Origin of the sequence: Pseudomonas sp. NBRC 100443 (genome assembly GCF_030268185.1) — a bacterium.
Lineage (GTDB): Bacteria > Pseudomonadota > Gammaproteobacteria > Pseudomonadales > Pseudomonadaceae > Pseudomonas > Pseudomonas citronellolis.
Genome location: NZ_BSQE01000003.1, coordinates 1 through 55,081 on the forward strand (window position 1 = coordinate 1; position 55,081 = coordinate 55,081).

48 protein-coding genes and 2 pseudogenes (1 of these 50 cut by a window edge) are annotated in these 55,081 nt (G+C 68.5%); 21 read left to right on the forward strand and 29 right to left on the reverse strand.

Annotated features, from left to right (window positions below; genetic code table 11):
* Positions 1-298 precede the first annotated feature (298 nt).
* On the reverse strand, positions 299-1,099 hold the full coding sequence (locus QSJ95_RS04230; protein WP_285640332.1) for a phosphatase PAP2 family protein: 801 nt from the start codon (positions 1,097-1,099) through the stop codon (positions 299-301).
* 108 nt (positions 1,100-1,207) lie between these two features.
* Between QSJ95_RS04230 and hslO the strand changes: the two genes are divergently transcribed.
* The 5 genes from hslO (at position 1,208) to QSJ95_RS04255 (ending at position 8,455) form a co-directional block, all read left to right on the forward strand.
* On the forward strand, positions 1,208-2,101 hold the full coding sequence (gene hslO, locus QSJ95_RS04235; RefSeq protein WP_285640334.1) for an Hsp33 family molecular chaperone HslO: 894 nt from the start codon (positions 1,208-1,210) through the stop codon (positions 2,099-2,101).
* 168 nt (positions 2,102-2,269) lie between these two features.
* Positions 2,270-3,811, forward strand: coding sequence for a phosphoenolpyruvate carboxykinase (locus QSJ95_RS04240; protein ID WP_009614971.1), 1,542 nt, complete (start codon positions 2,270-2,272; stop codon positions 3,809-3,811).
* Between the two features lie 393 nt (positions 3,812-4,204).
* Positions 4,205-6,139, forward strand: coding sequence for a RecQ family ATP-dependent DNA helicase (locus tag QSJ95_RS04245; protein ID WP_285640336.1), 1,935 nt, complete (start codon positions 4,205-4,207; stop codon positions 6,137-6,139).
* Positions 6,140-6,263: 124 nt separating this feature from the next.
* Entirely contained in the window at positions 6,264-7,757 is a 1,494-nt protein-coding gene (locus tag QSJ95_RS04250; RefSeq protein WP_269961842.1) for a flavin-containing monooxygenase, read from the forward strand.
* A 95-nt stretch (positions 7,758-7,852) separates the two neighbouring features.
* Positions 7,853-8,455, forward strand: coding sequence for a nitroreductase family protein (locus QSJ95_RS04255; RefSeq protein ID WP_009614974.1), 603 nt, complete (start codon positions 7,853-7,855; stop codon positions 8,453-8,455).
* Between the two features lie 191 nt (positions 8,456-8,646).
* On the opposite strand, the gene QSJ95_RS04260 is transcribed toward QSJ95_RS04255, so the two are convergent.
* Complete coding sequence (locus QSJ95_RS04260) at positions 8,647-9,549, reverse strand: LysR family transcriptional regulator (protein ID WP_009614975.1); 903 nt, start codon at positions 9,547-9,549, stop codon at positions 8,647-8,649.
* 109 nt (positions 9,550-9,658) lie between these two features.
* Here QSJ95_RS04260 and QSJ95_RS04265 point away from each other — a divergent pair, with 109 nt between their 5' ends.
* The 3 genes from QSJ95_RS04265 to QSJ95_RS04275 all read left to right on the forward strand — a co-directional run bounded on the left by QSJ95_RS04265 (position 9,659) and on the right by QSJ95_RS04275 (position 13,728).
* Complete coding sequence (locus QSJ95_RS04265) at positions 9,659-10,900, forward strand: 3-hydroxyacyl-CoA dehydrogenase (protein WP_285640340.1); 1,242 nt, start codon at positions 9,659-9,661, stop codon at positions 10,898-10,900.
* Complete coding sequence (locus QSJ95_RS04270) at positions 10,897-12,687, forward strand: acyl-CoA dehydrogenase C-terminal domain-containing protein (protein ID WP_285640341.1); 1,791 nt, start codon at positions 10,897-10,899, stop codon at positions 12,685-12,687. The genes QSJ95_RS04265 and QSJ95_RS04270 overlap by 4 nt, the downstream gene beginning before the upstream one ends.
* 93 nt (positions 12,688-12,780) lie before the next feature.
* Entirely contained in the window at positions 12,781-13,728 is a 948-nt protein-coding gene (locus QSJ95_RS04275) for an adenosine deaminase (protein ID WP_285640343.1), read from the forward strand.
* A 291-nt stretch (positions 13,729-14,019) separates the two neighbouring features.
* Here QSJ95_RS04275 and QSJ95_RS04280 read toward each other — a convergent pair whose 3' ends face one another.
* Complete coding sequence (locus tag QSJ95_RS04280) at positions 14,020-14,913, reverse strand: LysR substrate-binding domain-containing protein (RefSeq protein WP_285640345.1); 894 nt, start codon at positions 14,911-14,913, stop codon at positions 14,020-14,022.
* Between the two features lie 107 nt (positions 14,914-15,020).
* Between QSJ95_RS04280 and QSJ95_RS04285 the strand changes: the two genes are divergently transcribed.
* Positions 15,021-15,950 carry an AEC family transporter gene (locus tag QSJ95_RS04285; protein ID WP_276214054.1) on the forward strand — a complete coding sequence of 310 codons (930 nt, stop codon included), beginning with the start codon at positions 15,021-15,023 and terminating at the stop codon, positions 15,948-15,950.
* A 179-nt stretch (positions 15,951-16,129) separates the two neighbouring features.
* Here QSJ95_RS04285 and QSJ95_RS04290 read toward each other — a convergent pair whose 3' ends face one another.
* The 6 genes from QSJ95_RS04290 to QSJ95_RS04315 all read right to left on the reverse strand — a co-directional run bounded on the left by QSJ95_RS04290 (position 16,130) and on the right by QSJ95_RS04315 (position 23,490).
* Positions 16,130-17,662: an APC family permease gene (locus QSJ95_RS04290; RefSeq protein ID WP_281688637.1), complete on the reverse strand. Its 1,533-nt coding sequence runs from the start codon at positions 17,660-17,662 to the stop codon at positions 16,130-16,132.
* 109 nt (positions 17,663-17,771) lie between these two features.
* Positions 17,772-18,788, reverse strand: a complete 1,017-nt coding sequence (locus QSJ95_RS04295) for a heme-dependent oxidative N-demethylase family protein (protein ID WP_009614988.1) — start codon at positions 18,786-18,788, stop codon at positions 17,772-17,774.
* A 14-nt stretch (positions 18,789-18,802) separates the two neighbouring features.
* Complete coding sequence (locus QSJ95_RS04300; protein ID WP_009614991.1) at positions 18,803-19,771, reverse strand: PDR/VanB family oxidoreductase; 969 nt, start codon at positions 19,769-19,771, stop codon at positions 18,803-18,805.
* Positions 19,768-20,364 carry a dimethylamine monooxygenase subunit DmmA family protein gene (locus tag QSJ95_RS04305; RefSeq protein ID WP_285640353.1) on the reverse strand — a complete coding sequence of 199 codons (597 nt, stop codon included), beginning with the start codon at positions 20,362-20,364 and terminating at the stop codon, positions 19,768-19,770. The genes QSJ95_RS04300 and QSJ95_RS04305 overlap by 4 nt, the downstream gene beginning before the upstream one ends.
* 574 nt (positions 20,365-20,938) lie before the next feature.
* Positions 20,939-22,363 carry a sigma-54 interaction domain-containing protein gene (locus QSJ95_RS04310; RefSeq protein ID WP_285640355.1) on the reverse strand — a complete coding sequence of 475 codons (1,425 nt, stop codon included), beginning with the start codon at positions 22,361-22,363 and terminating at the stop codon, positions 20,939-20,941.
* Positions 22,360-23,490 (reverse strand): PAS domain-containing protein, encoded by a 1,131-nt coding sequence (locus tag QSJ95_RS04315; RefSeq protein ID WP_009614997.1) that lies wholly within the window; start codon positions 23,488-23,490, stop codon positions 22,360-22,362. Before QSJ95_RS04315 ends, QSJ95_RS04310 begins: the two co-directional genes overlap by 4 nt.
* A 281-nt stretch (positions 23,491-23,771) precedes the next feature.
* Between QSJ95_RS04315 and QSJ95_RS04320 the strand changes: the two genes are divergently transcribed.
* Positions 23,772-25,421 (forward strand): SulP family inorganic anion transporter, encoded by a 1,650-nt coding sequence (locus QSJ95_RS04320; protein ID WP_285640357.1) that lies wholly within the window; start codon positions 23,772-23,774, stop codon positions 25,419-25,421.
* 243 nt (positions 25,422-25,664) lie between these two features.
* Here QSJ95_RS04320 and QSJ95_RS04325 read toward each other — a convergent pair whose 3' ends face one another.
* Positions 25,665-25,847, reverse strand: a complete 183-nt coding sequence (locus tag QSJ95_RS04325) for a ribbon-helix-helix protein (protein WP_009615001.1) — start codon at positions 25,845-25,847, stop codon at positions 25,665-25,667.
* Positions 25,848-25,940: 93 nt separating this feature from the next.
* Positions 25,941-26,378: a CBS domain-containing protein gene (locus QSJ95_RS04330; RefSeq protein WP_043269727.1), complete on the reverse strand. Its 438-nt coding sequence runs from the start codon at positions 26,376-26,378 to the stop codon at positions 25,941-25,943.
* Between the two features lie 236 nt (positions 26,379-26,614).
* On the opposite strand from QSJ95_RS04330, the gene QSJ95_RS04335 reads away from it, so the two are divergent.
* On the forward strand, positions 26,615-26,794 hold the full coding sequence (locus QSJ95_RS04335; protein WP_058072595.1) for a hypothetical protein: 180 nt from the start codon (positions 26,615-26,617) through the stop codon (positions 26,792-26,794).
* A gap of 13 nt (positions 26,795-26,807) precedes the next feature.
* Here QSJ95_RS04335 and QSJ95_RS04340 read toward each other — a convergent pair whose 3' ends face one another.
* Entirely contained in the window at positions 26,808-27,536 is a 729-nt protein-coding gene (locus QSJ95_RS04340) for a hypothetical protein (protein WP_064581647.1), read from the reverse strand.
* 275 nt (positions 27,537-27,811) lie between these two features.
* Here QSJ95_RS04340 and sfnG point away from each other — a divergent pair, with 275 nt between their 5' ends.
* From sfnG to QSJ95_RS04370, 6 genes are all read left to right on the forward strand, one after another.
* Positions 27,812-28,903 (forward strand): dimethylsulfone monooxygenase SfnG, encoded by a 1,092-nt coding sequence (gene sfnG / locus QSJ95_RS04345; RefSeq protein WP_285640360.1) that lies wholly within the window; start codon positions 27,812-27,814, stop codon positions 28,901-28,903.
* A 192-nt stretch (positions 28,904-29,095) separates the two neighbouring features.
* Complete coding sequence (locus QSJ95_RS04350; RefSeq protein ID WP_285640362.1) at positions 29,096-30,310, forward strand: SfnB family sulfur acquisition oxidoreductase; 1,215 nt, start codon at positions 29,096-29,098, stop codon at positions 30,308-30,310.
* A gap of 9 nt (positions 30,311-30,319) precedes the next feature.
* The gene (locus QSJ95_RS04355) at positions 30,320-31,693 is read left to right on the forward strand and encodes an LLM class flavin-dependent oxidoreductase (RefSeq protein WP_285640363.1); all 1,374 of its coding nucleotides are present in this window, start codon (positions 30,320-30,322) and stop codon (positions 31,691-31,693) included.
* Complete coding sequence (locus QSJ95_RS04360) at positions 31,690-32,355, forward strand: methionine ABC transporter permease (protein WP_009615009.1); 666 nt, start codon at positions 31,690-31,692, stop codon at positions 32,353-32,355. The genes QSJ95_RS04355 and QSJ95_RS04360 overlap by 4 nt, the downstream gene beginning before the upstream one ends.
* A gap of 99 nt (positions 32,356-32,454) precedes the next feature.
* Positions 32,455-33,225, forward strand: coding sequence for a MetQ/NlpA family ABC transporter substrate-binding protein (locus tag QSJ95_RS04365; RefSeq protein WP_043269713.1), 771 nt, complete (start codon positions 32,455-32,457; stop codon positions 33,223-33,225).
* Positions 33,226-33,278: 53 nt separating this feature from the next.
* Positions 33,279-34,322, forward strand: coding sequence for a methionine ABC transporter ATP-binding protein (locus tag QSJ95_RS04370; protein ID WP_285640364.1), 1,044 nt, complete (start codon positions 33,279-33,281; stop codon positions 34,320-34,322).
* A 6-nt stretch (positions 34,323-34,328) separates the two neighbouring features.
* On the opposite strand, the gene QSJ95_RS04375 is transcribed toward QSJ95_RS04370, so the two are convergent.
* The 5 genes and pseudogenes from QSJ95_RS04375 to QSJ95_RS04395 form a co-directional block, all read right to left on the reverse strand.
* Positions 34,329-35,456, reverse strand: a complete 1,128-nt coding sequence (locus tag QSJ95_RS04375; RefSeq protein WP_043314495.1) for a sigma-54 interaction domain-containing protein — start codon at positions 35,454-35,456, stop codon at positions 34,329-34,331.
* Between the two features lie 9 nt (positions 35,457-35,465).
* Positions 35,466-36,653: an acyl-CoA dehydrogenase family protein gene (locus tag QSJ95_RS04380; protein ID WP_285640366.1), complete on the reverse strand. Its 1,188-nt coding sequence runs from the start codon at positions 36,651-36,653 to the stop codon at positions 35,466-35,468.
* A gap of 11 nt (positions 36,654-36,664) precedes the next feature.
* A complete protein-coding gene (gene msuE, locus QSJ95_RS04385) occupies positions 36,665-37,225 on the reverse strand; it encodes an FMN reductase (protein ID WP_253391798.1) in 561 nt (186 codons plus the stop codon).
* A gap of 280 nt (positions 37,226-37,505) precedes the next feature.
* Positions 37,506-37,688: pseudogene (locus QSJ95_RS04390) on the reverse strand (helix-turn-helix domain-containing protein); the annotation flags it as partial.
* A 151-nt stretch (positions 37,689-37,839) separates the two neighbouring features.
* Positions 37,840-38,883, reverse strand: coding sequence for an LLM class flavin-dependent oxidoreductase (locus QSJ95_RS04395; RefSeq protein ID WP_285640368.1), 1,044 nt, complete (start codon positions 38,881-38,883; stop codon positions 37,840-37,842).
* Between the two features lie 358 nt (positions 38,884-39,241).
* Here QSJ95_RS04395 and QSJ95_RS32935 point away from each other — a divergent pair.
* A pseudogene (locus QSJ95_RS32935) lies at positions 39,242-40,174 on the forward strand (cache domain-containing protein); the annotation flags it as partial.
* Between the two features lie 129 nt (positions 40,175-40,303).
* The gene (locus tag QSJ95_RS32940) at positions 40,304-41,032 is read left to right on the forward strand and encodes a methyl-accepting chemotaxis protein (protein WP_370686638.1); all 729 of its coding nucleotides are present in this window, start codon (positions 40,304-40,306) and stop codon (positions 41,030-41,032) included.
* A 413-nt stretch (positions 41,033-41,445) separates the two neighbouring features.
* On the opposite strand, the gene QSJ95_RS04405 is transcribed toward QSJ95_RS32940, so the two are convergent.
* On the reverse strand, positions 41,446-41,931 hold the full coding sequence (locus QSJ95_RS04405; protein ID WP_058072608.1) for a flavin reductase family protein: 486 nt from the start codon (positions 41,929-41,931) through the stop codon (positions 41,446-41,448).
* A gap of 563 nt (positions 41,932-42,494) precedes the next feature.
* Between QSJ95_RS04405 and QSJ95_RS04410 the strand changes: the two genes are divergently transcribed.
* Entirely contained in the window at positions 42,495-43,901 is a 1,407-nt protein-coding gene (locus QSJ95_RS04410) for a purine-cytosine permease family protein (protein ID WP_285640371.1), read from the forward strand.
* A 779-nt stretch (positions 43,902-44,680) separates the two neighbouring features.
* Here QSJ95_RS04410 and QSJ95_RS04415 read toward each other — a convergent pair.
* The 5 genes from QSJ95_RS04415 to ribBA all read right to left on the reverse strand — a co-directional run bounded on the left by QSJ95_RS04415 (position 44,681) and on the right by ribBA (position 50,091).
* The gene (locus QSJ95_RS04415; RefSeq protein WP_285640373.1) at positions 44,681-45,820 is read right to left on the reverse strand and encodes an ABC transporter ATP-binding protein; all 1,140 of its coding nucleotides are present in this window, start codon (positions 45,818-45,820) and stop codon (positions 44,681-44,683) included.
* A 17-nt stretch (positions 45,821-45,837) separates the two neighbouring features.
* Positions 45,838-46,647, reverse strand: coding sequence for an ABC transporter permease (locus tag QSJ95_RS04420; RefSeq protein WP_116424684.1), 810 nt, complete (start codon positions 46,645-46,647; stop codon positions 45,838-45,840).
* Between the two features lie 6 nt (positions 46,648-46,653).
* A complete protein-coding gene (locus QSJ95_RS04425) occupies positions 46,654-47,601 on the reverse strand; it encodes an ABC transporter permease (RefSeq protein ID WP_152989071.1) in 948 nt (315 codons plus the stop codon).
* Entirely contained in the window at positions 47,586-48,611 is a 1,026-nt protein-coding gene (locus tag QSJ95_RS04430) for a polyamine ABC transporter substrate-binding protein (RefSeq protein WP_285640377.1), read from the reverse strand. The genes QSJ95_RS04425 and QSJ95_RS04430 overlap by 16 nt, the downstream gene beginning before the upstream one ends.
* A 349-nt stretch (positions 48,612-48,960) precedes the next feature.
* Positions 48,961-50,091, reverse strand: a complete 1,131-nt coding sequence (ribBA, locus tag QSJ95_RS04435) for a bifunctional 3,4-dihydroxy-2-butanone-4-phosphate synthase/GTP cyclohydrolase II (protein ID WP_285640379.1) — start codon at positions 50,089-50,091, stop codon at positions 48,961-48,963.
* Positions 50,092-50,168: 77 nt separating this feature from the next.
* Here ribBA and QSJ95_RS04440 point away from each other — a divergent pair, with 77 nt between their 5' ends.
* Complete coding sequence (locus QSJ95_RS04440; protein ID WP_009615027.1) at positions 50,169-50,462, forward strand: DUF1330 domain-containing protein; 294 nt, start codon at positions 50,169-50,171, stop codon at positions 50,460-50,462.
* A gap of 324 nt (positions 50,463-50,786) precedes the next feature.
* Here the strand turns inward: QSJ95_RS04440 and QSJ95_RS04445 are convergent, their stop codons facing one another.
* The 6 genes from QSJ95_RS04445 to QSJ95_RS04470 all read right to left on the reverse strand — a co-directional run.
* Positions 50,787-51,350, reverse strand: a complete 564-nt coding sequence (locus tag QSJ95_RS04445; protein ID WP_043269686.1) for an NUDIX hydrolase — start codon at positions 51,348-51,350, stop codon at positions 50,787-50,789.
* 4 nt (positions 51,351-51,354) lie between these two features.
* On the reverse strand, positions 51,355-52,107 hold the full coding sequence (locus tag QSJ95_RS04450) for a GntR family transcriptional regulator (protein WP_009615029.1): 753 nt from the start codon (positions 52,105-52,107) through the stop codon (positions 51,355-51,357).
* 41 nt (positions 52,108-52,148) lie between these two features.
* Positions 52,149-52,538, reverse strand: coding sequence for a carboxymuconolactone decarboxylase family protein (locus tag QSJ95_RS04455; protein WP_009615030.1), 390 nt, complete (start codon positions 52,536-52,538; stop codon positions 52,149-52,151).
* A 191-nt stretch (positions 52,539-52,729) separates the two neighbouring features.
* On the reverse strand, positions 52,730-53,215 hold the full coding sequence (locus tag QSJ95_RS04460; RefSeq protein ID WP_285640389.1) for a flavin reductase family protein: 486 nt from the start codon (positions 53,213-53,215) through the stop codon (positions 52,730-52,732).
* Positions 53,216-53,225: 10 nt separating this feature from the next.
* Positions 53,226-54,707 carry an aldehyde dehydrogenase gene (locus QSJ95_RS04465; protein ID WP_058072614.1) on the reverse strand — a complete coding sequence of 494 codons (1,482 nt, stop codon included), beginning with the start codon at positions 54,705-54,707 and terminating at the stop codon, positions 53,226-53,228.
* On the reverse strand, positions 54,704-55,081 hold the end of the coding sequence (locus QSJ95_RS04470; RefSeq protein ID WP_009615033.1) for an alpha/beta fold hydrolase. 456 nt of this gene lie beyond the right edge of the window; only the last 378 of its 834 coding nucleotides appear in the window; the start codon falls outside the window, past its right edge; its stop codon occupies positions 54,704-54,706. Before QSJ95_RS04470 ends, QSJ95_RS04465 begins: the two co-directional genes overlap by 4 nt.

Here is a 55,081-nt window from a genome sequence, read left to right on the forward strand (position 1 = left end):
GGCGTTCCGGTGCGCTCGGGTATTTCTCTGGAAGTCCAAAAGCCAGAGCGAATGCGCTTTGGCTTTTCGTAGGAGCGAGCTTGCTCGCGAACCCAGGGTTCGCGTTCTCGGGAATGACGAGAGGAGGCAGGCGTTCCGGGATGACGCCGAACTCCCCGCACGCTCCGAACAGCCCCCTCTCCCTTTGGGAGAGGGCTGGGGTGAGGGAGCGAGGCCAGGCTGGTGCACCTTCGCTGAACCGCCACATATCGCTTAAGTGAACAGCATTACCGCCGTGACGGGGGTTCCGGAATGCGCCTCAGGCGGCGATCACGCTCAGGCGGTTGAGCAGCGGCACCTTCGCCAGCAGGGCGAACAGCGGCTCGCTCAGGCGCACCAGGCCGGCGCTGGCCCAGGCGGCGAACGGGGTGAAGCAGCTCCAGGCCAGGGCCAGCAGGGCCATCTGCACGCCGCCTATATAGTCGTCCTGGCCCCAGTGGGCGCCGGCCACCAGGCGCGGCAGCATGAACAGCAGGGCCAGGGCCCAGACCACCAGCCACTGCACGGCGTTGCGGGCGAACAGGCTGAGGAACAGCGCCCACACCAGCAGCACCGAGGCGTGGTCGCCGGGGAAGCTGCGCGCCGACTCGTCCTTCACTTCGAAGAGGGTGTCCTGCCAGCTGCGGAAGAAGTCTTCCAGGCGCACGGCGTCCGGGGCGATGGCCGAGATGCTGGCGTGCTGCCAGCCCAGGTGGTGGGCGATCTTGGCATAGAGGGTGCGGACGATCATCAGCACCACCATGGTCACCACCATGCCGAAGGTCGCGGCGCGCACCTGGCCGGCCTTGAAGATCCAGTCGCCGCGGATCAGCAGCAGGAGCAGGATGACCCCGACCAGAATGTCGAACGGCCGGGTGCTGGCCACCGCCCAGACGTTGCGCCAGGCCTCGTTGGTCGCCAGCGGCGTGTTGAGGGCGTGGAACAGGCTGAAGTCGAAGAAGTCGATGGCGGTGCGGGTCGGCGTCCACAGCCAGAGCAGCAGCAGGACCAGGGCCAGCGCATGGCAGGCGATGAACGGGCGCCACGACCAGGTGGCTTGGAACGGCGAAGCTTTCTCCATAGAATCGATTCCCCCTTACTGAACCGGGCGGCTGTCGCAAAGCGCGCTTTATAGGCCTTTGCCATCAGCTTGTCATGTATTTGTGCCTTAGCCAGCGTTGTGCCCAGCATGTCCCAGATCGATCAAAGTCAGCGTTTCCTCTTCGACAACACCGACGTTCGCGGTGAAATGGTGGCGCTCGAACGCAGTTTCGCCGAAGTGCTGGCCAAGCACCCCTACCCGCAGCCGGTGGCCCAGTTGCTCGGCGAGATGCTCGCCGCCGCGGCGCTGCTGTGCGGCACCCTGAAGTTCGACGGCCTGCTGGTGCTGCAGGCGCGCTCCAGCGGCGCCGTGCCGCTGCTCATGGTGGAATGCTCCAGCGACCGCGAAGTGCGCGGCCTGGCCCGCTACGACGCCGAGGCCATCCGCGACAGCGCCGGCCTGCTCGACCTGATGCCCGACGGCGTGCTGACCATGACCGTGGACCCGAAGAACGGCCAGCGCTACCAGGGCATAGTGCCGCTGGAGGGCGCCTGCCTGGCGGACTGCCTGTCGTCCTACTTCGCCACCTCCGAGCAGTTGCCCACGCGCTTCTGGCTGGGCGCCGACGGCCGCCACGCCCGCGGCCTGCTGCTGCAGCAACTGCCGGCCGACCGCCTGAAGGACGCCGAGGTCCGCGAGGCCAGCTGGCAGCACCTGACCACCCTGGCCGACACCCTCAACGTCGAGGAACTGCTGGGCCTGGACAACGAGACCCTGCTGCACCGCCTGTACCACGAGGAAGCGGTGCGCCTGTTCGAGCCGCAGCCGCTGGTGTTCCGCTGCAGCTGCTCGCGGGAGCGCTCGGCCAACGCCCTGGTCAGCCTCGGCAAGGAAGACGCCGAGCGCCTGCTGGGCGAGCTGGGCGGCGAGATCACCGTCGACTGCCAGTTCTGCAACCAGCGCTACGCCTTCGACGGCAGCGACATCGCCCAACTGTTCGCCGGCGGCGGCAGCGCGGCGCCGTCACAAACCCGCCATTGATCGGCGCTATCGGGGCGATAGCCGAACCATTGACGCCCTCGCCGGATCAGAGGCTGCACGAGAACCGTTCTTTTCTGGCATAATCCCGCGACTTTTTTCCGCTGTAGTGGGAATTAGAAGTCACTACGCAATGTTTGGAGGACTCGGCTCCGGCCGATGGGGACCCACATGACGCAAGCCAACAAAGCCGTGTACACCGATATCAGCGTTGCCCAACTGGTCGAGGAAGCCATTCGCCGCGGCGAAGGTCGCCTGGCCGACAACGGCTCGCTGGTGGTGGAAACCGGCCACCGCACCGGCCGCTCGCCTGCCGACCGCTTCATCGTCGAAGAGCCCGGCAGCAAGGACTCCATCGCCTGGGGCGCGATCAACCGCCCGTTCCCGGCCGACAAGTTCGACGCCCTCTGGGAGCGCGTCCAGGCCTTCAACGACGCCCAGGACCACTTCGTTTCCCACGTGCATGTAGGTTCGGCCGCCGATCACTACCTGCCGGTCAAGATGACCACCGCCACCGCCTGGCAGAACCTGTTCGGCCGTCAGCTGTTCATCAACCCGGAAACCTACAACCCGGCCGGCCGCGACGAGTGGCAGGTGCTGAACGTGGCCAACTTCGAGTGCGTGCCCGAGCGCGACGGCACCAATTCCGACGGCTGCGTCATCCTCAACTTCGCCCAGAAGAAAGTGCTGATCGCCGGCATGCGCTACGCCGGTGAAATGAAGAAGGCCATGTTCTCGGTGCAGAACTACCTGCTGCCGGAGAAGGACGTGCTGCCGATGCACTGCGCCGCCAACATCGGCGAAGCGGGCGACGTGACCCTGTTCTTCGGCCTGTCCGGCACTGGCAAGACCACCCTGTCGGCCGACGAAAGCCGTTACCTGATCGGTGACGACGAGCACGGCTGGGGCGAAGGCGTCGTCTTCAACATCGAAGGCGGCTGCTACGCCAAGTGCATCGACCTGTCCGAGAAGAACGAGCCGGTCATCTGGAAGGCCATCAAGTTCGGCGCCGTGCTGGAGAACGTGGTTCTCGACGACGCGCGCGTCCCGGACTACGCCGACGACCGCCTGACCCAGAACTCCCGCGCGGCCTACCCGCTGGAGCACGTCGAGAAGCGTTCGGAAGCCAACCTGGGCGGCGAGCCCAACGCGGTGATCTTCCTGACCTGCGACCTGACCGGCGTACTGCCGCCGGTGTCGATTCTGAACAACGAGCAGGCGGCCTACCACTTCCTCTCCGGCTACACCGCGCTGGTCGGTTCCACCGAAATGGGTTCGGGCGGCGGCATCAAGTCGACCTTCTCCACCTGCTTCGGCGCGCCCTTCTTCCCGCGCCCGGCCGGCGTCTATGCCGAGCTGCTGATCAAGCGCATCAAGGCCTTCGGCTCCAAGGTGTACCTGGTCAACACCGGCTGGACCGGCGGTGGCTACGGCGTCGGCAAGCGCTTCAACATCCCGACCACCCGTGGCGTGATCGCTGCCATCCAGAGCGGCGCGCTGGTCGGCGCCGAGACCGAGCACCTGGACATCATCAACCTGGACGTGCCCAAGGCCGTCCCGGGCGTCGAGACCAACCTGCTCAACCCGCGCAACACCTGGGCTGACAAGGCCGCCTACGACGAAGCCGCCAAGGGCCTGGCCAGCAAGTTCATCGAGAACTTCAAGAAGTTCGAAGTGAGCGAAGCCATCAAGAACGCCGGCCCGCAGCTGTAAGCGCGCCCGTTCGCCGAAAGAGCCGCCTCCGGGCGGCTTTTTCATTGGCCGGCCCCTGTGGGAGCTTGTCCGCGATAGCCGGGCGTATTGGCGCGCTTCGCGGATAAGATCCGCTCCTACGAGGGAGGAATACCGTGCTTCCCGGCAACCTGTAGGAGCGGGCCCTGCCCGCGATTCGCGCGCAGGGCGCGCTCCTACAGGGGAATGGCGTGGGTGGGGCAGCGTAGGAGCGGATCTTATCCGCGATCGCGGACAAGGTCCGCGCCTATGGGGCTACCTTAGGAGCGTACTTTCCGCTGAACCGGAATCGGCTCGTTCGCGAGCAAGCTCGCTCCTACAATGGCTGCCCCTAGCATGGCGTTTCCACCCATGACCGGTAAGGGAGATACCCGCATGCACGACACCCTCGAACGCGTCTTCGGCTTCCGCCAGTTCCGCCCCGGCCAGGAGGCGGCGGTCAGCGCCGTGCTGGCCGGGCGCTCGGCGGCGGCGATCTTCCCCACCGGCTCGGGCAAGTCGCTGTGCTACCAGCTTCCGGCGCTGCTGCTGCCGCACCTGACCCTGGTGGTGTCGCCGCTGATCGCGCTGATGCAGGACCAGCTGGCCTTCCTCGCCCGCCACGGCATCGCCGCCGCCAGCATCGACTCGGCGCAGAGCCGCGAGCAGGTGGCGCAGACCATGGCCCGCGCCCGCAGCGGCGAGCTGAAGGTGCTGATGATTTCCGTGGAGCGCCTGAAGAACGAACGCTTCCGCAACTTCATCGGCGAAGTGCCGATCTCCCTGCTGGTGGTCGACGAGGCCCACTGCATCTCCGAGTGGGGCCACAACTTCCGCCCCGACTACCTGAAGCTGCCGGCCTACCAGAAACAGTTCCGCATCCCCCAGGTGCTGCTGCTGACCGCCACCGCGACGCCGGCGGTGATCGCCGACATGCGCGCCAAGTTCGCCATCGCCGAGGCCGACGTGGTCACCACCGGCTTCTACCGCGCCAACCTGAACCTGCAGGTGGAGCCGGTGGCCAGCGCCGCCAAGCGCGCCCGCCTGGTGGAGTGGCTGGGCGCGCGGCCCGGGCAGCCGAGCATCGTCTACGTGACCCAGCAGAAGACCGCCGAGGACATCGCCGCGCACCTTTCCGAGCGCGGCATCCCGGCCCGCGCCTACCACGCCGGCATGGACCACGCCGAGCGCGAGGCCATCCAGCAGCGCTTCATGGCCGGCGCGCTGAACTGCATTGTCGCGACCATCGCCTTCGGCATGGGCATCGACAAGAGCGACATCCGCAACGTGGTGCACTTCGACCTGCCCAAGTCGGTGGAGAACTACAGCCAGGAGATCGGCCGCGCCGGGCGCGACGGCCAGCCCTCGGACTGCCTGGTGCTGGCCAACCGCGACAGCCTCAGCGTGCTGGAGAACTTCGTCTACGGCGACACCCCCGAGCGCGAGGGCATCCGCAGCGTGCTGGCGGAAATCGCCGCGGCGCCCAACGGCCAGTGGGAGCTGATGCTGACCGCGCTGTCGGACCAGTCGAACATCCGCCAACTGCCGCTCAAGACGCTGCTGGTGCAGCTGGAGCTGCGCGGCATCATCGCCCCGCGCTTCGCCTACTTCGCCGAGTACCGCTTCAAGAACCTCATCGAGCCGGATGCCCTGCTGGGCCACTTCGAAGGCGAGCGGCGGCAGTTCGTCGAGGCCATCCTCAGTACCTCGGCGCGGGCGCGCACCTGGTCGACCCTCGACTTCGACGCCCTCTACCAGCGCCACGGCGCCGAGCGCGCGCGGGTGGTCAAGGCCCTGGACTACTTCCAGGAGCGCGGCTGGATCGAGCTGGAAAGCAAGCAGATGACCGAGGTCTACGCGGTGCGCGAGGCGGGCTTCGACATGGATGCGCTCAGCGACGAGCTGTACGCCTACTTCAAGCGCCACGAGGCCAGCGAGATCGCGCGCATCGGCGCCATGCTGGAGCTGTTTGCCAGCGACCAGTGCCTGAGCCGGCGCCTGGCCCGCTACTTCGGCGACGCGCGGGCGCCGGAGCACTGCGGGCACTGCTCGGTCTGCGCCGGCCGCGTCGCCCACCTGCCGGAGCCGCCGGCCCTGCCGCCGCTGGACGGGCAGACGCTGCAGAGCCGCTGCGCCGCCTTCCTCGACAAGTACCAGGGCGCCCGCGGCATGCCGCCCAGCGCCGACTGCGTGACGCGCTTCCTCTGCGGCATCAGCGTGCCGGCCTTCACCCGCCTGCGGGCGCGCACGCTGCCGGGCTACGCGGCGCTGGAGGACTACCCCTACGCCCAGGTGCGCGCCTGGGTGATGGCGCAGCTGGCGCAAGGGTAACGCCGCGGCGGCTCCACCCATCCTAGGGTGGGGCGCCGGCCGGCGGCGGCCCTTGTAGGGTACGGGGGAGGAAATTCCTCCTAGACTCAGCAAGGCGTTGTCCGCCACCGGCCGAGGAGCCCCCATGTCTGTCGAGCACCTGGATGTCCTGATCGTCGGCGCCGGCCTGTCCGGTATCGGCGCCGCCTACCACCTGATGAAGCACTGCCCGGGCAAGACCTTCGCCCTGCTCGAGGGCCGCGAGGCCATGGGCGGCACCTGGGACCTGTTCCGCTACCCGGGCATCCGCTCCGACTCGGACATGTACACCCTGGGCTACAACTTCAAGCCCTGGACCGACGCCAAGGCCATCGCCGACGGCCCCTCGATCCGCCACTACATCGAAGAGACCGCGCAGGAAAACGGCATCGACCGCAAGATCCGCTACCGCCACCGCGTGCTCAAGGCCGACTGGAACAGCGACAGCGCGCGCTGGCTGCTGACCGTGCAGCGCGGCGACGAGCCGGAACCTGTGCGCATGAGCGCGCAGTTCCTGCTGATGTGCACCGGCTACTACCGCTACGAGGCCGGCTACACTCCGGAATTCAAGGGCCGCGACAGTTTCCGCGGGCAGATCATCCACCCGCAGCTGTGGCCGGAAGGCTTCGACTACGCCGACAAGCGCGTGGTGGTCATCGGCAGCGGCGCCACCGCCGTGACCCTGGTGCCCTCGCTGACCGACAAGGCGCGCCACGTCACCATGCTGCAGCGCTCGCCGTCCTACGTGATCAGCCTGCCGCAGAAGGACCCGATCTCCAACTTCCTGCGCCGCTTCCTCCCCGAGACCTGGGTGTACCGCCAGGCGCGGGCGCGCAACGTGACCATGCAGATGGTTTTCTTCCTGTTCGCCAAGACCTTCCCCAACCTGGCGCGCAAGGCCCTGCTGGGGCTGGCCAGGCACCAACTGGGCAAGGACTTCGACATGCGCCACTTCAGCCCGCGCTACAAGCCGTGGGACGAGCGCGTGTGCTGCGTGCCCGACGGCGACCTGTTCAAGGCGCTGCGCAAGGGCAAGGCCTCGGTGGTCACCGAGCACATCGACAGCTTCTGCGACAAGGGCATCCGCCTGAAGTCCGGGCAGGTGCTGGAGGCCGACGTCATCGTCACCGCCACCGGCCTGGACCTGGTGATGTTCGGCGGCGCGGAGCTGGCGGTGGACGGCAAGCCGTTCCAGGTCAACCAGAGCATGGGCTACCGCGGCATCATGCTGCGCGATTTGCCCAACCTGGCCGCGGTGGTCGGCTACACCAACGCCAGCTGGACGCTCAAGGCGGACCTCTCCAGCGAGTACTTCTGCCGCCTGATCAACCACATGGATGCCATCGGCATGCGCCAGTGCACGCCGCGCGCCGGCGCCGGCCAGGTGAAGGAGGAGCCCTTCCTCAACCTCAACTCCGGCTACATCCAGCGCGCCGCCGACAAGATGCCCAAGCAGGGCGACCGCACGCCCTGGAAGCTCTACCAGAACTACGCCCTGGACCTGGCGCTGCTGCGCCACGGCAAGGTGGAGGACGGCTACCTGACCTTCACCTCGCCGCGCTCCCGGCAGGGCGACGAGGCCTCGTTGCAGGCAGTGTAGCGATTCGATGATTCCTATCGGGAAAACCGCGGCAAGCCTGCGCCCGGGCGGTTTACCATGGCGGGCATTTTTCGCCGTCAACGAAAGGAGTCCCCATGCATATCGACGAAGCCATCCGCAGCCGCCGCGCGGTCAAGGGCTACGACCCGGCCTTCACTCTCAGCCGCGAAGAGAAGGACGAGCTGCTGCAGCTGGCCATGCTCGCGCCCTCGGCCTTCAACCTGCAGCACGTGCGCCTGGTCGAGGTCAGCGACGCGCAACTGCGCGCGCACATCCGCGAAGTGGCCTGGGGCCAGGCCCAGGTGACCGACGCCTCGATGCTGGTGGTGGTCTGCGCCCAGCTCGACAGCTGGGAGAAGAACGCCCGCCGCGTCTGGGAAGGCGCGCCCCAGGAGGTGCAGGACTACATGGCCGGCGCCATCGACACCTACTACCGCGGTAAGCCCCAGGTGCAGCGCGACGAGACCATGCGCAGCTGCGGCCTGATGGCCCAGACGCTGATGCTCGCCGCCCGCGGCAAGGGCCTGGATTCCTGCCCCATGGACGGCTTCGACTTCGACGCCGTGGCCAAGCTGATCAACCTGCCGGAGAACCACGTGATCGGCCTGATGGTCGCCGTCGGCAAGCAGGCCGTGGCGCCCAAGCCGCGGGTGGGCAAGCTGGCGCTGGACGAGGTGGTGATTCGCGATCGGTTCTGAGGTTTGCCGATGGCCAATGAACGCGCCCTCGGGCGCGTTCTGCTTTTCGTGGGGGCGAGGGGGACGCCTCGCGGACGGTACGGTTCCAGGAGGCACCCGTAGGATGGGTTGAGCGAAGCGATACCCATCACCGTGACCGCATGGGTTTCGCAAGCTCAACCCATCCTACGAAAAGCATCTCGGCGCAGGGCCTACGGCCTCGGCGCCGCCTCCTGCATCCGCCCCAGCAGCCACTGCAACGCCACGTCGCGCTCGCGCTGGGCCAGGTACACCAGCTCCAGGTGGAACTGCCCGACGTCGAAGGGCAGCTCCAGCACCTGCAGCGGCAGCAGCCTGGCGAAGTATTCGGCCAGGCGCGTCGGCAGCACCGTCAGCAGGTCGGTGCCGGCCACCAGTTGCGCGGCCTGCAGGTAGTTGGGGGTGACGTAGGCGATCTGCCGCTTCAGGCCCTGGCTGGCCAGCCACTGGTCGACCATGCCCTTGGTCTGCCCGCCGGACACCCACAGGTGGCGCTCGTTCAGGAAGCCGTCGAGGTCCAGCGGGCCGTTCACCCGCGGATGCCCGCGGCGCGCCAGCAGGCGCAGCGTCTCGCTGGCCCAGGGGCGGCGGGCGAAGCGCGCCGGGATGTCCTCGAAGCGGCCCAGCACCAGGTCCAGGTGGCCCTTGTCCAGCGCCTCCACCGGCAGGCTCGGGGCCAGGTGGCGCACGTCCAGGGCCACGCCCGGCGCCTCCGTGCCCAGGCGCTGCAGCAGCGCCGGCATGCACAGCAACTCGGCGTAGTCGGTCAGCGCCAGGGTGAAGCGCTGGCGGCTGCGCGCCGGGTCGAAGCGCTCGGTGCCGCTGAGGCTGTGGAGGATGCGCTGCAGCGACTCGCGGATCGGCGCCTCCAGCTCCAGGGCCCGCGGCGTGGGCTGCATGCTGCGGCCGATGCGCACCAGCAAGGGGTCGTCGAGCAACTCGCGCAGGCGGCCCAGGGCGTTGCTCACCGCCGGCTGGCTCAGGGCCAGGCGCTCGGCGGCGCGGGAAACGCTGCGCTCGCGCAACAAGGCGTCGAAGACACGCAGCAGGTTCAGGTCGAAGGTATTTATATTCATTAGCTAAATACTGCGCATCACAAGACTAAATTTCAAAAATAATCCGATCTTCCCTAAGGTGACTGTCACTTTTTTGCTCGAACGCCCGTTTGATAACAAGAGGAAGACCATGAGCCAGACTCCCCCGATTCGCAGCGCTGCGGTGATAGGCGCCGGCACCATGGGCCGCGGCATCGTCATGTGCCTGGCCAACGCCGGCGTGCAGGTGCAGTGGCTGGACAACAATCCGCAGATGCTGCTGCAGGCCCAGGGCGCGGTGGCCGACACCTACGCCCACAACGTGCGCCAGGGGCGGATCGACGAGGCCGAGGCGGCGGCCCGGCGTGCGCGCATCTCGCCTGTGGACAACTACACAGCGATCCGCGAAGCGGACCTGGTGATCGAGGCGGTCTACGAGAACCTGGAACTCAAGCAGGCGATCTTCCGCGAGCTGGACGCGGCGCTGAAGCCCGCGGCGATCCTCGCCAGCAACACCTCCTACCTCGACGTCGACGCCATCGCCGCCGTGACCCAGCGTCCGTCGCAGGTGCTCGGCCTGCACTTCTTCAGCCCGGCGCACATCATGAAGCTGCTGGAGATCGTGCGCGGCGCGAAAACCGCGCCCACCGTGCTGGAAGCCGCCCTGGAACTGGGCCGGCGCATGGGCAAGGTCAGCGTGGTGGCCGGCAACTGCCACGGCTTCATCGGCAACCGCATGCTGGAGAAGTACGTGCAGGAGTCGCGCCGGCTGATCCTCGAAGGCTCGCTGCCCTACCGGGTGGACGCCGCGCTGCAGGGCTTCGGCTTCGCCATGGGCCCGTTCCGCATGTTCGACGTGGTCGGCATCGACCTCGAATGGCGCGCCCGCGAGCTGGCCGGCAAGGGCCAGGACGCGCCCACCGTGCAGGTGGACAACCGCCTGTGCGAGATGGGCCGCTTCGGCCAGAAGAGCGGCAACGGCTTCTACCACTACGAACCCGGCAGCCGCCAGGCCGAGCACGACCCCGAGGTCGACGCCCTGGTGCTGCGCGAATCCGAACGCCTGGGCTACGCGCGCCGCGACATCGGCCCGGAGGAAATCCTCGAGCGCTGCCTGCTGGCGCTGGTCAACGAAGGCGCGAAGATCCTCGACGAAGGCATCGCCAGCCGCAGCGCCGACATCGACACCGTCTACCTCAACGGCTACGGCTTCCCCGCCGACAAGGGCGGCCCCATGGCCTGGGCCGACGCCCAGGGCCTGCCGAGCATCCTCGCGCGCCTGCGCGACCTCGCCGGGCAGCACGGCGCGCACTGGCAGCCGGCCGCGCTGATCGAGCGCCTGGCCGCCAGCGGCGGGCGTTTCGCCGATATCCACAAGGAGCACCACGCATGAGCTACCAGGCGCCCCTGCGCGACATGCGCTTCGTCCTCCACGAACTCTTCGACGCGACCGACCACTGCGCGCTGCTGGGCAACGGCCTGGACCGCGAGCTGATCGACGGCGTGCTGGAAGAGGGCGCGCGCTACACCGGCGAGGTGGTGGCGCCGCTGAACCGCAACAGCGACGAGCAGGGCGCGACCCTCCACGACGGCGCGGTGACCACCCCCGACGGCTTCCGCGAGGCCTACAGGCAGTACTGCGACAACGGCTGGGCGAGCATGACCGGCCCGCTCGAGTTCGGCGGCCAAGGCTTCCCGCAGCTGGTGGCGGCGAACTTCCACGAGATGCTGATGGCCGCCTCGCTGTCCTTCCGCGTCTATTCCGGGCTCACCGAGGGCGCTGTGCTGGCGCTGTACAAGCACGGCAGCGCCGAGCTGCAGCGCGACTACCTGGCGAAGATGGTCAGCGGCGTGTGGACCGGCACCATGTGCCTCACCGAGCCCCAGGCCGGCACCGACCTGGCGCTGCTGCGCACCCGCGCCGAGCCGCGCGCCGATGGCAGCTACGCGGTCAGCGGCAGCAAGATTTTCATCAGCGGCGGCGAGCAGGACCTGTCGGAGAACATCGTCCACCTGGTGTTGGCGCGCCTGCCGAACGCCCCCGCCGGGGTGAAGGGCATCAGCCTGTTCCTGGTGCCCAAGTTCATCGCCAACCCCGACGGTACGCCCGGTGCACGCAACGCACTGAGCTGCGGTGCCATCGAGCACAAGATGGGCATCAAGGGCGCCTCCACCTGCGTGATGAACTTCGACGGCGCCAGCGGCTGGCTGCTGGGCGAGGCCAACCAGGGCCTGGCCTGCATGTTCACCATGATGAACGACGCGCGCTTCCAGGTCGGCCTGCAGGGCCTGGGCATCGCCGAGCGCAGCTTCCAGGGCGCCTTGAGCTACGCCCGCGAGCGCCTGCAATCGCGTGCCCTGACCGGCCCCGCGCAGCCGCAGAAGGCCGCCGACCCCATCATCGTTCACCCCGACGTGCGGCGCATGCTGCTGACGCAGAAGACCCTCACCGAGGGCAGCCGCATGCTCGCCGCGCTCTGCGCCCGCGAGCTGGACCTGGAGCATGGCCACCCCGAGGCCGAGGGCCGCAAGGCCGCCGGCAAGCGCGCGGCGCTGCTGATCCCGCTGGTGAAGTCCTTCCTCACCGACATGGGCCAGGAAGTCGCCAGCCTTGGCGTGCAGGTCTACGGCGGCCATGGCTACATCCGCGAATGGGGCATGGAGCAGCTGATGCGCGACAGCCGCATCACGCAGATCTACGAAGGCACCAACGGCATCCAGGCGCTGGACCTGATCCGCCGCAAGCTGCTGGGCGACGGCGGCGCCGAGATGGCCGCGCTGCAGGCCGACCTGGCGGAAACCTGCACCGCGCTGGCCACCCACGCCGTGCTGGAGCCCATGGCCGCGGTGGTGCGCGAGCGCATCCAGGAATGGCGCGGGCTGACCGCCGACGTGCTGGCCGCCACCCGCCGCGATGCGCAGGAGATCGGCGCCATGTCGGTGGACTACCTGCAGTACAGCGCCTACGTGCTGCTCGCCGGGCTCTGGCTGCGCGCCGCCGGTACCGCCCAGGCGGCGCTGGACGCGGGCAGCGGCGAGGGCGACTTCTACCGCGCCAAGCTGGCCAGCGCCGACTTCTACCTGCGGCGCATCCTGCCGCGCGCCAGCATGCACCGCGAGGCCCTGCTGGGCGGCGCCGGCTGCCTGATGGCGCTGGACGAGGCGCACTTCGCCTTCTGATGGCCGGGCGGCCGCCCCGGCTCGCCCGGGGTGGCCGCCATGGCGGGCCGGGTTAAACTTGCATCGATTCAGCCCGATGACGAGAAACCACCCATGTACGAATGGCTCAACGCCCTGCCCAAGGCCGAACTGCACCTGCACCTGGAAGGGACCCTGGAGCCCGAGCTGCTGTTCGCCCTGGCCGAACGCAACCGGGTGAAGCTGCCCTGGGCCGACGTCGAGATCCTGCGCAAGGCCTACGCCTTCAACAACCTGCAGGAATTCCTCGACCTCTACTACGCCGGCGCCGACGTGCTGCGCAGCGAGCAGGACTTCTACGACCTGACCTGGGCCTACCTGCTCAAGTGCAAGGCGCAGAACGTCATCCACGTCGAACCCTTCTTCGACCCGCAGACCCACACCGACCGCGGCATCCCCTTCGAGGTGGTGTTGCGCGGCATCCAGGGCGCGCTGAAGGACGGCGAGCAGCAGCTGGGCATCAGCCACGGCCTGATCCTCAGCTTCCTCCGTCACCTGTCCGAGGAAGAAGCCTTCAAGACCCTGGAGCAGGCCATGCCCTTCCGCGACGCCTTCGTCGCCGTGGGCCTGGACAGCTCCGAAGTGGGCCACCCGCCGAGCAAGTTCCAGCGCGTGTTCGACCGCGCCCGCGCCGAGGGCCTGCTGACCGTGGCCCACGCCGGCGAGGAAGGCCCGCCGCAATACATCTGGGAAGCCCTGGACCTGCTCAAGGTCGAACGCATCGACCACGGCGTGCGCGCCATCGAGGACGAGCGGCTGATGCAGCGCATCATCGACGAGCAGATTCCGCTGACCGTCTGCCCGCTGTCCAACACCAAGCTGTGCGTGTTCGAGCACATGGGCCAGCACAACATCCTGGCGATGCTGGAGCGCGGGGTGAAGGTGACGGTGAACTCGGATGATCCGGCTTACTTCGGGGGGTATGTGAGCGAGAACTTCCAGGCGTTGCACGAGCACCTGGGGATGACCAAGGAGCAGGCGCAGCGGTTGGCGCAGAACAGCCTGGATGCGCGGTTGGTGTAGGAGCGGGGGGGACGCCTAGTTCTTGCTCGCGAACGGTGCCTCCCGGCCACGCTGTGCGTGAGGTCACCTCCGCCCCCTCTCCCCAGCCCTCTCCCTGAAGGGAGAGGGGGCTTGTCCGTGCCGAGATGAGCATGGCTTTAGCCGGAAACCATCAGAGCTGCCGGCTAACTCCGTAATACCCGTTTCTGCCCAACGGTCCCCTCTCCCTTCAGGGAGAGGGTTAGGGAGAGGGTGCTCTACCGCACAACACCCAAAGTCCCGAGCAAGCACCGTTCGCGAGCAAGCTCGCTCCTACGAAGAGCCTGTGCCGTCGTTGACCCCCGCACACCGCAGAAAAGCCCCCAGGCACGGGTTGTCGTTATGCGGACTCCACGCCACCCCATAGTCCACCAGTGGCGATGCCTCCAGCGCCACGAACGCAGCACCGGGCAGCTGCATCTTGCGCATCGAGTCCGGCACCAGGGCCACGCCCAGGCCCTCGGCCACCAGGTTGACGATGGTCTGCTGCAGGTGCGGCTCCAGCTGGATGCGCGGTTCGAAGCCGCTGTCCCGGCAGCATTGCATCACCGCTTCGTGCAGCGCCGGCGCGGTGCTGTGGGGGAAGCTGATGAACGATTCCCCCGCCAGGGCCCCGGCCGCCACCTGGGCGCTCGTGGCTAGCGGGTGCGCACTGGGCAGCACCGCGCACAGCGGCTCGCGCAATAGCGTGCGGTATTGCAGCTGGCCGCTCCCGTGGGCCGGGAAGGTCAGGGCCACGTCGGCCTCGCCGGCTTCCAGCGCCGGGCCGAGGTCGCGCGGCAATACTTCGTTGAGCACCACCTTCACCTGTGGATAAGCGTCGCTGTAGCGCTTGAGCAGGGTCGGCAGCAGCGTCCAGGCGGCGACCATGGTGAAGCTCAGGCGCAGTTCGCCGCGCTCGCCGCGGGCGCTGGCCTGGGCCGAGCGCACCGCCAGGTCGAGGCCGGCGAGCAGGCTCTTGCAGTGCTGCTGGAATTCGCGGCCGGCGGCGGTCAGCTCCACCGAGCGCGAGTGGCGGGCGAACAGCGGGGTGCCCAGCTCGGCCTCCAGCGCGGCTATCTGCCGGCTCAGCGGCGGCTGGGTCAGGTGCAGGGCCTCGGCGGCGCGGCCGAAGTGCAGGTGTTCGGCGAGGGCGAGGAAGTAGCGCAGCTGGCGCAATTCGATCATCGATGCGTTTCCGGAATCGATTGGGCTCTCAACAAGCATTGGACGGTATCGATGCGGCAATCCTATGCTCGCCAGCCCTCCTATAACAACGCCTTGCCGAGCTTGCCATGCACACCGTGATCGCCGTCGTCCTGCCCATCTTCGCGCTGATCCTGGCCGGCTGGCTGGCGCGCAGGACCAACCGCCTGGGCGAGGGCGCGGCGTCGGAGATCAACAAGCTGGTGGTCTGGCTATGCCTGCCGGCGCTGCTGTTCAAGGTCACGGCCACCTCCACCTGGGCGGAAATCTGGCAGCCGGGCTTCCTCGCTGCCTTTACCGCTGGCTGCCTGCTGGTGTTCGTCGCCACCCTGGCCTGGCGTATGTGGCAGGGCCGCGAGCTGCCGGCGGCGAGCATCGACGGGCTCAGCGCCTCCTACGCAAACACCGGCTACATGGGCATCCCGCTGTGCCTGCTGGTGTTCGGCCAGGACGGCCTGGAGCCGGCGCTGATCGCCTCGCTGCTGGTGGTCTGCGTGCTGTTCGCCGTCGCCGTGGTGTGCATCGAGGTCGGCCTGCAGAGCGAGAAGCACGTCGGCCGCGCGGTGCTGGTGGTGAGCCGCGCGCTGCTGAAGAACCCGCTGGTGGTCTCGCCGATCATCGGTGGCCTGTGGGCGGCCAGTGGCCTGGGGCTGGCCGAGCCGGTGGTGCATTTCCTCGACCTGCTGGCGGCGGCCACCACGCCTTGCGCGCTGATCTCGCTCGGCCTGTTCCTGGCGCAGAAGCAGGAGGGCCCGCAGGTCGGCGCCTGGCCGCTGGTGCTGGTCAAGCTGGTGGGGCAGCCGCTGCTGACCGGGGTGCTGGCCTACAAGGTGTTCGCCCTGCCGCCGTTGTGGGCGGATTCGGCGTTGTTGCTCAGCGCGCTGCCGACCGGCACCGGGCCGTACATGCTGGCGGAGTACTACAAGCGCGAGGCGCCGGTGGTGTCGCGCAGCATTCTGTTGTCGACGCTGGGGTCGTTGGTGACCTTGTCGCTGTGCCTGTTGTGGATTGCGCGTTGAGCCATGGTTGCGGCCACGTCGTGGTCAAGCCTGGCGTAGTGCGGAAAAAAACCGGGCCTGCCAAGCGCGGGGCTGGCAGGCCCGTTCGCAAACCGCTTGGCGCCGGCGCGGGGAGGGGACCCCGCGTGGCGCCGGACGCGCCCCTCAGGCGTATGGCCCGAATTGCGTCAGGGTTGCGATCAAGCCGGTTCGGCAAGCGCGCCCGTTGCGCGCACGGATCGTTGGCGGCCGGAAATCCGGTGGGCGTCGCCGGCCGGCGCGGTGCCCTTGTCGTAGGGCCTGGCCAGCAGCATGTAGAGCACGCCCGCGCCCAGCACCACGGCGGTGGTGAGGATCATCGAGTAGTTGATGTACCAGGGCGCGTCGGGGCTGCGCGGCCAGACCATGTTGGCGATGGCGCCGGCGCCGTAGACCAGCGCGCCGACGTTCACCAGCGTGCCCCAGGGGCCCAGGCTGAACTGCCCGCCGGGCACCCAGCCCTTGGCGCGGGCGATCAGCGCGGCGACCACGATCAGCTGGAAGGCGACGTAGATGCCGATGGCGGCGAAGCCGACGATGGTGGCGGTGGCGTCGGCCATGAACAGGCCCAGGCAGACGATCGCCGCCGGCACCACGCCGCTGACGAGCAACGCGGCGGAAGGCACCTGGTTGGCCGACAGGCGCTGCAGCGCGCGGCTGCCGACGATCATCTCGTCACGGGCGTAGGCGAACAGCAGGCGGCTGGCGGCGGCCTGCAGGCTGAGCACGCAGGACACGAAGGACACCAGCACCACCGCCATCACCAGGCGCGAACCCAGCGGGCCGAAGGCGTTGGCCAGGATGGTGGCGACCGGGTCGGTGTCCTCGCCGGCGAGCACCTTGTGCATGTCCGGCACCGAGAGGATCAGCGCGAGGCAGGCGAACATCGCGGCGGCGCCGCCGATGTAGATGGTCATGCGCATGGCCTTGGGGATGCGCTTGCCGGGGTTGGGGGTTTCCTCGGCGACGTCGCCGCAGGCCTCGAAGCCGTAGTACTGGAACAGCCCGGCCAGGGAGGCGGCGAGGAATGCCGGCAGGTAGGAACCTTGCGCCGCGCCGAGGCCGAAGGTGTCGAAGAGCACGCTGAACGGCTGGTGGCGCTCGAAGATCAGCAGGTAGCCGCCGACCAGGATGGCGCCGACCAGCTCGCAGAGGAAGCCGAACATGGCCACCCGCGCCAGCAGCTTGGTGCCCACCAGGTTGAGGCCGGTGGAGACCAGGATCAGCGCCAGGGCGATGTAGATGCTGACGTCCGCGCTCGGCGCGAAGCCCAGCAGCGCCGCCAGGTAGGGCCCGGCGCCGACCGAGACGCCGGCGATGGTGGCGCACAGCGCCCAGGCGTACACCCAGCCGACCATCCACGCCCAGCGCTTGCCCACCAGGCGCCGCGCCCAGGGGTAGACGCCGCCGGAGATCGGGAACTGCGAGACCACCTCGCCGAACACCAGGCACACCAGCAGCTGGCCGAGGCCGATCAGCAGGTACGACCAGAACATCGGCGGGCCGCCGGCGGCCAGGCACAGGCCGAACAGGGTGTAGACGCCGACGACCGGCGACAGGTAGGTGAAGCCCAGGGAGAAGTTCTCCCACAGGCTCATGCTGCGCTCGAAGTTCGAGCTGTAGCCGAGGGCGGCGAGCTGCTCGGCATCGGAATCGGTTACGCCAGCGGCACGCTTGGCAGGGGACCCACTCATCGTTGTTTCCTCTCAGGGGGTAATGGGCAGTGGCGGATTGTCTGCGGCGGAGCTTGCGCATCCGCCGCTGCCCTCTACGGGCTCATTGTCGTTATGGAAAGCGCGGCGCCTATTTGCCGTCGTCGTACTGCGAGAGCCACTCCACCGCCGCGTCGCGGTAGCGGGTGAAGCCCTTGTAGTCCACCAGTTCCTGGTTGAGGGACTTGAGCACGCGGTGCATGCGCCTGGCCCAGGCGGGGTTGCTGGCGATGTCCTGCAGGCTCAGCAGGTAGGTGCGGATCGGGAACACGATGGCGTTGCTGCGCGGCAGGCGGTGCAGCGGCTGCAGCTCGATGCGCAGGTAGACCTTCTCGCCGGCGTTCTCGGCGGTCACCGTGGTGCGGTCCGGGGCCCAGTCCGGCAGGCTCTCGGCGGACACGTCCAGGCGCGGGTTGACCGTCAGCGACCAGTTCAGGCGGCGCACCGGGTGGCCGTTGCGCAGGCGCAGGAGGAACTTCAGCGCGCGGTCGAGCATGCCGGTTTCCTTCACCAGCGGCACCGGGCCGTGGTACTCGTGCCAGGCCATGCCCAGGTTGAAGCGCAGCGAGTAGTCGGCGCGCTGGGTGGCGATGCCGGCGCCCCAGTACAGGGTGCCGTCGCGCTCCTCCTGCAGCACCCAGTCGCCCTGGGCCTGGCGGGTGATGTATTCCATCGGCTCGTAGGGCAGGGTGGCCGGGTCGCCGAAGGTGAAGGTGTCGTCGATGCCCAGCAGCTTGTTGGTCCAGTGCCAGCGGGTGCCGTCGCGCTCCAGGGCGAAGTACTCCGGGTAGTCCTTGGCGTAGGACTCCATGATCAGCTCCAGCAGGTCCCACTGCGCCTCCATCATGTGCGGCGCCGAGACGTAGTGCATGCCCGGGTCCTTCTCCAGGGTGATGGCGCGGTCGCGGCACTCGCTGATGTAGTGCTCGTCGATGTCGAATACCGCGCGGAAGGCGCCGTCGCCGACGGAGACGTGGGGTTCCAGGTTCATCGAGTACATGTACTCGTCGTCCGGGAAGGGGAAGGGCGCGCGGGCGATGCACGCGGGGCTGTTGGCGTAGGTGTAGTCGTCGCGGTAGGTTTCGTCGGGGCGGAATTGGATGGTCATGGTCGTTCTCCGGCTCAGCAGTCGATGACCAGCCGCGAGCACTTGGCGCGCGACACGCAGGGCATGATTTTCTTGTTGGCGGCCTTGTCCTCGTCGGACAGCCAGTCGTCGGTGTGGAGGATCTCGCCGTCCAGCTCCAGGACGTTGGTCTCGCACATGCCGCAGGCGCCGCCGCGGCACAGGTAGGGAATCTCGTGGCCGGCGGCCTCGGCGGCTTCCAGCAGGCTCTGGTCGGGCGACACCTCGATGGTCGCGCCGCTGCGCGCCAGGGTGACCTTGAACGGCTCGCCGGAACTGCCCTGTTCGAGGAAGCGCTCGTAGTGGATGTGGCTGTCGGTCCAGCCGTGGGCGTGGGCCGCGTCTATGGTGGCCTGGATCATGCCCTCGGGGCCGCAGACGTACACGTCGCTGCCCAGCGGGCGGTCGGCCAGTACGGCGCTGATGTTCAGGCGCTCGCCGCGGTCGTCGCGGTACAGGCGCACGGCGTCGCCGTATTCGCGCGCCAGCTCCTCGCCCAGGCGCGCATGTTCCGCGCCGCGCACCGCCAGGTGCACTTCGAACGGGGTGCCGCGCAGGCGCAGCTCGGCCAGCTGCGAGCACACCGGGGTGATGCCCACGCCGCCGGCGATGAACAGGTGCAGGCGCGCGTGCTTACTCAGCGGGAACAGGTTCACCGGGCGGAGGATTTCCAGCTCGTCGCCCTCCTTCACCGCATCGTGCATGCGCCTGGAGCCGCCACGGCCGTCTTCCACGCGGCGCACCGCGATCTGGTAGGCGCTGGCGTCGTAGGGCGAACTCATCAGCGAATAGGCGTTGCGGTAGGTGCCGCCGTCGTGGGGGATCAGCACCACCACGTTGCTGCCGCCGGAGAAGGGCGTGAGCTGGCCGCCGTCGCGCGGCACCAGGGTGAAACGCTTGATTTCCGGGGTCACCTGCTCGATGCGGGCGACGCGGACGTTGAGGGTTCCGCTGGACTGGCTCATGTGTCGAGCTCCTCGGCTGCCGGCAGCTCGCCGGGGACTTCGGCGTCGGCCTTGACCGCCTGGAAGGCGGCGAGGCGGCGGGAATAGTGGTCGCGGACCACCAGGGTGCGGGCGCAGTGCGGGCAGATGAACACGCGCTGGGTGACGTTCTCGGTGTAGCCGTCGCAGTGCACGCACCAGACGCGGCGCACGAAGGAGCCGCAGTGCTCGCGCAGCACCTCGTCCCGGTTCAGGTTGATCGCGTCGGCCGCCTGCATGGCGGTGCCGATGAAGCTTTCCGAGCCGGCCAGGTACAGGCGGGTGCCCATGCGCGACTGGCCGAGCAGGGCGTGCAGGTCGTCGACCAGCGAGCGGTTGCTCGGGTAGACGCTCAGCTCGACGTCGGCGATGTCGCGCAGCGCGGCCAGGTGGTTATGCCCGGAGAAGGATTCGGTGGAATAGAGCACGCGGATGGGCGCGGTGCGCGGCATTTCGGCCAGCAGCCGGAGCATGGCGCTGCCGCCGCTGCCTTGCCCGGCGACTATGTGGTTGCTGCCGGCGAGCGGGCGCAGGTCGTCGTAGACCGGCCTGCTCTTGATACCTGTGATGAGCATTGTTGTTGTGCCTCCAGAACTGCCGGCAACCCCGGTCGGGGATGCCTGGCGCGATTCGAGGACCCGTGCACGGTCACGGGTCGATGGAGGTGGAGCACAGGGTGTGCCAAGAAATTAAGTTGTTGAAAATTAAGGGATTGTTGTTTGGGAGGGAAGGGAATGTAAGCAGAAATGACAAGGGGGGATAGGCAGAAATGCAGCGTTGGTGGGGGTGGTTATCCTGTGGGGGTGGTGTGTGAGGTTGGCGCCGCCCCTCTCCCTAACCCTCTCCCTGAAGGGAGAGGGGACCGTTGGGCAGAAACGGGTATTACGGAGTTAGCCGGCAGCTCTGATGGTTTCCGGCTAAAGCCATGCTCATCTCGGCACGGACAAGCCCCCTCTCCCTTCAGGGAGAGGGCTGGGGAGAGGGTAGGGAGGTCGGGGCAATGCCAATGCACCCGGCAAACGCCATTCGCAGGCAGGGCCCCGACGTTGCAGGTGAGCACCGCTTCTCGTAGGAGCGAGCTTGCTCGCGAACCGCATGGCACCGCGTTTGTTCGCGAGCAAGCTCGCTCCTACAAGAGCAGGACGGCGCTCAATCCCTCTGCAACTTCCGAATCAAGGTCCCGACGTCGATCCCCAGGTGCTGCGCCGCCTTGCGCTTGCTGCCGCACAGGCGCACGGCCTGGAGGATCACCTGGCGCTCGAAGCGCTGCACCTGCGCCTTGAGCGGCTCGTCGGCGCTGGCGAAGGGCAGCGGTTCTTCCTCCTCGGCGGGTGCGGCCTGGCCCAGCAGCTCCGGTGGCAGGTGCTGCTCTTCGGCGACGTCGTCGGCCAGCACCGCCAGGCGTTCGAAGATGTTCACCAACTCGCGGATGTTGCCCGGGAAGTCATGGCCCAGCAGGCGCTGGCGGCAGGCCGTGGACAGCCGCAGGGGCGGCTGGCGGTCGCGGTTGATGCGGGCCAGGAGGATGTCCATCAGCACCGGCAGGTCGTCGCGGTGGGCACGCAGCGGCGGGATGTCCACCGGCAGCACGGCCAGGCGGTAGTAGAGGTCGGCGCGGAACAGGCCGGCGGACACCTGCGCCTTGAGGTCCTTGTTGGTGGCGGCGATCACCTGCACCTGGACCTTCTTCGCCAGCGGCGAGCCCACCGGCTGGATGGTGCCGTCGTCAAGGAACTTGAGCAGCTTGGCCTGCACCTGCAGGGGGATCTCGCCGATCTCGTCGAGGAACAGCGTGCCGCCGGCGGCGCTCTCGATGTAGCCGCGCTTGCCCTGCTGCAGCGCGCCGGTGAAGGCGCCGCGCTCGTAGCCGAACATCTCCGACTCGAACAGCGTCTCGGGGATGCTCGCGCAGTTCACGTCGACGAAGGGCCGGTCGCCCCAGCCGGCGGCGCGGTGGATGTGCCGGGCGATGGCGGTCTTGCCCACGCCCGGCTCGCCGAGCAGCAGCAGGCGGGCGCGGCGGCGGAAGGCGCGCACGCCCATGTCGGCGATGTCCGAGAGCAGCGGCGACATGTGCAGCGCGTTGTCCTGCGGGTCGCCCAGGCTCGCCGGGCCGTCCGCCAGCGACGGCGCCGGGGCGCCGCGGCCGGCGCTTTCGCGCGCTTCGTATTCGCGCTGGATCAGCAGCGTGTAGGGCTTCTCGTAGGCGCCGGTGGGCACGCTCTGCAGGCGGGTGAGGAACAGCCGGCCGTCGCGCGAGCGCGTCAGCGCGCTCTTGCCGCCGCGGCGCACGGCCTGCAGGAAGTCGTCGAACTGCAGCGCCGAGCGCTGGTAGAAGTCGCTGTCGCTCAGGCCCAGCACGTCCTGGCGCGCCACGCGGTTGATGCGCTCGGCGGCCAGGTTGAGGAAGCGCACCCGGGAGTCGCCGTCGCAGACGATCAGCGCCTCGCCGAAGCCGTCGAGCAGGGCGTGCAGCGCCGGTGCCTCCAGCAGCGCGGCGAGCATCTCGGCGCTGACGTTGACCGACGAGCGCATGCCCATGCGCATCGGCGCGAAGAAGCCCTCGCCGCTCATGGGTGCAGCTCTGCCGGCCGGCGCTCGACGCCGTCCGGGCGCAGCACCACCACGCGCCAGGCCTGGTCCTCACGGATCAGGATGCGCGAGCAGTGGCTGTCGAAGGTGCGGTAGCGGCCGTACTGGTCGGGCAGCTCCAGGCGCTGCCAGGTGCGCTCGGGCAGCGGCAGGCGGTCGAGGGTGGCGGCCACGCCGGCGGCGCGGGTGATGCCGAACACCTGCTCGAAGGCGGCGTTGCGCCATTGCGGCTGGGCGGCTTCGTCGATCACCAGCACCGCGTCGGGCACCGCGTCGAACACCCGGCGCAGGGCCTCGATGCGCTGCTCGGCGTCGTGCTGCATGCGCAGTTCCTGGCTGACGTCGCGCAGGCTGCCCCACATGCGCAGCAGGCGGCCGTTGTGGATGCTGGCGCGCACGTCGTTCTCCACGTAGGCCGGCGAGCCGTCGTGGCGGCGGTCCACCGAGAGCGCGCCGTCGACGTGGAAGTCGGCCTCGATCAGGCGCCGCACGAATTCCTCGTTGGCCGGGCTGCGCGGCCAGTACAGGCGCACCGGCTGCTGGCCGAAGTCGACGTCGGCGGGCATCTCGTAGATCGCCGCCATGGCGCGGTTGCACATGCGCCAGTAGGAGCGGTTCTCGAACACCTGGCGGACGATCTCGTCCGGCGTCTGGCGCACGTCCACCGGCTCGGCGAACTCGATGCACCAGTAGGCCACCTTGGCGCTGTAGAGCATCTGGCTCATGACTTCGTTGGCGTTCTGCAGCTCGCCCAGGCGCCGGCTGATGCCGCCCAGGGGCATCTTTACCAGGTGCAGGCGCGCCGGCTCGCCGTCGCGCCACTGCAGCACGCCGCTGGCCAGCACCGGCAGCAGGCCGCCGTTGTGGCGGATGAGGGTCAGCTCCAGGTCCTGCACCCGTTCGTCGGCCGGCGGGTTGGCGAAGAGCTGCTGCAGGGCGCGCACCGAATCGGCGGTGTAGACCTGTTCCATGCCCTGGCCGTGCAGCGCGCCGGGCGGGTAGCCGAGCTGGTCGCTCTGTTCGGCGGAGACGTCGAGGAAGCGGCCATCCGCGGCGATGCTGTCGGCCAGCAGCAGGCCACGGTCGAGCAGCAGGCGTAGCGGGTCCATCTGGGATTCTCCATGGGGGGTGACGGGGCCGGCGCGGGGCGCCGGCCAGTCGTCTACCCAGGCAGGTTGCATGCCAGGACGCGGGGCCCGCGGCATGGGCCTTCTCGGCCTGGCGCCGTGGCGGCTGTATGCAGAAATGCAGCAGCGTTTGCGTTTGCGCAGCGCCCTCGGGCAAGCGTAGCGCCTCCCCGGGAAAGGCGTAAGACAGGACTTTGGCCTAGTACACGCCAATTAACATGGCATGTTAATCTGATGCGCATTCTTCCGCGGAGGAGTGGACGATGATCGCCGTACGTGACGCCTGGGCGGCCGGGCTTCTGAAGTTGCAGAACTGGCCACGCAACCTGCTGGCCGGGGTCATCGTCGGGGTGGTCGCGCTGCCCCTGGCCATGGCCTTCGCCATCGCCTCCGGGGTCAAGCCCGAGCAGGGCCTGTACACGGCCATAGTGGCGGGCATCGCGGTGTCGCTGTTCGGCGGCAGCCGGGTGCAGATCGCCGGGCCCACCGGGGCCTTCATCGTCATCCTCGCCGGCATCACCGCGCGCTACGGCGTCGACGGCCTGCAGCTGGCCACGCTGATGGCCGGGGTCATCCTCCTGCTGCTGGGCATCACCCGCCTGGGCAGCGTCATCAAGTACATTCCCGACCCGGTCATCGTCGGCTTCACCGCCGGCATCGGGGTGATCATCTGGGTCGGCCAGTGGAAGGACTTCTTCGGCCTGCCGGCGGTGGGCGGCGAGCACTTCCACCAGAAGCTCTGGCACCTGTTGCAGGCGCTGCCGCAGCTGCACCCGGCGACCACCCTGCTGGCCCTCTTAGGCCTGGCCGCGGTGCTCTACGGCCCGCGCCTGCCGTACCTGGGGCGGGTGCCGGGGCCGTTGCTGGCGATGGTGCTGGTCAGTGTGCTGCAGGCGCTGTTCCAGTTCGACGGCGTGGCCACCATCGGCAGCGCCTTCGGCGGCATCCCCCGCGGCCTGCCGGTGCCGAGCCTGCCGGAGATCAGCCTGCCGCGGATGCTGGAACTGATCGGCCCGGCCTTCGCCATCGCCATGCTCGGCGCTATCGAGTCGCTGCTTTCGGCGGTGGTCGCCGACGGCATGGCCGGCACTCGCCACGACTCCAACCAGGAGCTGGTCGGCCAGGGCATCGCCAACCTGCTGGCGCCGCTGTTCGGCGGCTTCGCCGCCACCGGCGCCATCGCCCGCACCGCCACCAACATCCGCAACGGCGGCAACAGCCCGATCGCCGGGGTGGCCCACGCGGCGACCCTGGTGCTGATCATCCTGTTCCTCGCCCCGCTGGCCTCGAGCATCCCGCTGTGCGCGCTGGCGGCGATCCTCTTCGTGGTGGCCTGGAACATGAGCGAGGCCCGCCACTTCGTGCGCATGCTGCGCCGCGCGCCCAGGGCCGACGTGGCCATCCTGCTGATCACCTTCGGCCTGACGGTGTTCAGCGACCTGGTGATCGCGGTGAACATCGGGGTGATCCTGGCCATGCTGCTGTTCATGCGGCGCATGGCCTCCTCGGTGGAGGTGCTGCAGCAGGGCAGCGCCGAGCTGCGGGGCGAACTGCAAGGCGCGCTGCCGCCGGGGGTGCTGGTCTACACCATCGAGGGGCCGTTGTTCTTCGGCGCGGCGGAAACCTTCGAGCGTGCCCTGGCGCAGACCCGCAGCGATCCGCAGTTGCTGGTGATCCGTCTGAGGCGGGTGCCGTTCATGGACATCACCGGGATGCAGACGCTGGAGGAGATGATCCAGCAACTGCGCAAGCGCGGGGTGACGGTGAAGCTCTGCGAGGCCAACCAGCGGGTGCGGCACAAGCTGGTGCGGGCGGGGATCATCGAGGCGGTGGGGCGGCGGAATTACCACGCCAGTTTTGCCATGGCGCTGGCGGCTTGCGAGGGGCGGAGGGAAGAGGTGGTTTCTTCGTAGGGGGATTCGGCGCCGCCTGGGAGCAATCGCGGACGGAGTCCGCCCCTACGGTTCCAGGAAGCACGGCTTTTCGTAGGATGGCGTTGAGCGAAGCGATACCCATCAGCGCAACCGCATGGGTTTCGCAAGCTCAACCCATCCTACGAAAAGCGCTGGCGAGACCGGGCCCAGGGAGGCACGGGCGTAGGAGCGGACTCCGTCCGCGATCGAGCCGGCAGGCTGCTCCGGACTGGCCGGCGGCCCTCAATCCTGCCCGCCCACCTTCGGCTGCGTGGCGTAGCTCACCCCGTGGCTCTCCAGGTAATCGCGGATCAACTGGCGAACCACCTGGGAGGGTGTCAGGTCCTGGCTGGCGCAGAGTTCCTCGAAGGCCTTCTTCTTCACCGGGTCGATCAGGACGGTCAGGCGGGCGGTGCGGTTTTCCATGGGTTCTACTTGTTCGGTTCGCGGATGTTAATCAAATTCTAATGCCCCATCCGCGCCCCTGTCATGGCGCCGTCCGCCGCAGCCGCCGCGGGCTCACTGTTCGCCGCGGATGTACTGCTCCAGCTGCTGGATCAGCTGGGCCTGCTCGGCGATGGCTTCCTTGACCAGGTCGCCGATGGACAGCAGGCCCACCAGCTGGCCGTTCTCCACCACCGGCAGGTGGCGCAGGTGGCGCTCGGTCATGATGCTCATGCAGGTGTCGATGTTCTGCTGCGAATCCACCGTGACCACCGGCGAACTCATGATGGCGCTGACCGGGGTGCCCACCGAACTGCGGCCCTGGAGGATCATCTTGCGCGCGTAGTCGCGTTCGCTGACCACGCCCACCACCTGGCCGTTGTCCACCACCGGCAGGGCGCCGACGTTCTTCACCGCCATCACCCGCAGGGCGTCGAGCACCATCTCGTGCGGGCCTATGGTGTGCACCTGCTGGCTCTGCTTGGCGTGGAGGAGCTGTGCGACGGTCTTCATGCTGGATGTCCTTCTGCTGTTGTGCGCAGGGCTATTACCCCGGGGTGGCGACAGGATCGGCAAGCGAGGCTTCCCGCACAATGCTGGAAACGGCATCGCCCCCATAGGAAAACGTCATGACCTTCCTTCTGACTTATAGCCAAATGCGCCGCGCCGCGCGACCGCCGAGGCTTTGCGCGGGGCCGGCGAGGCCGTAGCATTGAGGCCTGCCGCACCCCGCCTGCCGAGATAGCACCATGCACGACGACGACATCGACCTCCCCGAGCCGGAGCACGAGCACCTGCTCGACCACGAGTGGGACGAGGATTCCCCGGAGGATTTCGAGCACGACGCCACCGGCCTGCGCGACGAGCCCGAGGACGCTGAGGACGACTGGGACGACGAGGACGGCGACGCCCACTGGCACGACGACTGAGGCGCGCCGGCGCTCACTGCGAAGTGATGCGCCGGTACTCGTTCTGGTACTGGTCGAACGGCAGGTTGCTGCGCTGCAGCTTCTGCAGCTGGCGCTCCTGGTTCTCCACCGCCACCACCGGCTTGGCCGCCGCCTCCCGGCTGGCCACCGACTGGCCGGGCGCCGGGGCCGGCGCGGGGCGGGCCGGTTGCTCGGCCGGCGTGCTGGCCGGCATGGGCGCTGCCGGTAGCGGGTCGCGCTTGGCGATGCGCTGGGCGCTTTCGACTTCCTCGATGATCGCCTTGGAAATGTCCTTGAGCTGGCCTTCCAGCGCCTCGGGCTCGGCGGAGTCGGTCTCGTAGCGGCGCGAGCCCATCAGCCGGCCGCTGGGGCCGTCGGTGAAGCGCACGTTGACGCGCAGGCTGCCCTTGCCCAGGCCGTCGCCGTCGGCCTGCTGGCGCAGGCGGTCGACTTCCACCACCAGCAGCGTCGCCGGCTGCGCGGTGGGGCTCACCGCGCCGGCCTGCTCGCCCAGCTGGTAGTCGGACGAGGCCGCGCGGTCCGTGAGGATGCGCCGCCAGGCGCTGGTCAGCCGCGTCCAGCCCGGCGTCGCGGTCACGCTGGGGTCGCCCTGGAAGTTCACCAGCAGGCGGTTGCGGGTGTCGGCATAGGTGCTGATGGGGGAGAGCGCGTCGGCGCGCTTCACATCCGCCGCGCAGCCGGCCAGGCCGGCCACGAGGAGCAGTACGAAACAGGTACGCACGATGGCCTCCTTGGAAAATGCACGGGCCGGGAGTTGCAAGTCTAGTCGGTGCTTTGGCGCTTGCAGGGCGCGGCGGCACATTTCCGTCGCCCGGCTGTTCACCTGGCAACAGCGCATCAGCAGCTTGCCTGGCGGCGGACAGGACGATAACCCGGCGCCTGTTGCAAGTTCATGATCCGCAAGGCTTTCCGGCGCTGGCACGGTTGCTGCTCCGGCCCCGTTGGAAGCCGCGTGGCGCCTGGCTGCGCGGCATGCAACTCCCGGAGAGCAGAACCATGAGCCAGCAACCCATCCGCTTCGCCTACTGGGTGCCCAACGTCAGCGGCGGCCTCGTCGTCAGCAACATCGAGCAGCGCACCAGCTGGGACTTCGACTACAACCGCCGGCTGGCGCAGAGCGCCGAGAAGGCCGGCTTCGACTACGCCCTGTCGCAGATCCGCTTCACCGCCGGCTACGGCGCCGAGTACCAGCACGAGTCGGTGGCCATCAGCCACGCGCTGCTGGCGGCCACCGAGAAGCTCAAGGTCATCGCCGCCATCCTCCCCGGCCCGTGGAACCCGGCGCTGGCGGCCAAGCAACTGGCGACCATCGACCAACTGACCGGCGGGCGCATCGCGGTGAACATCGTCTCCGGCTGGTTCAAGGGCGAGTTCCACGCCATCGGCGAGCCCTGGCTGGAGCACGACGAGCGCTACCGCCGCTCCGAGGAGTTCATCCGCGCGCTCAAGGGCATCTGGACCCAGGACAACTTCACCTTCAACGGCGACTTCTACCGCTTCCGCGACTACAGCCTCAAGCCCAAGCCGCTGCAGCGCCCGCATCCGGAAATCTTCCAGGGCGGCAGCTCGCGGGCCGCGCGCGACATGGCCGCGCGGGTGTCGGACTGGTACTTCACCAACGGCAACACGCTGGAAGGCATCAAGGCCCAGGTCGACGACATCCGCGCCAAGGCCGCGGCCAACGGCCACGTGGTGAAGATCGGGGTGAACGCCTTCATCATCGCCCGCGACAGCGAGGCCGAGGCCCGCGCGGTGCTGCAGGAGATCATCGACAAGGCCAACCCCGAGGCGGTCAACGCCTTCGGCCACGAGGTGAAGAACGCCGGCGCCGCCAGCCCCGAGGGCGAGGGCAACTGGGCGAAGTCCAGCTTCGAGGACCTGGTGCAGTACAACGACGGCTTCAAGACCAACCTGATCGGCACCCCGCGGCAGATCGCCGAACGCATCCTCGCGCTCAAGGCGGTGGGCGTGGACCTGGTGCTGTCCGGCTTCCTGCACTTCCAGGAAGAGGTGGAGTACTTCGGCGAGAAGGTCCTGCCGCTGGTGCGCGAGCTGGAGGCCGAGGCGCAGCGCAAGGCTGTTGCCTGACGGGCAACTGTTGGCTGCCGGACAGTGCTTCAACAAACAGTGTCCGGCCAGCGACTCGGCTGCCTTTGCTAACCATTAAGTGGCTGATTTATAGGGAGAAAATTTCGGGCATGGATCGTGCTCAGCCAGGGCAGGGCCCGCTGCCGGGAGGTCCCGGCCCCACACGGGCCACTGTTCGCCACGAGGAAGACCATGTCCGTTTCTGCTGCCTATCCGATCAACCGCCCCGCCGCGCGGATCATCCGCGACGACGCCGAGGCCCTCCGCGTCGCCCACGAGGTCGCCGAGCTGCTGCTGGCCGGCGCTTCCGAGCGCGACCTCGACCGCCGGGTGCCGGTGGAGATCGTCGACGCCTTCTCCAACAGCGGCCTGTGGGGCATCACGGTGCCGCGCGAATACGGCGGCGCCGAGGTATCCCACGCCACCCTGGCCCAGGTCATCGCCATCGTCTCGGCGGCCGACCCGTCCCTGGGGCAGATTCCGCAGAACCACTACTGCCTGCTGGAAGACATCCGCCTGCAAGGCACCGAGGAGCAGAAGCGGCACTTCTTCGCCCTGGTGCTGGAAGGCCACCGCTTCGCCAATGCGCTGTCGGAAACCGGCGGCAAGAACGTGCAGGACATCCGCACCCGTCTGGTCGCCGAGGGCGACGGCTACCGCATCGACGGCCGCAAGGGCTACTGCACCGGCTCGCTCTACGCGCACTGGCTGGGCGTGCTGGCGCTGGACGAGCAGGACCGCGCGCAGCTGGCCTTCGTCCCGCGGGAAAGCGCCGGGCTGACGGTGGTGGACGACTGGGACAGCATCGGCCAGCGCACCACCTCCAGCGGCACCGTCTTGCTGGAAGGCCTGCGCGTGCCGGCCTTCCACCTGTTCCCCAGCTACCGCTCCTACGAGAGCCCGACCCTGGCCGGGCCCTTCGCCCAGATCACCACCGCCGCCATCGACGCCGGCATCGCCCGCGCCGCGCTGCGCGACACCATCGCCTTCGTCCGCGAGCAGGCGCGCCCGTGGATCGACGCGGGGGTGGAGAAGGCCAGCGAGGACCCGCTGACCATCATCCAGGTCGGCGGCCTGGACATCCGCCTGGAGGCCGCCGAGGCCCTGCTGGAGCGCGCCGGCCGCGTGCTCGACGCCGGCAAGGCGGCGCCCGACGAGGACAAGGTGGCCGCCGCCTCCCTGGCCGTGGCGCGGGCCAAGGTGCTGACCACCGAGATCGCCATCGAGGCGAGCAACAAGCTGTTCGAGCTCGGCGGCACCCGCTCCACCCTGCGCAAGCACAACCTCGACCGCCACTGGCGCAACGCCCGCGTGCACACCCTGCACGACCCGGTGCGCTGGAAGTACCACCTGGTCGGCAACTGGCTGCTCAACGGCAAGCGCCCGCCGCGCCACGACTGGAACTGAGGTGGCGCCATGAGCAAGCAGATTCGCCTCAACGCCTTCGCCATGAACACCGTCGGGCACCTCTCGCCCGGCCTCTGGCGCCACCCGCGCGACCAGGCGCGGCGCTACACCGACATCCACTACTGGGTCGAGCTGGCCAAGACCCTGGAACGCGGCAAGCTCGACGGCCTGTTCATCGCCGACGTGCTGGGCGTCTATGACGTCTACGGCGGCAATGCCGACGCCGCGCTGCGCAGCGGCGCGCAGGTGCCGGTGAACGACCCGCTGCAGCTGGTCCCGGCGATGGCCGCGGCCACCCGCCACCTGGGCTTCGGCGTGACCGCCTCGGTGTCCTTCGAGCACCCGTTCCCCTTCGCCCGGCGCATGTCCACCCTCGACCACCTGACCGGCGGCCGCGCCGGCTGGAACATCGTCACCTCGTACCTGGCCAGCGGCGCGCGCAACCTCGGCCAGCAGCGCCAGCTGTCCCACGACCAGCGCTACGCCCTGGCCGACGAGTACCTGCAGGTCTGCTACAAGCTGTGGGAAACCAGCTGGGAAGACGACGCCGTGGTCGCCGACCGCGACAGCGGCGTCTATGCCGAGCCGTCCAAGGTCCACGGCATCCGCCACGAAGGCGAATACTTCCAGGTGCCCGGCTTCCACCTCTGCGAACCCTCGCCGCAGCGCACCCCGGTGCTCTACCAGGCCGGCGCCTCCAGCCGTGGCCGGGCCTTCGCCGCGGCCAACGCCGAGTGCGTGTTCGTCGCCGCGCCGAGCAAGGCGGTGCTGAAGAAGCAGGTGGCCGACCTGCGCGAAGCGGTGCGCGCCGCCGGGCGCAATCCTGCCGACGTGCTGGTGCTGGAACAGCTCACGGTGATAGTCGCGCCGACCGACGCCGAGGCCCTGGCGCGCCTGGCCGAGTACCGCGAGTACGCCAGCGCCAGCGGCGCCCTGACGCTGATGTCCGGCTGGACCGGCATCGACTTCGCCGAATACGCCCCCGGCCAGGTGCTGCGCGAGGTGCCCAGCGACGCCATCCAGTCGGCGGTGGAAGCCTTCACCCGCGCCGACCCGACGCGTACCTGGACCACCGCCGAGATCGCCGACTACTGCGCCATCGGCGGCGACGGCCCGGTGCTGGTTGGCTCGCCCAAGACCGTGGCCGACCAGTTGCAGGAGTGGGTGGAAGAAACCGGCGTCGACGGCTTCAACCTGGCCGGCGTGGTCATGCCGGAAACCTTCGAGGCGGTGGTCGACCTGCTGGTGCCGGAGTTGCAGGCCCGCGGCCTGTTCAAGCGCGACTACGCCGAAGGCACCCTGCGCCACAAGCTGTTCGGCGCCGGCGACCGCCTGGCCGCGCCGCACCCGGTCGCGGCCCTGCGCGAGGAGGCCCGGCGATGAACGAGTGGCTGGCCAACGTCGACTGGAGCGAGATCGCCCAGGCCTGCCTGGACACCCTGAGCATGCTCGGCGCGGCCCTGGGCTGCACCGTGCTGCTGGGGCTGCCGCTGGGCGTGCTGCTGTACCTCACCGGCCAACGCCAGCTGCTCGACTCGCCGCGCCTGTACCGGGTGCTCTCGGTGCTGGCCAACGTGCTGCGCTCGATGCCCTTCATCATCCTGCTGATCGTGCTGATCCCCGCCACCGAGCTGCTCACCGGCACCTCGCTGGGCGTGCGCGGCGCCATCCCGCCGCTGGTGGTGGGCTGCACGCCGTTCTTCGCGCGGCTGGTGGAAAGCTCGCTGCGCGAGGTCGACCGCGGCCTGGTGGAAGCGGTGCAGGCGATGGGCGCGAGCACCCGGCAGATCGTCTTCCACACCCTGCTGCCGGAAGCGCGCACCGGGCTGATCGCGGCCATCACCGTGACCGCCATCGTGCTGGTCGACTACACGGCCATGGCCGGCGTGGTCGGCGGCGGCGGCCTGGGCGACCTGGCCATCCGCTTCGGCTACCAGCGCTTCCAGACCGACGTCATGGTGGTCACCGTGCTGCTGCTGATCCTGCTGGTGCAGGCCCTGCAGATGAGCGGCGACCGCCTGGTGCGCCACTACACCCGGCGCTGAATCCAACACCCGCTCGCGGCGGCCGGGAAAACGCCGCCGCTGGCCCCACGTCCAACCCACGACGGCCATTCCAAGAAACCACTGATCGGAGCAAACAGCATGAAGAAAGTCCTGGCCGCCCTGGCTGCCGTAATAGCCATCAACGCCCACGCCAACGAGCACCTCGTCGTCGGCGCCACCCCGGTGCCCCACGCGGAAATCCTCGAATTCGTCAAACCGGCCCTGGCCAAGGAGGGCGTGGACCTGGAAGTGAAAGTCTTCAACGACTTCATCCAGCCCAACCTGCAGCTGGCGAAGAAGAACCTCGACGCCAACTACTACCAGTACCGCCCGTTCCTCGACGACTTCAACAAGACCCGCCACACCAACCTGGTGCCGGTGGTGGGCGTGCACATCGAGCCCTTCGGCGCCTACTCGGCCAAGTACAAGAGCCTGAGCGAGCTGCCCGATGGCGCCAGCGTGGCCATCCCCAACGACCCGGTGAACACCGGCCGCGCGCTGGTGCTGCTGGCCGAGGCCGGGCTGATCAAGCTCAAGGACCCGAGCAATCCGCAGTCCACCGAGCGCGACATCGTCGACAACCCCAAACACCTGAAGATCCGCGAACTGGAAGGCGCCATGCTGGCGCGTTCGGTGAAGCAGGTCGACCTGGCCTTCGTCTTCGCCAACTACGCGCTGGAAGCCGGCATCGACATCAAGAGCGCGCTGATCGTCGAGAAGGGCAAGGACCTCTACGTCGAGTTCCTGGTGGCGCGTCCGGACAACATCCAGGACCCGGGCATCCAGAAGCTGGCCAAGGCGCTCAACTCGCCGGAAGTGCGCAACTTCATCCTGACTCGCTACAAGGGCGAGATCGCCCCCGGCTTCTGATGTGACCCGGCGCGGCGCCCAGGACGGGCGCCGCGCCCGGCAGGAACGCACCCATGGTCAGCTTCAAACATTCGCAGCCCCTGGCGGCTGCCACCCACATCCGCCTGCGCGGCCTGGCCAAGCACTACCTGGCCGGCGGCCGGGAAGTGCAGGCGCTGCACGGCATCGACCTGGAGATCCGCCGCGGCGAGGTGTTCGGCATCATCGGCCGCAGCGGCGCCGGCAAGTCCTCGCTGCTGCGCTCGCTCAACCGCCTGGAGCGGCCCAGCGCCGGCCAGGTGCTGGTCGACGGCGAGGACATCGGCGCCTTCGACGACGCGCGCCTGGCGCAGCTGCGCCGGCGCACCGGGATGATCTTCCAGCACTTCAACCTGATGGCCTCGCGCAGCGTCGGCGACAACGTCGCGCTGCCCCTGGTGCTGGCCGGCGTGCCGCGCGCCGAGCGCGAGCGGCGGGTGGCCGAGCTGCTGCAGCTGGTGGGCCTTGCGGACAAGCGCGAGGCCTACCCGGCGCAGCTTTCCGGCGGGCAGAAACAGCGCGTCGGCATCGCCCGCGCGCTGGTGCTGCAACCGGACCTGCTGCTGTGCGACGAGGCCACCTCGGCGCTGGACCCGGAAAGCACCCAGTCGATCCTCGCGCTGCTGCGCGACATCAACCGCCGCCTGGGCCTGACCATCGTCCTCATCACCCACGAGATGGAAGTCATCCGCGACCTCTGCGACCGCGTGGTGGTGCTGGAGCGCGGCCGGGTGGTGGAGCAGGGTGAGGTCTGGGAAGTGTTCGGCGACCCGCGCCACGAAGTGACGCGCAGCCTGCTCGGCACCTTGCACCACGACGCCGACGGCGAAGCGGCGGGCGAGGGCCTGCTGCTGGACCTGCACTACAGCGGCGCCAGCGCCCGCGAACCGGAGCCGGCCGCCATCGGCCGCAAACTGGGCTACGAAGTGCGCCTGGTGCAGGCCAGCCTGGAGCGCATCCAGGGCCGCTCCCTGGGCAGCCTGCGGCTGCGCGTGGCGGCGCCGGCGACGGAGCGCGAGGCGGTAGTGGCGCGCGCGCAGGCGCTGGCCGATCGGGTCAGCCTGGTGGGCAGTGCCTGACGGGGCTCAGATGGACAGCCGCACCACGCGGTTGTCCAGCGCCTGCTCCGGGCCGCGGCGCTTGTTCACCACCAGCTCGCCGATGGCGATCAGCCGCGTGCGCGTGACGTTGCGCGACAGGCCCAGCAGGTTGGCGGTGTGCACCTGGTTGTGGTGGCAGAAGCGGTAGGCGGCGCGCAGCAGGCTTTCCTCGACGCGTTCGTAGAGCGCCCCGGCGGATTCCTCAAACAGCCGGCGGAAGGCGCGCTGCAGCAGTTCCTCGGCGGACTCGCCGCCACTGGCCGCGGGGCTGCCGGCATGGCCGGCCGGGGCTTCCTCCTGGCGTTCCAGGCGCAGGTTGGACAGGCGCAGGTCGTCCTCGCGCACCAGGCCGTCGCGGCAGGTCAGCAGGCTGTGGTGGATGACGTTCTCCAGCTCGCGGATGTTGCCCGGCCAGCCGTAGCCCACCAGCTTGCGCTCGGCCTCGGCGCTGAGCTGCACCTGGCCGTAGCCTAGGCGCTCGCTGTAGCTGCGGATGAAGTGGCGGGTCAGCGGCAGGATGTCGCCGGGGCGCTCGCGCAGCGGGTGCAGTTGCAGGGTGACGACGTTGAGGCGGTAGTACAGGTCCTCGCGGAAGTGCCCGGCGTTGATCGCCCGTTCCAGCTGCACGTTGGTGGCCGCCAGCACCCGCACGTTGATCGGGATGCTCTTGCGCGAGCCCAGGCGCACCACCTCGCGTTCCTGCAGCACGCGCAGCAGCTTGACCTGGATGGCCATCGGCAAATCGCCGATCTCGTCGAGGAACAGGGTGCCGCCGTTGGCTTCTTCGAACCAGCCGGCCTTGGCACTGAGGGCGCCGGTGAAGGCGCCCTTCTCGTGGCCGAACAGCTCGGCCTCCACCAGCGATTCGGAGAAGGCCCCGCAGTTCACCGCGACGAAGGGCCCGTTGCGCCGCCCGCTGAGGTTGTGGATGTGCCGCGCCACCAGCTCCTTGCCCGTGCCGGTTTCGCCGATGATCAGGACGCTGGCCTCGCTGGGGGCGACCTGTTGCAGATGGGCGAGCAGCGCCTGCGATTTCGGGTCTTCGAAGACCTGTGCGGTCGCCCGGATCGAGGTGGCCAGTGCGGGGGAGGGGGGTAGCGTCAGCAGTTGCATGTCTCTGCCTCAGGAATAGAAGGTGGGTGTCGGCCGCGTACCGTTGAGCGCCCAGTCCCCCAGCTCGTGGAGCTTGTAGTCCAGCGGGTCGTGCAGGGACTGGGTGCGCAGGTTGCGCCAGAAGCGGTCCAGGCGCAGCGAGGCGTGGGTGGCGCGGGCGCCGGTGACCTCGAACAGGCGGTTGCAGATGTCCAGGCCGGCGCGGCTGGCGGCGACCTTGGCGGTGGCGATGGCCACCGCCAGCTGCGCGCGCTCCTCGGCGCCCAGGGCGTGTTCCTTGCGCCAGGCTTCGTCCAGCAGCGCGGCGGCGCGCTGGACCAGCAGGCGCACGCTCTCCAGGCCGACCCAGAACTCGCCGTAGTGGCGCAGCACGTACGGGTCCTCGTCGACGCTGCGGGCGCTGGAGCGGAACCACGGGCGGCTTTCCTTGAGGCTGTACTGCCGCGCCTCCTCGAAGGCGCCCTCGGCCACGCCGAGGAACAGGTTGGCGAACAGCAGCTGGGCGATCAGCGGGCGCAGGCAGGCGAAGGGCGTGCTCAGCGGGCCCGGGTCGAGCAGCAGCTCGGATTCCTCCACGCGCACCCGTTCGAAGGTGGCGCTGCCGCTGTCGGTCTGCCGCTGGCCCATGTTGTCCCAGTCGCCGTGCAGGGTGATGCCGGTGCGGCCGCTGGGGATGGCGGCGATCAGCAGCTTGCCGCCGTTGCCTTCGTCCACCGCCGAGGCGATGAGCATTTCCGAATCGCTGGCGCCGGAGCAGAAGCTCTTCTTGCCGGAGAACTCGCGCCAGCCGTCGAACTTCTTCACCACGGTGCGGGTGTCCAGCGGGTTCAGGGCGTTGCCCCAGAACCAGTGCTTGCGCGCGGTCTGCTCGAACCACGGCTGCCACTGCTCGGGGCGGGCGAACAGGCGCACGGTGGCCAGCATCAGGTGCTGGAAGCCGAACACGTGGGCGATGGAACTGTCGACGCGGGCGAACTCGCGGGTCACTTCCAGGGCCTCGCTCCAGCTGGCGCCCAGGCCGCCGTACTGTTTGGGGATGACCAGGCCGAGCAGGCCGCTGCGGCGCAGGGCGTCGCGCTCGGCCTTGGGCGTGCCGCCGAGCCGGTCGCGCTCGACGGCGCTTTCGGCGAATTCCGCCGCCAACTGGCGGGCCAGTTGCAGCGGGCTGAGGATGGAGGCTTGTGCCGGCGAATTCATCGGGCGGCTCCTCAGGCGATGCGGCGCAGCGCGCGGTGGTCGCCGAACAGCGGCAGGGCGCGCTCCACGGCCAGGCGGATGCGCGCCTGGAGCAGTTCGCAGCTGATGCGGTAGTCCTTGAAGTCGGCCTCGCTGGCGTACACGCCCAGCGGCAGGGTCAGCGACTGGAAGAAGCTGAACAGCGGGCGCAGCTGATGGTCGATGACCAGCGCGTGGCGCTGGCTGCCACCGGTGGCGGCGAGCAGCACCGGGGTGCCGATCAGGGCGTCCTGGCCGATCAGGTCGAACAGGTGCTTGAGCTGCCCGGGGTAGGAGCCGCGGTACACCGGCGAGGCCACCAGCAGCAGGTCGGCGCCCTCGATGGCGCGCAGCTGCGCCTCTACCTCTTCCGGCAGCTCGGCGCGGCTCAGGGCGCCGCCCACCGGGCGGGCGATGTCGGCCAGCTCGATGAGCTGGACCTCGGCGTCCAGGTGGCGGCCGATCTCGGCGAGGATGGCCTCGGTCAGGACCAGGGTGCGCGAGGGGCGATAGGCGCCGCCGGATACGGCGACCACTTTCAAGGGGGCAGTCATGTTCGGTTTCCTGTGCTGTTGCCCTGCCGGCAGGGCGGGTTCAGGTCGGGTTTCGCAAGACCTGTGCCAGGACTCAAGTCATTGATTGGTATGGGTATTCATCAAGTGTTGCTGGGCGAACTGTTGGCTGGCGGCTAGTTGCTGCTGGGCAACTGTTGGCAGGGCAACAGTGGCGCGGCCGTCGATTCCTGCGCAGTTATAGAGGAATCGAGGTTGAGGTAAAAAAGAATAAATTCAGATTTTATTATTCTTTAATTGAATATATGGGCCGCAAGCCGTGTCAGGCGGCGCCCTGGCTGCGGAACTCGCCGGGCGACGAGTGCGTGTTCCGGTGGAAGAAGCGGCTGAAGTAGCCGACGTCGGAGAAGCCCAGGTCGTGGGCGATGGCCTTGATGCTCTGGCGCGAGTGGGCCAGCTCGCGCTTGGCTTCCAGCACCAGGCGCGCGTTGATCACCGCCATGGGGCGGCGCTGGCCGCCCTGGCGGTGTGCGCCCAGGGCCGCCGCGCGGAGCGGGCGAAGGTGGCGGGCGCCGGTTCCTGGTGAGCTGGGCCTGAATGCGCAACGCCGGTCAGCTTCCTGACCGGCGTTGTCGTTGCGAAGCCTGGGCGGGTGCTCAGCGGAACGCCGGCACCACGTGCTTGATGAACAGCTCCAGGGACTTCTTCTTCTGCTCGTAGGGCAGGCTGTTGTCGGCCCAGAAGCTGAACTCGTCGACGCCCAGCTCCTGGTAGTGGCGGATGCGCGCGATGATTTCCTCGGGGGTGCCGATCATGGTGTTCTTGCGGATGTTCTCCAGCTCGAACTCCGGGCGCTCCTTGAACTTTTCCTCGGGGCTGGGCGGCAGCAGGCCGTTGACCGGGACCTGCTTGTTGCCGAACCAGGCGTCGAAGGTGCGGTAGAAGCGCGAGATGGCCTGCGCGCCGACCTTCCAGCCTTCCGGGTCGTCGGCGCTGTGCACGTGGGTGTGGCGCAGCACCATCAGTTGCGGGCGCGGCACGCCGGGGTTGTTGGCCAGGGCCGCTTCGAACTTGTTCTTCAGGTCGACCACTTCCTCGTCGCCCTTCATCAGCGGGGTGACCATCACGTTGCAGCCGTTGGCCACGGCGAAGTTGTGCGAGTCCGGGTCGCGCGCGGCGATCCACATCGGCGGGGTGGGCTTCTGGATCGGCCGCGGCGAGGAGGTGGCGGTGGGGAACTTCCAGATCTCGCCGTCGTGGGCGACGTCGCCCTGCCACAGCGCGCGCACCACCGGGACCATCTCGCGCAGGTACTTGCCGCCCTCGGTGGCCGGCATGCCGTTGGCCATGCGGTCGAACTCGTACTGGTAGGCGCCGCGGGCCAGGCCCACTTCCATGCGGCCGTTGCTGATCACGTCGAGCAGGGCGCATTCGCCGGCCACGCGGATGGGGTGCCAGAAGGGCGCGATGATGGTGCCGGCGCCCAGGCGGATGGTTTCGGTGCGGGCGGCCAGGTAGGCCAGCAGCGGCATGGGGCTGGGCGAGATGGTGTATTCCATGGCGTGGTGCTCGCCGATCCACACGGTGCTGAAGCCGCCGGCCTCGGCCATCAGCGTCAGTTCGGTGAGTTCCTCGAACAGCTGGCGGTGGCTGGTTTGCTCGTCGTAGCGCTCCATGTGCACGAACAGGGAAAATTTCATATCGCTTACCTCGAACCTTTTTTGTATCCGGCGCTGGGCGGGCCGGCGGATGGGATGCGCCTGCGCGCACCGCTGCTTCGGGGAATGGGCGCGGTCATGGCGATTGGCCACAAACGTGCTGGGTGTCCGTGGTTTATTGGTATACCATAATACGGAATATCTGCAAGGCGTTTCTGCCCGGCGCCACCCCAAGGAGTTAAGGATGAACCTCAAACAGAAACTGATCCTGGCCTTCGCCGCCATCGCCAGCCTGCCGGTGCTGCTGGTCGCCGTGCTGGTGATCTTCAACCTGCGCGGCGAGGCGCGGGAAGGCTTCATCGACAGCAGCAGCCGGGAAATCCGCCAGGTGGAGAACGCCATGCAGCTGTTCTTCGACGGCATCGCCCAGAACGTCGAGTACCTGGCCGCCCACCCGCAGCTGCAGGCCATCGACGGCAGCCTCAAGCAGTACATCGGCGCCGACGCCGCGCAGCACCCGGCCGGGGAGCTGGACCGCCAGGTGTTCGACCTGTTCGCCGGCCTGGCCCACAGCCACCCGGACTACGCCTACGTGTCCCTGGGCACCCGCGACGGCGGCTACGCCTTCTGGCCGGGCGACGACAAGCTGGCCAGCTACGACCCGCGCAGCCGCCCCTGGTACCAGGCGGCCATGGCCCAGCCGGGCCGCACCCTGCGCACCCATGCCTACTACTGGGCTGCGGACAAGGTGGTGCTGGTCAGCAGCGTGCGCACCTTCGCCAACCGCCTCGGCGAGCAGGGCGGGGTGGTCAACATCGACGTCTCGCTCAAGCGCCTGACCGACATCGTCAAGGGCATCCGCCTGGGCGACAGCGGCTACCTGATGCTGATGGAGGGCGACGGCACCGTGCTGGTCGACCCGCACCAGCCGGAGCACAACTTCAAGAAGCTCGGCGAGCTGGGCGCCGGCTACGCCAGCCTGGCCAGCGCCGACAAGGGCCTGGTGGAGGTGGAGATCGACGGCGAGCGCTACCTGGCCAACGTCTGGCCGTCGGAGGGCCTGGGCTGGCGCTTCGTCGGCCTGATCAAGGAGAGCGAGGTGATGGCCGGGGCGACGCGCCTGACCTGGCTGGTCGGCCTGATCGCCGCGGTGATAGCGCTGGGCTTCGCCGGCGTCGGCGCCGTGTTCGCCGGCTTGGTGGTGCGCCCGGTGCGCGCGGTGGCCGACGGCCTGGAAGGCATCGCCCAGGGCGACGGCGACCTGACCGGGCGCCTGGCGGTGCGCGGCCGCGACGAGACGGCGCAGCTGGCCGGCTGGTTCAACCAGTTCCTCGAGGCCATCCGCCGCCTGGTGCAGCACATCGGCCAGGCCGCCTCCGGCATCCACCGGAGCGCCGGCAGCGCCAGCGGCACCTCCCAGGCCCTGGCCGAGGCCGCGGCGCGCCAGCGCGAGGCGGTGGACATGGTGTCCACGGCGTTCAACGAGATGGTCATGACCGCCAACGAGGTGGCGCGCTCCTGCAGCCAGGCGGCGACTTCCGCCGACAGCGGCCAGCGCCAGGCCCACGACGGCCAGCAGCAGATCGACGAAGCGGTGGACAGCGTCGGCCGCCTGAGCGAGGAAATCGCCGGCTCGGCCAGCGCCATGCGCCAACTGGAGCAGGACAGCAACGACATCCAGTCGATCCTCGGCACCATCCGTTCCATCGCCGAGCAGACCAACCTGCTGGCGCTCAACGCCGCCATCGAAGCGGCCCGCGCCGGCGACCAGGGCCGCGGCTTCGCGGTGGTGGCCGACGAGGTCCGCGCGCTGGCGCGGCGCACCGCCGAATCCACCGGCGAGATCGACGCGCTGCTGGGTAACCTGGCCCGCCGCACCCACGATACCGGCCGGCAGATGCAATCCAGCCTGGAAGCCTCGCAGCGCACCGTCGGCTCCATCCGCGAGGCCCGCGCCTGCTTCGGCGCCATCCGCGAGTCGGTGGACGTGATCCGCGACATGAACGCGCAAATCGCCACGGCGGCGGAAGAGCAGCACCAGGTAGCGGAGGAGATCAACCGGCACATCGCCCAGATCCACCGCGACGCCCAGGAAGTGGCAGGGCTGGCGGAGGCCACGCGGGGGGATGCGCAGACGTTGAATGGGCTGTCGGAGGAGCTGAATCGGCTGGTGTCGCGGTTCAGGACCTGATCGAGGTGGTGGGGGCTGTTCGTGCCACCGGGGTGTCCGGCGTAGCCGGTGAGTCCAATCGCGGACAAGGTCCGCTCGCCCTCCGGCAACACCCCCGTAGGATGGGTTGAGCGAAGCGATACCCATCACCGTGGCCGCATGGGTTTCGCAAGCTCAACCCATCCTACGAAGAGCACCTCGGCGCAGCCGGCAAGACAGTTGCTCGCATGGGCGTAGGAGCGGACTCTGTCCGCGATTCGTCCAGAGAAACATCCAAGCGCACCGGAACGCCCCTTCAGAAGGCCGAGCGAAACCGGCGCTCAGGACAGCCCCCTCTCCCGCTTGCGGGAGAGGGTTGGGGAGAGGGCGCTCTTGAACCCAGCACCTACGCCCCGGGAAACACCGTTCGCGAGCAAGCTCGCTGGCAATCGGCGTCACGCCAAAGCCGGCAACGCCCCCATCTTCCCACGGCAATAAACCATCGGCTGCACCCGCTGTTCCGGCACCACCAGGTTCTTCACCGCGCCGACCATGATCGCGTGATCCCCACCCTCGTACTCACGCCACAACTCGCACTCGATCACCGCAGTGGCGCCTTCCAGCAGCGGGTTGCCCAGCTCGCTCAGTTGCCAGTCGATGCCCTGGGCCTTGTCCTTGCCTTTCTTGGCGAAGCTGTAGGCCTCGCGCTGCTGCTCGGCGGAGAGCAGGTGGATGGCGAACTGCTTGCGGCGGATCAGCACCGGGTAGGAGTCGGAGGTGTAGTTGGGGCAGAACAGCACCAGCGCCGGGTCCATCGACAGCGAGCTGAAGGCGCTGGCGGTCAGGCCCACCAGCTGGCCGTCCTCGTCCAGGGTGGTGATCACGGTCACGCCGGAGGGGAAGGAGCCCATGACTTGCTTGTAGAGGTTGGCGTCGATCATTGCGGGTACCTGCTGCCACGGGGGCTGGCGGTTGAGGAATTATTTTCGTCTGATGGTATACCGTATTATTGAAAGTTCAAGCCCCTGGATGACCGCCAGTCGGTTGCCGACGAACGTCGTGCAGGCGGCTGGAACCCGCATGTGGACTGGGCTCTAAGGCTTCGGTTGGATGCCGGGAGGGATGCCAGGATAGACCATGGTCGGAGCCGTTGACGGGGAAAAGGCTTGCCGGAATCTTGGAATACCATAATATGGTCTTCGCCTGGACATGCCTGCCGGCCCTTTCCGGGGCTTGCTGCCCAAGGCAAATACATACGTAGCTTTCGTACAAAGAAGACAAGAAGATGCTGTGCATGATGTTCCCCCGCCGCGCCCCCGACCGGGCCTGGCTCGATGATTCCCCGAGGTTGCACCCGCCCCTGGACCGCCGGTCCGGCGCCAGGCCGCCCGCGGCCTGATCCCGCAACCCCGATTCCCGACTGTCCGCGCCCGCAGTGGAACGCCGTCGGCCTCGTGGCCGGCCGCTCCGCGCCCGCGCCCGGCCATCCGCAGCGAGCCAGAAGATGTCCCATACCGAGTCCACCCCGCTCATCGAGAACCACACCGTCGACTACGTGCCCCCGGCCGAGCGCCATGGCCGTGCGCGCGACCTGTTCACCCTGTGGTTCAGCACCAATATCGCGCCGCTGCCGGTGGTGACCGGCGCCATGGTGGTCCAGGTCTACCACTTGGACCTACTCTGGGGGCTGGTGGCGATCTTCCTCGGGCACATGCTCGGCGGCGTCGGCATCGCCCTGGCCTCGGCCCAGGGGCCGCAGCTGGGCATTCCGCAGATGGTGCAGAGCCGTGGCCAGTTCGGCCGCTACGGCGCGCTGCTGATCGTGTTCTTCACCGCGCTGATCTACCTGGGCTTCTTCATCTCCAACATCGTCCTGGCCGGCGAATCCATCCACAGCATCGCCCCGGCCGTGCCGCTGCCGGCGGGCATCCTGCTCGGCGCCCTGGGCGCCACCGCCATCGGCGTGATCGGCTACCGCTTCATCCACACTCTCAACCGCATCGGCACCTGGGTGATGGGCGGCGCGCTGCTGGTGGGCTTCGTTTGGATCTTCTGCCAGCAGCTGCCGGCGGACTTCTTCAGCCGTGGCGGCTTCAACCTCTCCGGCTTCGTCGCCACCCTGTGCCTGGGCATCATCTGGCAGGTTAGCTTCTCGCCCTACACCTCGGACTACTCGCGCTACCTGCCGGCCAGCGTCGGCATCGCCAGGCCGTTCTTCGCCACCTTCTTCGGCGCTGTGCTGGGCACCAGCCTGTCGTTCAGCTTCGGCGCGGTGGCGGTGCTGGCCACGCCCGAAGGCACCGATGCCATGGCCGCGGTGAAACAGGCCACCGGCGTGTTCGGCCCGGCGCTGATGGTGCTGTTCCTGCTCAACATCATCAGCCACAACGCGCTGAACCTGTACGGCGCGGTGCTTTCCATCGTCACCTCGATCCAGACCTTCGCCGCCGCCTGGACGCCCAGCGTGCGCCTGCGCGTGGCGCTGTCCTCGCTGGTGCTGGCCGGCAGCTGCCTGGTGGCGCTGAGCGCCTCGGCGAACTTCATCTCGCAGTTCATCGGGCTGATCCTCACCCTGCTGCTGGTCCTGGTGCCCTGGGCCTGCATCAACCTGATCGACTTCTACCTGGTCAAGCGCGGGCGCTACGACATCGCCTCGATCTTCCGCGCCGACGGCGGCATCTACGGGCGCTTCAACCCGCACGCGATCATCGCCTACGCCATCGGCATCCTGGTGCAGTTGCCGTTCGCCAACACCGCGCTCTACGTCGGGCCCTACGCCAACTACCTGGAAGGCGCCGACCTGTCCTGGCTGGCCGGCCTGCTGGTGACCTGCCCGCTGTACTACTGCCTGGCCACCCGCGGCCGGGCCCGCGAAAGCCTGCAGCAGGGTCGTCTGGGCCTGGCCGACTGATTCCTCGTACCACTCTCCGCCCCGCCCCGAGAGCAGCTCTGGCGGGGCTTTTTTTCGTCTGTGGGAAAGGGCGTGGGATTGGCGGGCAGGCATGGACGGGAGACTTGGCATCGACCTGTAGCTGCGCCGAGGCGCCCTTCGTAGGAGCGAGCTTGCTCGCGAACAAACGCCGTGCCATGCGGTTCGCCAAGCGGGCCCTGCCCGCGATTCGCGCGCAGGGCGCGCTCCTACAGGGGAATGGCGGGGGTGGGGCAGCGTAGGAGCGGATCTTATCCGCGAAACGCGCCGGTGGTTCCGGTTATCGCGGACAAGGTCCGCTCCTACGGGGGGGAGGAATGCCGTGCCTCCCGGCAATTTGTAGGAGCGGGCCCTGCCCGCGATTCGCGCGCAGGGCGCGCTCCTACATGGGAATGGCGGGGGTGGGGCAGCGTAGGAGCGGATCTCATCCGCGAGGCGCGCCGGTGGTTCCGGCTATCGCGGACAAGGTCCGCTTCTACGGGGCGTGCCGTGCCTCCCGGCAATCTGTAGGAGCAACTGTCTTGCCGACTGCACCGAGGCGCTTTTCGTAGGATGGGTTGAGCCTTGGCGAAACCCATGCTGCCACGGCGATGGGTATCGCTTCGCTCAACCCATCCTACGGGGGTCATATTTGCTGGGAGGTAGGTAAGCGGGCCCTGCCCGCGATTTCGCGCGCAGGGCGCGCTCCTACAGGGGAATGCAGCAGGCAAAAAAAGCCCCCGGCCGCCACAACGGCCGGGGGCGCAAGGGACTTCAAAGGGTCAGTGCGCGCCCTTTACCAGGTCGCTTTCGTTCCACTGGCTGTAGACGCAGGCGTCGGCCGCGGCCCAGCGCACGCGCACCGGGCTGCCCGGGTGCAGCGGCTGGCCGCCGGAGAGGGCCTTGAGGGTCAGCTGGGTGCCGCCCACGGTGGTCACGCTGCAGGTCTGGCTCTCGCCGAGGAACACCACTTCCTGCACGGTCGCGCCCACTTCGTTCCAGCCGGCCTGTAGGGGCTGCGCGGCGGCCTGTTCGGCGCTCAGGGCCAGGGCCTTTTCCGGGCGGATCATCAACACCAGGTCCTGGCCTTCGCGCAGGCCGCCGGTGGGGCGGATGGCCAGGCTGGCGCTCTCGAAGCGCGCCGCGGCGTTGCCCTGGGCCTGCACGCGGAGGAAGTTGGAGTTGCCGAGGAAGGAGGCGACGAAGGTGTTCGGCGGGTTCTGGTAGAGGTCGTAGCCGCTGCCCAGGCCGACGATCTTGCCGTGGCTGAAGATGGCGATGCGCTGGGACAGGCGCATGGCCTCTTCCTGATCGTGGGTGACGTAGACGATGGTGATGCCGAGGCGGCGGTGCAGGTGGCGCAGTTCGTCCTGCAGGTCTTCGCGCAGCTTCTTGTCCAGCGCGCCCAGGGGCTCGTCCATCAGCAGGATGCGCGGCTCGTAGACCAGCGCGCGGGCGATGGCCACGCGCTGCTGCTGGCCGCCGGAGAGCTGCGCCGGGCGGCGCTGGGCGAATTTCTCCAGCTGCACCAGCTTGAGCATGGCGTCGACGCGGCGCTCGCGGGCGTCGCCCTTCTGCTTGCGGATGTCCAGCGGGAAGCCGATGTTGTCGCGCACCGACAGGTGCGGGAACAGCGAATAGCGCTGGAACACCATGCCGATGTCGCGCTTGTGCGGCGGCACGTTCACCAGCGACTGGCCTTCCACCAGAATCTCGCCGCTGCTGGGCGTCTCGAAGCCGGCCAGCATCGACAGCGTGGTGCTCTTGCCCGAGCCGCTGGAGCCGAGGAAGGTGAGGAATTCCCCATCGCGGATGTCGAGGTTGATGTTGTCCACGGCGGTGAAGTCGCCGTAGTGCTTGTTCAGGTTGCGCAGGCTGACCAGGGTCCCGCCCTGCGCGGTTTCTTGAATGACGGCACTCATTGTCTGACTCCTCGCGCTCAGGCGCTGACTTCATTGCGCCGGCGCAGCAGCGCGGCGGCGAGCATCACCAGGACCGACAGGCCGATCAGCAGCGTCGAGGCGACGGCGATCACCGGGGTCAGGTCCTGGCGCAGGGTGGTCCACATCTTCACCGGCAGGGTCTGCAGGGTCGGGCTGGCCATCATCACGCTGAGCACCACCTCGTCCCAGGACACCAGGAAGGCGAACAGGCCGCCGGCGACCATGCCCGGGCGGATGGCCGGGAAGGTCACCTTGAACACCGCCTGCAGGCGCGAGGCGCCGCAGATCACCGCGGCGTCCTCGGTGGACTGGTCGAACAGCTTCAGCGAGTTGATGATCGAGATGATGGTGAAGGGCAGGGCGACTATCACGTGGCTGACCACGAAGGCGAACAGCGTGCCGGTGTAGCCCAGCTTGAGGAACAGCGCGTACACCGCCACGGCGATGATCACCAGCGGCACGATCATCGGCAGGGTGAACAGGCCGTAGAGCAGCTCGCGGCCGGGGAACCTGCCGCGCACCAGGGCGAAGGCGGTGGGCAGGCCCAGGGCCACCGCGCAAATGGTGGTCAGCACCGCGACCTTGAGGCTGGCCAGGGCCGCGTCCATCCACTCGGGGTTGGCGAAGAACTGGACGTACCACTTCAGCGTCCAGCCCGGCGGCGGGAACACCAGCCACTGCGAGGAGCCGAACGACAGCAGCACGATGAACACGATCGGCAGCAGCAGGAAGGCGGCGATCAGGCCGGTGGTTAGGTACAGCCCGCCGCGCAGGCGCGGGCCCATGGCGTTGGGGGAGAGCAGCATGGCGGCTTACCTCGCGTTACTGGCGCCGACCGGGGATTCCGGCTGCACTTTCAGGTAGACGTAGAACAGCACCAGGGTGATCAGGATCAGCAACGCCGCGGCGGCGCTGGCCAGGCCCCAGTTGAGGAAGGACTGCACCTGCTGGACGATGAATTCCGGCAGCATCATGTTCTGCGCGCCGCCCAGCAGCGCCGGGGTCACGTAGTAGCCCAGGGACATGACGAACACCATCAGCCCGCCGGAGAACAGCCCCGGCCGGCACAGCGGCAGGAACACCTTGAAGAAGTTGCTCCAGGGGCTGGCGCCGCAGATCGAGCCGGCCTGCAGCACCATCGGGTCGATGGCCGCCATGGTCGCCTGCAGCGGCAGCACGATGAACGGGATCATGATGTAGCTCATGCCGATCACCACGCCGGTGAGGTTGTGCACCAGCTCCAGCGGCTGGTCGATGATGCCCAGGGCCATCAGCACCTTGTTGATCACCCCCGAGGCCTGCAGCAGCACCAGCCAGGAGTAGGTGCGGGCGAGCAGGCTGGTCCACATCGACAGCAGCACGATGTTCAGCAGCCAGCGGCCCCAGCCGCGCGGCACCAGGGTGATCGCCCAGGCCAGGGGGAAGCCCAGCAGCAGGCTGATCAGGGTGACCAGCGCGCCGACCGCGAAGGTGTTGAACAGCACCCGGGTGTAGGCCGAGTTGGCGAACAGCTGGGCGTAGTTGTCCAGGCCCGGGGTGGGTTCGAGCACGCCGCGCAGCAGCAGCCCCACCAGCGGGGCGAGGAAGAACAGGCCGAGGAACAGCAGGGCCGGCAGCAGCTTGGCCGAACCGCGCCAGGGCGACACGCCTTGCGGCTTCATCGGCGACCTCGCTTGCACCGCGTCGGCGGCGCGCGCGGCGCCGTCGACGGGCGTGGAGCGGCCGTGGGGAACGGCCGTCATTTTCACTTGACCAGCCATTCGTTCCACCGTGCCGCGATGGCCGGGCCGTTCTTGGCCCAGTACGCGTAGTCGAGGGTGATCTGATCCTTAGCGTAGGCGGTCGGCAGGTTGGGGGCGAGGTCGCCCTTGAGCTGGCCGACGCTGTCGAGGTTCACCGGGGCGTAGGCGGTGAGGTTGGCGAAGTCGGCCTGGCCCTTGGCGCTGGAGGCCTCGGCGAGGAACTTCATGGCCGCGTCCTTGTTCTTCGAGCCCTTGGGCACCACGAGGAAGTCGGCCATGACCAGGTTCTGCTTCCAGCTCACGCCCACCGGCGCGCCGTCCTGCTGCAGGGCGTAGATGCGGCCGTTCCAGAACTGCCCCAGGGTCGCCTCGCCGGAGGCCAGCAGTTGCTGGGACTGGGCGCCGCCGCCCCACCAGACGATGTCCTTCTTGATGCTGTCGAGCTTCTTGAAGGCGCGGTCCAGGTCCAGCGGGTAGAGCTTGTTGGCGGGCACGCCGTCGGCCAGCAGGGCCAGTTCCAGCACGCCGGGGCTCGGCCACTTGTACAGGGCGCGCTTGCCCGGGTAGGTCTTGGTGTCGAACAGCGCGCTCCAGTCCTGCGGGGCGTTGCCGCCGACCTTGCCCTGGTTGTAGCCGAGCACGAAGGAGAAGTAGAAGGAGCCGACGCCGTGGTCGGAGACGAAGCGCGGGTCGATGCGCTCGCGCTTGACCACGTTGAAGTCCAGCGGCTCCAGCAGGCCTTCGGCGGCGGCGCGCAGGGCGAAGTCCGCCTCCACGTCCACCACGTCCCACTGCACGTTGCCGCTTTCGACCATGGCCTTGAGCTTGCCGTAGTCGGTGGGGCCGTCCTGTACCACGCGGATGCCGCTGGCCTGGCTGAAGGGCTCGGCCCAGGCCTGTTTCTGGGCGTCCTGGGTGGTGCCGCCCCAGCTGACGAAGCTGATCGCGTCGGCGGCGCTGGCGGCGGTGCCGGCCAGGCCCAGGATGGCGGCGAGAGTCGCCGCGACTGCACGTTTCTTGAACACCATGTACATGCCCTCGTTGTTGTGTTTGTGCGCGGGCAGGCGGTGTATGCCTGCCCATCAGGAGCAGTGGCCATCCGGGCCTGTCAGGGTCGGCCTTGTCCGGGGCGTCGTCCGGGCTGCCCGTGTTCGGGGCGGCGGAACAATCGTCGGCCTACGGAATGTCATATTATGGTATTCCAAACTTTCTGCAAGCCTTCGCCCCGTTCCAGGCCCCGTGGATTGCCGCTTGGCGCCGTCCCTGGCGGCTTTTCCGCTGCCGCCCGGTGGCGGCAATCGACTGATTTTTCTAGCCTTTATCCACATGTCCGGGCGCCGGCAAGCTGGCCGGCGGCCAGCATCGGCCGACCGGTGGTCAGGCCCCGGTTGCCGGCTTCCAGTCGTCGAAGGGCAGGCTTTCCACCACTTCCAGGCCATAGCCGGTGAGGCCGGCGTATTTCAGCGGCGGGCCGAGGTGGCGCAGCTTGCCCACGCCCAGGTCCTGGAGGATCTGCGCGCCGGTGCCGATCTCCGAATAGATGCGCGACTGCGAGCGGGTGAACGGCCGGCTCGGCTGGGTGAGCTGCGGCACGCGCTCCAGCAGCGCCTGGGACGACTCGTGGTTGGCCAGCACCACCACCACGCCGCGGCCTTCCTCGGCCACCCGTTGCAGCGCCGCCCAGAGCGTCCAGTTGGGCGGCCCGGCGTATTCGGCGCCGACCAGGTCGCGCAGCGGGTCGATGACATGCACGCGCACCAGGGTTGGCTCGGCGGGGTCTATGTCGCCCATCACCATGGCCATGTGCACGCCGCCCTCGATGCGGTCCTCGAAGGTCACCAGGCGGAAGCTGCCGTGCACTGTGGGCAGCTCGCGCTCGCCGATGCGGCGCACGGTGTGCTCGGTGCTCAGGCGGTAGTGGATGAGGTCGGCGATGGTGCCGATCTTGATCCCGTGCTGCGCGGCGAAGGCCTCCAGCTCGGGGCGGCGGGCCATGCTGCCGTCGTCGTTCATCACCTCGACTATCACCGCCGCCGGCGTCAGCCCGGCCAGGCGCGCCAGGTCGCAGCCGGCCTCGGTGTGCCCGGCGCGGGTGAGCACGCCGCCCTCGCGGGCGCGCAGCGGGAAGATGTGCCCGGGCTGGACGATGTCCTCGGCGCTGGCGCCTGGCGCCACGGCGGCCTGCACGGTGCGCGCGCGGTCGGCGGCGGAGATGCCGGTGGTCACCCCGGTGGCCGCCTCGATGGAGACGGTGAAGGCGGTGGAGTAGGGACTGCCGTTGTTCGGCACCATCTGTTCCAGCCCCAGGCGCTGGCAGTGTTCCTCGGTGAGGGTCAGGCAGATCAGCCCGCGCGCCTCGCGGGCCATGAAGTTGATGGCCTCGGGCGAGCAGAACTCGGCGGCCAGCAGCAGGTCGCCCTCGTTCTCGCGGTCCTCGTCGTCCACCAGCAGCACCATGCGGCCCTGGCGGAAGTCCTCGATGATTTCTTCGGTGGTATTGAACGGCATGACCGGCTCCGGGGTGTGGCAGTCAGAAAATTCTGGTATACCATCATACACAAAATATCCATCGCCAAGAGGTTGCCATGAAGGCCTACTGGATCGCCCACGTGGACGTCACAGACCCCGAGCAGTACAGCCAATACACCCGCCGCGCGCCAGCGGCCTTCGCCCTGTACGGCGGCCGCATCCTCGCCCGCGGCGGCCGCTCCGAAGCCCTGGAAGGCCGCCCGACGCCGCAGCGCAGCGTGGTGATCGAGTTCGATTCCTATGAGCAGGCGGTGGCGTGCTATCGGTCGAAGGAGTACCAGGAGGCCTGGGCGCAGCGGCAGGGGGCGGCTAGGGCGGAAGTGATCATTGTCGAGGGCGTCGAGCCCTGAGGGTGGGGGTTTTCGTAGGAGTTTGCTCGCGAACGGAGTTTCCCGGTGGCTCTGGTGTGCTGGATTGGCTCCGCAACCCTCTCCCCAGCCCTCTCCCTGAAGGGAGAGGGGGCTTGTCCGTGCCGAGAGGAGGAGTGGTTTCAGTCGGTAGTCTCTGTGCTAGCCGGCTAACGCCGAAACACCCGAACACTCCGAACGGTCCCCTCTCCCTTCAGGGAGAGGGTTAGGGAGAGGGAGCGGAGTCAACCAAAAACACCGTAGTCACCGGGTGGCACCGTTCGCGAGCAAGCTCGCTCCTACAAAAGAGGAAGCGACGCAGGAAGCTCAGCGAATGAAATGAATCTTCCCGCTATCGTCATTCCCCATATAGATCCCATACACCCCCGCCTGCCGCTCCTCGATATAGCGCTCGAGAATCTGCCGGATCGCCGGGTAGTAGATCTGCTCCCAGGGAATGTCCTCGGGCGCGAAGAAGCGCCGGTCGAGGGTCTCCGGCCCGTAGGCGTCGGCGATCTCCAGGGCCTGGGCGCGGAAGATGATGTAGACCTCGCTGATCTTCGGCACGCTGAAGATGGAGTAGGGCGAGAGGATCTCGGCGCGCACGCCGCTCTCTTCCCAGACCTCGCGCAGGGCCGCCTGCTCGGTGGTCTCGCCGCTTTCCATGAAGCCGGCCGGCAGCGTCCAGGTGCCGGGGCGCGGCGGGATGGCGCGTTGGCACAGCAGGTAGCAGCCGTCGCGCTCGATGATGCAGCCGGCGATGACCTTGGGGTTCTCGTAGTGGATGTAGCCGCAGGCGCCGCACAGCAGGCGCTCGTGGGTGTCTCCCGGCGGCTGGCGGCGCTGCATCCGGTCGCCGCCGCACTGCGGGCAGAAGCGCGGGGCGGGCATGGCGTCAGCGACCTATGCGCGGCTCTTTGAGGACGATGGGGGTGGCGATCTCGCGGACCTTGCCACCCTCTTCCTGCTTGGACTTCAGGTAGTCCAGCGCCACCTTGGCCGCCGCGCGCACGTGGTCCACCGAGGCCTGGTGCGCGGCCGCCGGGTCGCCGCTCTTGATCGCCGCGACCATTTTCTCCATCTCCTGGTTGCTCGCCCCGCGGCGGTTGGCCTGGGACACCGAGGTGGCGCGCAGGTAGCTGATGCGCGCCTGCAGCTGGCGCAGCTGGGTGGCGGCGATGCGGTTGCCCGAGCCTTCCAGCAGCACGTCGTAGAAGCCCTGCACCGAATCCAGCACCTGCTGCAGGTCGCCTTCCTCCAGGGCCTTGCGGTTCTCCTCGAGGGCGCGTTCCAGGGCGCGGATGTCCTTGGCCTTGGCGTTGAGGGTGAACAGCTGGACGATCAGCCCTTCGAGCACGCAGCGCAGCTCGTAGATGTCGCAGGCGTCTTCCAGGGTGATGATGGCCACCCGCGGGCCCTTGGCGTCGGCGAACTCCACCAGCCCCTCGGACTCCAGGTGGCGCAGGGCCTCGCGCACCGAGGTGCGGCTGACGCCCAGGCGGTCGCAGAGGTCGCGCTCGACCAGGCGGTCGCCGGGCAGCAGCTGGAAGTTGAGGATGGCGCCGCGCAGCTTGTCCAGCACAATCTCGCGCAGGGTCACGGGGTTGCGGTTGACCTTGAAGCTATCGTCGAGGGGCAAGCGTTTCATGTGGTCCGCTCTGGTAATGGCTGTCCGTAGGGTGAAGCGGCCTAGCCCTGGGTCTCGGCATCGGCCTCGGCGAAGGCCTCGCGGGCCAGGCGGAAGCTGTCGACCGCCGCCGGGATGCCGCAATAGATGCCGACCTGGAGCAGGATTTCGCGGATCTGCTCGCGGCTGAGCCCGTTGCGCAGGGCGCCGCGGATGTGCAGCTTCAGTTCGTGCGGCCGGTTTAGGGCCGAAATCATCGCCAAGTTTATCATGCTGCGTTCTTTCAGCGACAAACCCTCGCGGCCCCAGACGTGGCCCCAGCAGTACTCGGTGACCAGCTCCTGCAGCGGCTTGCCGAAGTCGTCGGCCGCGGCCAGCGACTTGTTCACGTAGGCCTCGCCCAGCACCTGGGTGCGGATCGCCAGGCCCTTGTCGTACTTCTCGTTGCTCATCGCATGCTCCTGCTTTCATGTAGGAGCAACTGTCTGCCGGCTGCTCCGAGGGGCTTCTCGTAGGATGGGTCGGGCTTGCGAAGCCCATGCGGCCTTGGTGATGGGTATCGCTTCGCTCAACGCCATCCTGCGTCGGTGTTTCTCCTGTACCTGTAGGAGCGAGCTTGCTCGCTCCTACGAGGACGGGACGGTCAGGCCAACTGCGGCAGGGCGCCGAGCTTGCCGCGGTGGTAGACCATGGGCGTCACCGCCTTTTCAGGCAGGATCAGGTTCTTCACCGCGCCGACGATGATCGCGTGGTCGCCGCCGTCGTACTCGCGCCACAGCTCGCACTCGATGATCGCCGTGGCCTTGGACAGCAACGGGTTGCCCAGCTCGCTCAGGTGCCAGTCGATGCCCTTGGCCTTGTCCTTGCCCTTACCGGCGAAGGCGTAGGCCTCGGCCTGCTGGTCGGCGCACAGCAGGTGGATGGCGAACTGCTTGCTGTCGCGCAGGATCGGGTAGGTGTCCGAGGCGTAGTTGGGGCAGAACAGCACCAGCGCCGGCTCGATCGACAGCGCGCTGAAGGCGCTGGCGGTGATGCCGACGATGCCGCCCTCGGCGTCCAGGGTGGTGACCACGGTCACCCCCGAGGGGAAGGAGCCCATGACTTCCTTGTAGATTCCGGGTTCGATCATGGTCTGTTCCTCAACGCATCACGAAGGGGTCGGGCATGGGCGCCTGCGAGAGGTTGATCCACACCGTCTTCAGTTCGGTGTAGGCCAGCACCGAGTCGATGCCGCTCTCGCGGCCGTAGCCGCTCTGGTGGAAGCCGCCGATCGGCGCCATGGCCGAGACCGCGCGGTAGGTGTTGACCCAGATGATCCCCGAGCGCACGTCGCGCGCCAGGCGGTGGGCGCGGCCCAGGTCGCGGGTCCAGATGCCGGCGGCCAGGCCGTACTGCGAGTCGTTGGCCAGGGCCAGCGCCTCGGCCTCGTCGTCGAAGGGGATGACCGAGGCCACCGGGCCGAACACTTCCTCCTGCATGATGCGCATGGAGTGGCTGTCGCAGGCGAACAGCGTCGGCTCGTAGTACCAGCCTTCGCCCTGGCCCTCGGGGCGCTTGCCGCCCATCAGCAGGCGCGCGCCCTCGGCCTGGGCCGCGGCCACCAGGCCTTCGACCACCGCCAGTTGCTGCGCGGTGGCCATGGGGCCCATCTCGCTGGCGTCTTCCTGCGGGTTGCCGATGCGGATGCGCTGGGCGCGTGCGATCAGGCGGGCGACGAATTCGTCGTAGATCTCGCGCTGCACCAGCAGGCGCGAGCCGGCCACGCAGCTCTGCCCGGTGGCGGCGTAGATGCCGGCCACCACGCCGTTGATGGCGCTGTCCAGGTCGGCGTCGGCGAAGATGATGTTCGGCGACTTGCCGCCCAGCTCCAGGGACAGCTTGGCGAAGTTCTCCGCGCTGCTGCGCACCACGTGGCGGGCGGTGGCGGCGCCGCCGGTGAAGGCGATCTTGCGCACCAGCGGGTGGCGCGTCAGGGCCGCGCCGGTGCTCGGGCCGAAGCCGGTGACCACGTTGACCACGCCGGCCGGGAAGCCGGCTTCCAGGGCCAGGCGGGCCAGTTCGAGGATGGTCGCCGAGGCGTGTTCGGAGGGCTTGAGCACGATGGTGTTGCCGGCGGCCAGGGCCGGGGCCAGCTTGATCGCGGTGAGGTACAGCGGGCTGTTCCAGGGAATGATCCCGGCCACCACGCCCAGCGGCTCGTGCACTGTGTAGGCGAACATGTCCGGCTTGTCGATCGGCAGGGTGCCGCCTTCGAGCTTGTCGGCCAGGCCCGCGGTGTAGTGGAAGAACTCCGGCAGGTAGCCGACCTGGCCGCGGGTCTCGCGGATCAGCTTGCCGTTGTCGCGGCTCTCCAGCTGGGCCAGGTGCTCCCTGTTCTCGGCGATCAGGTCGCCCAGGCGGCGCAGCAGCTTGCCGCGGGCGGTGGCGCTGAGCTTGCGCCAGGCCGGGTCGTCGAAGGCCTTCTGCGCGGCCTGCACGGCGCGCTCGACGTCTTCCTCGGCGGCATCGGGCAGCAGCGCCCAGGGCTGCGCGCTGGACGGGTCGAGGCTTTCGAAGGTCTTGCCGGAAAGCGCATCGAGCCATTGGCCGTCGATGCACATCTGGAAGCGGGCGAGTGTCATGCGACTATCCCCTTGGTCTGGTTCGGCAGGCTCAGGGCCTGGTGCAGGAAGTCCAGCAACACCTGGTTGACCAGGCGCGGCGACTCCACCGGCATCATGTGGCGCTGTTCATCGAGTATGGCCACCTGCGCGCCGGGAATGCGCGCGGCCAGCTGCCGGGCCATCTCCGGGGTCGAGCCGGGGTCCAGCTCGCCGGTGGCGACCAGGGTCGGCGCCTGGATGCTGCCCAGGTCGTCGGCGCGGTACATGTCCTGGGTGGCGAACAACTCGTAGGTGGTCAGGTAGCCCTGCGGGTCGTTGCTCGCCAGAGTCTGGCGGATGGCCGCGATCTGCGCCGGGTTGGCGGCCTGGTACTCGCGGCTGAACCAGCGCGA

What these genes read in the sequence shown, in the direction of transcription:
- QSJ95_RS04230 (WP_285640332.1), bottom strand. Translation starts at nt 1,099, where the DNA reads ATGGAGAAAGCTTCGCCGTTCCAAGCCACCTGGTCGTGGCGCCCGTTC.
- hslO (WP_285640334.1), top strand. Translation starts at nt 1,208, where the DNA reads ATGTCCCAGATCGATCAAAGTCAGCGTTTCCTCTTCGACAACACCGAC.
- QSJ95_RS04240 (WP_009614971.1), top strand. Translation starts at nt 2,270, where the DNA reads ATGACGCAAGCCAACAAAGCCGTGTACACCGATATCAGCGTTGCCCAA.
- QSJ95_RS04245 (WP_285640336.1), top strand. Translation starts at nt 4,205, where the DNA reads ATGCACGACACCCTCGAACGCGTCTTCGGCTTCCGCCAGTTCCGCCCC.
- QSJ95_RS04250 (WP_269961842.1), top strand. Translation starts at nt 6,264, where the DNA reads ATGTCTGTCGAGCACCTGGATGTCCTGATCGTCGGCGCCGGCCTGTCC.
- QSJ95_RS04255 (WP_009614974.1), top strand. Translation starts at nt 7,853, where the DNA reads ATGCATATCGACGAAGCCATCCGCAGCCGCCGCGCGGTCAAGGGCTAC.
- QSJ95_RS04260 (WP_009614975.1), bottom strand. Translation starts at nt 9,549, where the DNA reads ATGAATATAAATACCTTCGACCTGAACCTGCTGCGTGTCTTCGACGCC.
- QSJ95_RS04265 (WP_285640340.1), top strand. Translation starts at nt 9,659, where the DNA reads ATGAGCCAGACTCCCCCGATTCGCAGCGCTGCGGTGATAGGCGCCGGC.
- QSJ95_RS04270 (WP_285640341.1), top strand. Translation starts at nt 10,897, where the DNA reads ATGAGCTACCAGGCGCCCCTGCGCGACATGCGCTTCGTCCTCCACGAA.
- QSJ95_RS04275 (WP_285640343.1), top strand. Translation starts at nt 12,781, where the DNA reads ATGTACGAATGGCTCAACGCCCTGCCCAAGGCCGAACTGCACCTGCAC.
- QSJ95_RS04280 (WP_285640345.1), bottom strand. Translation starts at nt 14,913, where the DNA reads ATGATCGAATTGCGCCAGCTGCGCTACTTCCTCGCCCTCGCCGAACAC.
- QSJ95_RS04285 (WP_276214054.1), top strand. Translation starts at nt 15,021, where the DNA reads ATGCACACCGTGATCGCCGTCGTCCTGCCCATCTTCGCGCTGATCCTG.
- QSJ95_RS04290 (WP_281688637.1), bottom strand. Translation starts at nt 17,662, where the DNA reads ATGAGTGGGTCCCCTGCCAAGCGTGCCGCTGGCGTAACCGATTCCGAT.
- QSJ95_RS04295 (WP_009614988.1), bottom strand. Translation starts at nt 18,788, where the DNA reads ATGACCATCCAATTCCGCCCCGACGAAACCTACCGCGACGACTACACC.
- QSJ95_RS04300 (WP_009614991.1), bottom strand. Translation starts at nt 19,771, where the DNA reads ATGAGCCAGTCCAGCGGAACCCTCAACGTCCGCGTCGCCCGCATCGAG.
- QSJ95_RS04305 (WP_285640353.1), bottom strand. Translation starts at nt 20,364, where the DNA reads ATGCTCATCACAGGTATCAAGAGCAGGCCGGTCTACGACGACCTGCGC.
- QSJ95_RS04310 (WP_285640355.1), bottom strand. Translation starts at nt 22,363, where the DNA reads ATGAGCGGCGAGGGCTTCTTCGCGCCGATGCGCATGGGCATGCGCTCG.
- QSJ95_RS04315 (WP_009614997.1), bottom strand. Translation starts at nt 23,490, where the DNA reads ATGGACCCGCTACGCCTGCTGCTCGACCGTGGCCTGCTGCTGGCCGAC.
- QSJ95_RS04320 (WP_285640357.1), top strand. Translation starts at nt 23,772, where the DNA reads ATGATCGCCGTACGTGACGCCTGGGCGGCCGGGCTTCTGAAGTTGCAG.
- QSJ95_RS04325 (WP_009615001.1), bottom strand. Translation starts at nt 25,847, where the DNA reads ATGGAAAACCGCACCGCCCGCCTGACCGTCCTGATCGACCCGGTGAAG.
- QSJ95_RS04330 (WP_043269727.1), bottom strand. Translation starts at nt 26,378, where the DNA reads ATGAAGACCGTCGCACAGCTCCTCCACGCCAAGCAGAGCCAGCAGGTG.
- QSJ95_RS04335 (WP_058072595.1), top strand. Translation starts at nt 26,615, where the DNA reads ATGCACGACGACGACATCGACCTCCCCGAGCCGGAGCACGAGCACCTG.
- sfnG (WP_285640360.1), top strand. Translation starts at nt 27,812, where the DNA reads ATGAGCCAGCAACCCATCCGCTTCGCCTACTGGGTGCCCAACGTCAGC.
- QSJ95_RS04350 (WP_285640362.1), top strand. Translation starts at nt 29,096, where the DNA reads ATGTCCGTTTCTGCTGCCTATCCGATCAACCGCCCCGCCGCGCGGATC.
- QSJ95_RS04355 (WP_285640363.1), top strand. Translation starts at nt 30,320, where the DNA reads ATGAGCAAGCAGATTCGCCTCAACGCCTTCGCCATGAACACCGTCGGG.
- QSJ95_RS04360 (WP_009615009.1), top strand. Translation starts at nt 31,690, where the DNA reads ATGAACGAGTGGCTGGCCAACGTCGACTGGAGCGAGATCGCCCAGGCC.
- QSJ95_RS04365 (WP_043269713.1), top strand. Translation starts at nt 32,455, where the DNA reads ATGAAGAAAGTCCTGGCCGCCCTGGCTGCCGTAATAGCCATCAACGCC.
- QSJ95_RS04370 (WP_285640364.1), top strand. Translation starts at nt 33,279, where the DNA reads ATGGTCAGCTTCAAACATTCGCAGCCCCTGGCGGCTGCCACCCACATC.
- QSJ95_RS04375 (WP_043314495.1), bottom strand. Translation starts at nt 35,456, where the DNA reads ATGCAACTGCTGACGCTACCCCCCTCCCCCGCACTGGCCACCTCGATC.
- QSJ95_RS04380 (WP_285640366.1), bottom strand. Translation starts at nt 36,653, where the DNA reads ATGAATTCGCCGGCACAAGCCTCCATCCTCAGCCCGCTGCAACTGGCC.
- msuE (WP_253391798.1), bottom strand. Translation starts at nt 37,225, where the DNA reads ATGACTGCCCCCTTGAAAGTGGTCGCCGTATCCGGCGGCGCCTATCGC.
- QSJ95_RS04395 (WP_285640368.1), bottom strand. Translation starts at nt 38,883, where the DNA reads ATGAAATTTTCCCTGTTCGTGCACATGGAGCGCTACGACGAGCAAACC.
- QSJ95_RS32940 (WP_370686638.1), top strand. Translation starts at nt 40,304, where the DNA reads ATGGTGTCCACGGCGTTCAACGAGATGGTCATGACCGCCAACGAGGTG.
- QSJ95_RS04405 (WP_058072608.1), bottom strand. Translation starts at nt 41,931, where the DNA reads ATGATCGACGCCAACCTCTACAAGCAAGTCATGGGCTCCTTCCCCTCC.
- QSJ95_RS04410 (WP_285640371.1), top strand. Translation starts at nt 42,495, where the DNA reads ATGTCCCATACCGAGTCCACCCCGCTCATCGAGAACCACACCGTCGAC.
- QSJ95_RS04415 (WP_285640373.1), bottom strand. Translation starts at nt 45,820, where the DNA reads ATGAGTGCCGTCATTCAAGAAACCGCGCAGGGCGGGACCCTGGTCAGC.
- QSJ95_RS04420 (WP_116424684.1), bottom strand. Translation starts at nt 46,647, where the DNA reads ATGCTGCTCTCCCCCAACGCCATGGGCCCGCGCCTGCGCGGCGGGCTG.
- QSJ95_RS04425 (WP_152989071.1), bottom strand. Translation starts at nt 47,601, where the DNA reads ATGGCTGGTCAAGTGAAAATGACGGCCGTTCCCCACGGCCGCTCCACG.
- QSJ95_RS04430 (WP_285640377.1), bottom strand. Translation starts at nt 48,611, where the DNA reads ATGGTGTTCAAGAAACGTGCAGTCGCGGCGACTCTCGCCGCCATCCTG.
- ribBA (WP_285640379.1), bottom strand. Translation starts at nt 50,091, where the DNA reads ATGCCGTTCAATACCACCGAAGAAATCATCGAGGACTTCCGCCAGGGC.
- QSJ95_RS04440 (WP_009615027.1), top strand. Translation starts at nt 50,169, where the DNA reads ATGAAGGCCTACTGGATCGCCCACGTGGACGTCACAGACCCCGAGCAG.
- QSJ95_RS04445 (WP_043269686.1), bottom strand. Translation starts at nt 51,350, where the DNA reads ATGCCCGCCCCGCGCTTCTGCCCGCAGTGCGGCGGCGACCGGATGCAG.
- QSJ95_RS04450 (WP_009615029.1), bottom strand. Translation starts at nt 52,107, where the DNA reads ATGAAACGCTTGCCCCTCGACGATAGCTTCAAGGTCAACCGCAACCCC.
- QSJ95_RS04455 (WP_009615030.1), bottom strand. Translation starts at nt 52,538, where the DNA reads ATGAGCAACGAGAAGTACGACAAGGGCCTGGCGATCCGCACCCAGGTG.
- QSJ95_RS04460 (WP_285640389.1), bottom strand. Translation starts at nt 53,215, where the DNA reads ATGATCGAACCCGGAATCTACAAGGAAGTCATGGGCTCCTTCCCCTCG.
- QSJ95_RS04465 (WP_058072614.1), bottom strand. Translation starts at nt 54,707, where the DNA reads ATGACACTCGCCCGCTTCCAGATGTGCATCGACGGCCAATGGCTCGAT.